The 43,914-nt window shown below is 65.1% G+C and carries 35 protein-coding genes (1 of these 35 cut by a window edge); 24 read left to right on the forward strand and 11 right to left on the reverse strand.

Translation table 11 applies throughout. The annotated features are described in order from the left end of the window. From YU3_RS0127465 to YU3_RS0127480, 4 genes are all read right to left on the reverse strand, one after another. Positions 1–789 carry the 5' portion of a DegQ family serine endoprotease gene (locus YU3_RS0127465; protein WP_027169224.1) on the reverse strand. The gene continues 747 nt to the left of window position 1, outside the view, so only the first 789 of its 1,536 coding nucleotides appear in the window; the start codon lies at positions 787–789; its stop codon lies beyond the left edge, outside the window. 188 nt (positions 790–977) lie between these two features. Beyond that, entirely contained in the window at positions 978–1,724 is a 747-nt protein-coding gene (locus YU3_RS0127470; protein WP_036259692.1) for an MBL fold metallo-hydrolase, read from the reverse strand. Next, on the reverse strand, positions 1,724–2,890 hold the full coding sequence (locus tag YU3_RS0127475; RefSeq protein WP_027169226.1) for a diphosphate--fructose-6-phosphate 1-phosphotransferase: 1,167 nt from the start codon (positions 2,888–2,890) through the stop codon (positions 1,724–1,726). Before YU3_RS0127475 ends, YU3_RS0127470 begins: the two co-directional genes overlap by 1 nt. Before the next feature lie 88 nt (positions 2,891–2,978). Continuing rightward, positions 2,979–3,647, reverse strand: coding sequence for a L,D-transpeptidase (locus YU3_RS0127480; protein WP_245273680.1), 669 nt, complete (start codon positions 3,645–3,647; stop codon positions 2,979–2,981). 324 nt (positions 3,648–3,971) lie between these two features. Here YU3_RS0127480 and YU3_RS0127485 point away from each other — a divergent pair, with 324 nt between their 5' ends. Continuing rightward, positions 3,972–4,595 (forward strand): LysE family translocator, encoded by a 624-nt coding sequence (locus YU3_RS0127485; RefSeq protein ID WP_027169228.1) that lies wholly within the window; start codon positions 3,972–3,974, stop codon positions 4,593–4,595. A gap of 105 nt (positions 4,596–4,700) precedes the next feature. On the opposite strand, the gene YU3_RS0127490 is transcribed toward YU3_RS0127485, so the two are convergent. Further along, positions 4,701–7,331, reverse strand: a complete 2,631-nt coding sequence (locus YU3_RS0127490; RefSeq protein ID WP_245273679.1) for an autotransporter outer membrane beta-barrel domain-containing protein — start codon at positions 7,329–7,331, stop codon at positions 4,701–4,703. Between the two features lie 323 nt (positions 7,332–7,654). On the opposite strand from YU3_RS0127490, the gene YU3_RS0127495 reads away from it, so the two are divergent. Together YU3_RS0127495 and xylB are read left to right on the forward strand one after the other, a co-directional pair. Continuing rightward, positions 7,655–8,980, forward strand: coding sequence for a tetratricopeptide repeat protein (locus tag YU3_RS0127495; RefSeq protein WP_027169230.1), 1,326 nt, complete (start codon positions 7,655–7,657; stop codon positions 8,978–8,980). An 81-nt stretch (positions 8,981–9,061) separates the two neighbouring features. Continuing rightward, entirely contained in the window at positions 9,062–10,516 is a 1,455-nt protein-coding gene (gene xylB, locus YU3_RS0127500) for a xylulokinase (protein ID WP_027169231.1), read from the forward strand. A 197-nt stretch (positions 10,517–10,713) separates the two neighbouring features. On the opposite strand, the gene YU3_RS0127505 is transcribed toward xylB, so the two are convergent. Next, positions 10,714–11,076, reverse strand: coding sequence for a nuclear transport factor 2 family protein (locus YU3_RS0127505; protein WP_027169232.1), 363 nt, complete (start codon positions 11,074–11,076; stop codon positions 10,714–10,716). Between the two features lie 113 nt (positions 11,077–11,189). Between YU3_RS0127505 and xylA the strand changes: the two genes are divergently transcribed. From xylA to YU3_RS0127520, 3 genes are all read left to right on the forward strand, one after another. Beyond that, the gene (gene xylA / locus YU3_RS0127510) at positions 11,190–12,515 is read left to right on the forward strand and encodes a xylose isomerase (RefSeq protein WP_027169233.1); all 1,326 of its coding nucleotides are present in this window, start codon (positions 11,190–11,192) and stop codon (positions 12,513–12,515) included. 184 nt (positions 12,516–12,699) lie between these two features. Then, positions 12,700–12,903 (forward strand): hypothetical protein, encoded by a 204-nt coding sequence (locus tag YU3_RS0127515; protein ID WP_027169234.1) that lies wholly within the window; start codon positions 12,700–12,702, stop codon positions 12,901–12,903. 78 nt (positions 12,904–12,981) lie between these two features. After that, complete coding sequence (locus YU3_RS0127520) at positions 12,982–13,755, forward strand: TIGR01458 family HAD-type hydrolase (RefSeq protein WP_027169235.1); 774 nt, start codon at positions 12,982–12,984, stop codon at positions 13,753–13,755. Here YU3_RS0127520 and YU3_RS0127525 read toward each other — a convergent pair. Further along, complete coding sequence (locus tag YU3_RS0127525) at positions 13,736–14,716, reverse strand: GlxA family transcriptional regulator (protein WP_027169236.1); 981 nt, start codon at positions 14,714–14,716, stop codon at positions 13,736–13,738. The genes YU3_RS0127520 and YU3_RS0127525 overlap by 20 nt on opposite strands. Before the next feature lie 135 nt (positions 14,717–14,851). Between YU3_RS0127525 and YU3_RS0127530 the strand changes: the two genes are divergently transcribed. The 12 genes from YU3_RS0127530 to YU3_RS0127585 all read left to right on the forward strand — a co-directional run bounded on the left by YU3_RS0127530 (position 14,852) and on the right by YU3_RS0127585 (position 32,497). Next, positions 14,852–15,769 carry a 3-keto-5-aminohexanoate cleavage protein gene (locus YU3_RS0127530; protein ID WP_027169237.1) on the forward strand — a complete coding sequence of 306 codons (918 nt, stop codon included), beginning with the start codon at positions 14,852–14,854 and terminating at the stop codon, positions 15,767–15,769. Between the two features lie 16 nt (positions 15,770–15,785). Next, positions 15,786–16,409: an HD domain-containing protein gene (locus YU3_RS0127535; RefSeq protein WP_027169238.1), complete on the forward strand. Its 624-nt coding sequence runs from the start codon at positions 15,786–15,788 to the stop codon at positions 16,407–16,409. Between the two features lie 2 nt (positions 16,410–16,411). After that, positions 16,412–17,521, forward strand: coding sequence for a carnitine 3-dehydrogenase (locus tag YU3_RS0127540; RefSeq protein ID WP_027169239.1), 1,110 nt, complete (start codon positions 16,412–16,414; stop codon positions 17,519–17,521). Positions 17,522–17,525: 4 nt separating this feature from the next. Further along, on the forward strand, positions 17,526–18,689 hold the full coding sequence (locus YU3_RS0127545; protein WP_027169240.1) for an acyl-CoA dehydrogenase: 1,164 nt from the start codon (positions 17,526–17,528) through the stop codon (positions 18,687–18,689). A gap of 64 nt (positions 18,690–18,753) precedes the next feature. Further along, positions 18,754–20,832: an acetate--CoA ligase family protein gene (locus YU3_RS0127550; RefSeq protein WP_027169241.1), complete on the forward strand. Its 2,079-nt coding sequence runs from the start codon at positions 18,754–18,756 to the stop codon at positions 20,830–20,832. Then, entirely contained in the window at positions 20,825–21,607 is a 783-nt protein-coding gene (locus YU3_RS0127555; RefSeq protein ID WP_027169242.1) for a carnitinyl-CoA dehydratase, read from the forward strand. The genes YU3_RS0127550 and YU3_RS0127555 overlap by 8 nt, the downstream gene beginning before the upstream one ends. Positions 21,608–21,820: 213 nt before the next feature. Beyond that, the gene (locus YU3_RS0127560; RefSeq protein ID WP_027169243.1) at positions 21,821–22,762 is read left to right on the forward strand and encodes an alpha/beta hydrolase; all 942 of its coding nucleotides are present in this window, start codon (positions 21,821–21,823) and stop codon (positions 22,760–22,762) included. Positions 22,763–22,850: 88 nt separating this feature from the next. Further along, the gene (locus YU3_RS0127565) at positions 22,851–25,103 is read left to right on the forward strand and encodes a hypothetical protein (protein ID WP_036259697.1); all 2,253 of its coding nucleotides are present in this window, start codon (positions 22,851–22,853) and stop codon (positions 25,101–25,103) included. An 11-nt stretch (positions 25,104–25,114) separates the two neighbouring features. After that, positions 25,115–28,972 carry a DUF11 domain-containing protein gene (locus YU3_RS0127570; protein WP_027169245.1) on the forward strand — a complete coding sequence of 1,286 codons (3,858 nt, stop codon included), beginning with the start codon at positions 25,115–25,117 and terminating at the stop codon, positions 28,970–28,972. Between the two features lie 189 nt (positions 28,973–29,161). Continuing rightward, positions 29,162–29,839 (forward strand): ribulose-phosphate 3-epimerase, encoded by a 678-nt coding sequence (gene rpe / locus YU3_RS0127575; RefSeq protein ID WP_027169246.1) that lies wholly within the window; start codon positions 29,162–29,164, stop codon positions 29,837–29,839. 265 nt (positions 29,840–30,104) lie between these two features. Continuing rightward, entirely contained in the window at positions 30,105–30,848 is a 744-nt protein-coding gene (locus tag YU3_RS0127580; RefSeq protein ID WP_027169247.1) for a GntR family transcriptional regulator, read from the forward strand. Positions 30,849–30,976: 128 nt separating this feature from the next. After that, a complete protein-coding gene (locus YU3_RS0127585) occupies positions 30,977–32,497 on the forward strand; it encodes a malonyl-CoA synthase (RefSeq protein WP_027169248.1) in 1,521 nt (506 codons plus the stop codon). Positions 32,498–32,755: 258 nt separating this feature from the next. Here the strand turns inward: YU3_RS0127585 and nagA are convergent, their stop codons facing one another. From nagA to YU3_RS0127605, 4 genes are read right to left on the reverse strand one after another with little or no spacing between them, the layout of a single operon-like run. Further along, the gene (nagA, locus tag YU3_RS0127590; protein ID WP_027169249.1) at positions 32,756–33,916 is read right to left on the reverse strand and encodes an N-acetylglucosamine-6-phosphate deacetylase; all 1,161 of its coding nucleotides are present in this window, start codon (positions 33,914–33,916) and stop codon (positions 32,756–32,758) included. Then, positions 33,913–34,944: an SIS domain-containing protein gene (locus YU3_RS0127595; RefSeq protein WP_027169250.1), complete on the reverse strand. Its 1,032-nt coding sequence runs from the start codon at positions 34,942–34,944 to the stop codon at positions 33,913–33,915. The genes nagA and YU3_RS0127595 overlap by 4 nt, the downstream gene beginning before the upstream one ends. Then, positions 34,941–35,720 carry a GntR family transcriptional regulator gene (locus YU3_RS0127600; RefSeq protein WP_027169251.1) on the reverse strand — a complete coding sequence of 260 codons (780 nt, stop codon included), beginning with the start codon at positions 35,718–35,720 and terminating at the stop codon, positions 34,941–34,943. Before YU3_RS0127600 ends, YU3_RS0127595 begins: the two co-directional genes overlap by 4 nt. After that, complete coding sequence (locus tag YU3_RS0127605) at positions 35,717–36,598, reverse strand: N-acetylglucosamine kinase (RefSeq protein WP_027169252.1); 882 nt, start codon at positions 36,596–36,598, stop codon at positions 35,717–35,719. Before YU3_RS0127605 ends, YU3_RS0127600 begins: the two co-directional genes overlap by 4 nt. Positions 36,599–36,798: 200 nt before the next feature. Between YU3_RS0127605 and YU3_RS0127610 the strand changes: the two genes are divergently transcribed. From YU3_RS0127610 to YU3_RS0127635, 6 genes are all read left to right on the forward strand, one after another. Continuing rightward, a complete protein-coding gene (locus tag YU3_RS0127610) occupies positions 36,799–37,707 on the forward strand; it encodes an N-acetylmuramic acid 6-phosphate etherase (protein ID WP_027169253.1) in 909 nt (302 codons plus the stop codon). A gap of 53 nt (positions 37,708–37,760) precedes the next feature. Continuing rightward, positions 37,761–39,020 carry an ABC transporter substrate-binding protein gene (locus YU3_RS0127615; protein WP_027169254.1) on the forward strand — a complete coding sequence of 420 codons (1,260 nt, stop codon included), beginning with the start codon at positions 37,761–37,763 and terminating at the stop codon, positions 39,018–39,020. Positions 39,021–39,247: 227 nt separating this feature from the next. Continuing rightward, positions 39,248–40,177 carry a sugar ABC transporter permease gene (locus YU3_RS0127620; RefSeq protein ID WP_027169255.1) on the forward strand — a complete coding sequence of 310 codons (930 nt, stop codon included), beginning with the start codon at positions 39,248–39,250 and terminating at the stop codon, positions 40,175–40,177. A gap of 228 nt (positions 40,178–40,405) precedes the next feature. Then, positions 40,406–41,245, forward strand: a complete 840-nt coding sequence (locus tag YU3_RS0127625; RefSeq protein ID WP_027169256.1) for a carbohydrate ABC transporter permease — start codon at positions 40,406–40,408, stop codon at positions 41,243–41,245. A 235-nt stretch (positions 41,246–41,480) separates the two neighbouring features. Continuing rightward, complete coding sequence (locus tag YU3_RS0127630) at positions 41,481–42,542, forward strand: Gfo/Idh/MocA family oxidoreductase (RefSeq protein ID WP_027169257.1); 1,062 nt, start codon at positions 41,481–41,483, stop codon at positions 42,540–42,542. 15 nt (positions 42,543–42,557) lie between these two features. Then, entirely contained in the window at positions 42,558–43,556 is a 999-nt protein-coding gene (locus tag YU3_RS0127635) for an ABC transporter ATP-binding protein (RefSeq protein ID WP_027169258.1), read from the forward strand. Positions 43,557–43,914: the final 358 nt, after the last annotated feature.

Below are 43,914 nucleotides of genomic sequence, written 5' to 3' on the forward strand. Positions count from 1 at the left end.
GATGGCGGTGTTGATGCCGATGACGTTGCCGGAGACATCGACAAGCGGGCCGCCGGAATTGCCGCGGTTGATCGGCGCATCGATCTGGATGAAATCGTCGAACGGGCCGCTGTGCAGGTCGCGGCCACGCGCCGAAACGATGCCGGCCGTGACCGTGGTGCCGATGCCGAACGGGTTGCCGAACGCCAGTATCTGGTCGCCCGGCATGAGCTTGTCGGAATCGCCCCATTTGACGGTCGGCAGAGGCCTGTGGGACTCGACCTTGATGACGGCGAGATCGTTCTTGGTGTCACTGCCGACAAGCTTGGCGGGAAGCTCGGTGCCGTCGTCGAGCGTCACCTTGATGGAGGTCGCGCCGTCGACGACGTGATTGTTGGTGACTATAGTGCCGTCCGAGGCAACGATGAAGCCTGAGCCGAGCGCCTCGGCACGCGGCGCCTGTTGCTGCGGCGGTGTCTGGGGTATCCCCTGCTCGCCGAAGAACCGGCGCATATATTCATCGAAAGGTGAATTGCCGTCGAAGGGAGAGGCGTCGGCGGAGCCTTGCGGCTGCGCCTTCGTGACGGTGGTGACGGTCACCACCGCCGGCTTGTCGGCCGCGACTATGGGAGCGAACGAGCCGTTTGGCGCCATTATTCCGGCAACCGGGGTCTGGGTCGTCGCAGCCACGGTGCTCAAGCCGCTGTTGCCCTCATTTTGCGCAAAGGAGATGACGACCGGGGTGACGATCAGCGCAGCGCCCAGCAGGGCCGCGACGCGATGTCTGCGAAGTATGCTTGATGGTGACATGGTCGTTTCTGTCCGGGCGAGAGTTGATCCTGCGCCGCGGGCATTTTTCGAACGAATCACCCGTCGGCGTGTCGGCGACCGGACTGCCTGTCTCGCCGGGCATGGCAGCCGGCCGGATCGACAATGAAGCATTTAGGGCGGGGAATGGCCCGATTTAGGGTTTTGGGTCGACCTTACGAAGATTTAATTCAGAGAACGCTTACAAACCGCTCCCTCCGGCGCAGGTAGGCGGACGCGATCTCGCGCATCCTCGCGCCGTCGAAGCTCGGGCCGTGGCCGCCATGGCCGATGCGGATCGGCAGGTCGAGCAGGCGCTGCATGGTGCGGCAATAGGCAGCACGGTCCGAATCCGGCAGATCGTCGATCAGCATGCCGTCATAGATGGCGTCGCCAGCGAGGAATAAGCCGTCGGCCTCATCGAAAAGCGCGATCGAATCCGGCGAATGTCCGGGCAGATGCAACACGCGGAATTTTCGGTCGCCGAGATCGACGATGTCGCCCTCGTCGAGCGCGCGCGTCAGCTGCGCAGGCGGAATCCGATAGTCGGCCGCCTTCCAGCCGGGCGCCGGCAATTTGGACACGGCGCCATCGAGATTATGGAACATGTAGGCATAGGTGACGGCATCGTCCATGCCGTCGAACTGCGCCGCGCTCATCTTCGGCCCCATGCGCAACGGAAATTCGTGCAGCGAGCCGACATGGTCGAGATGGATGTGGGTGGCGACGACGATGAGCGGCTTGCCGGCCGGCGTGTCGATCTCCGGCGCCAGCGGGCAGATGCCCATGCCGGTATCGACCAGAAGGTCGGCATCGCGACCCCTGAGATGCCATATGTTGGCGCGCACGAAATCATGCACGAAGGGTTCGGTCAGCATCGTCGTGCCGGCATCGACTATAGCCTTGCCGAACCAGTCGCCCACCACAAGCTCGCCCATCAGACGAACGGCTTGCCGATCTTGTATTTTTCCGGCACCAGCCGCTTGAGGTAAGCCATGCCGGCTTCTGAAAGCTGGTTGACGTCCGGCTTCATGAAATCGTCGGGCATGTGGCGCGTCTTGCCGGCCACCGCCTTCAGCGGCACCTTCTTCAGCACGATCTTCGACCCGTCATATTGGATCGCGACCGAGCCGCCGCCTTCCCCTGCGACGGCAACCGCGAAGGCACCGGCATCGAAGGCTTCCCTGGCGTCGACGGCACTGATCGCGCCGACATAGCCGCGCGGCATATAGCCAAGCGCGTCAACCCGCGCGCGCTTGCCCGGCAGGCCTTCGGCCAAGGCCCGTTCAAGCGCCGCCGGCAGGTCGCTGCCCGACAATTTGACGTTGCCATGCTGGTCGCGCTCGAGCTTTTCCGGCGGCACAAGGCTCTCGACCAGCGCCTTGCCGTCGGCGGTGCTGACGCCTTCGGAGACGGCGACGATGCAACGATTGTGGCGGTCGAGCGTCTTGCGCACGTCGTCGATGAAGCGCTTGGCCGAGAAGGCCCGCTCCGGCACATAGATCAAATGCGGGCCGCTGTCGGGATCGAGCTGCCAGGCGGCCGAGGCGGCGGTGAGGAAGCCGGCATGCCGGCCCATGACGATGCCGACATAGATGCCGGGCAGGGCGCGGAAATCGAGATCGACCGACAGGAAGGCGCCGGCGACGAATTCGGCCGCCGAGATGAAGCCCGGCGTATGGTCGTTCTCCTCGAGGTCGTTGTCGATGGTCTTTGGCGCATGCACGAAGGCGATCGAGCCGCCGGCGGCATCGGTCAGGATCTGCTGGGTACCCGAGGTATCGTTGCCGCCGATATAGATGAAGGCGTCAGCGCCGGCCTTTTTCAAGCCGTTGAGGATGACTTCGCAATAGGCGGCGTCCGGCTTGTCGCGGGTCGAGCCGAGTGCTGCGCTCGGCGTGCCAGCGATCAGCCGCAGCTGGTCCTCGGGGATGGCGGAGAGATCGACATAGTTGCCGTCGCGGATGCCGCGCACGCCGTGGATCGAGCCCAGCACCTTGGCGCCGGGATGGCGCTTGCGGATCTCCAGTGTGGCGCCGACGACGGTCTGGTTGATGACGGCGGTCGGGCCGCCGCCCTGCGCGATGACGAAGGTTCCGGCCATGTTCTTTCTCTCCCGAGGCGAGGGTTTTCAGGGCACCTTGGCCTGTCTTGCGGCATCGCGCAACGGGTGAATGGACTGGAGAAAGAGATCAGACGACGACGACCGGGTTCTTCTTCGAAACGCGGCTGTAGAGGTCGATAATGTCCTGGTTGATCAGCCGCACGCAGCCCGATGACATCGCCTGGCCGATGCTCCACCATTCGGGCGAGCCGTGGATGCGGTAACCGGTGTCCTTGCCGTCCTGGTAGATGTAGAGCGCCCGCGCCCCGAGCGGGTTGGTGAGGCCGCCGGGCTGGCCGCCCTGCCATTTCACCAATTCGGGCTTGCGCTGGATCATTTCCGGCGGCGGCGTCCACACCGGCCACTCCTTGCCGTATTGGATGTTGGCGCGGCCCGACCAGCGGAAGCCGTCCTTGCCGATGCCGACGCCGTAGCGGATGGCGTCGCCGCCCGGCTGGACCAGGTAGAGCATGCGCTCCTGCAGATGGACGACGATGGTGCCGGGCGCCTCGCCGGTCTTGTCGACGACGATCTGGCGGCGGAACTGCGGCTTGACCTTCTTCCAGGGCACCTCCGGCACCTGGAAACCGCCATCGGTGAGCGAGGCGTACATGATGTCCGGGCCGGTGATATTCTTGTCGACGCTGATCGCCGGCCGCATGGGCGGCACGGAACCGGTGACGGTGTTGTCGAGCTGCATTTGCGGCAGGTCGAGCGTCTCTGTGGTGCTGCAGCCGGCCAGGCCGAGCAGCGCCATGGCTGCGCCCGAAAGCACGGCGCGGCGGGAAAGCTGAATTTCGGTATCGATCGCGGCGCCGTTGGAAGACGGCGTCAGACTTTGCGGCAACTCGCGCATACACCAGATCCTACGCTGCCGGCGGGAAGCACGGTCCGGCCGGATCGCAGGCATTTTCGCCATTCATGGTTGAAAAAGCGTGAAAGCAGTGGGGTCCGGCTTAACCCTAACGGATCGTTGCGCCGGCAGATGGGCCGCCCAGGCATTGAGGATTTTTCAAAGGGCTCTTTACATTTCCGGCGACCCAAGGATTTATCCTTTTCTTTGCGCTCAAGGAGTGGGGAAATGTCCTTCGAAAACTGGGCTGCCTTTGCCGCCGCCTCTTCCATCCTTCTCGTCATTCCGGGTCCGACGATCCTGCTGGTCGTCTCCTATGCGCTCGGACAGGGATGGCGCACCGCGCTGCCGATGGCTGTGGGCGTGGCGCTCGGCGACTTCACCGCCATGACGCTGTCGATGCTCGGCATCGGCGCGCTGCTCGCGGCTTCGGCGACGGTGTTCACGGTGCTCAAGGTTATCGGCGCCGGCTACCTGATCTATCTCGGCATAAAACTCTTCCGCGCCGGCGGCGCGCTGAAGGCCGAGCCGCGCACCGATGCGGTGTCGGCGGCAAGGATGATGGCGCATGCCTGGCTGGTGACGGCGCTCAACCCGAAGAGCATCACCTTCTTCGTCGCCTTCCTGCCGCAGTTCCTCGACCGGCATGCGGATTTCTGGACGCAGATGCTGATCTTCGAGACGACTTTCCTGACTTTGGCCTTCCTCAACGCCTTCGGCTACGCGCTGGTCGCATCCAGGGCCCGCGCGATCGTGCGCAACCCGAAGGCGATCCGCATCTTCAACCGCACCGGCGGGACATTGCTGGTCGGTGCCGGCATCGCCACGGTGGCGATGCGGTCGGGGAATTGAGGGTCAAGAGCAGGTAGCTCGTGCTAACCGCTCTTTTGCCGGGCGTTTGCGCTGCCCCTCATCCGGCTGCCGCCACCTTCTCCCCGTGGACGGGGAGAAGGACGATCACCATTTGACACTGAGACCCAGATTGCCTTCCAGCACGCGGCGTTTGTCGCCACCGAGGTTGGTCGTGTAGTCGCCGGTGGCGAAGACTCTCACCTTGTCCGTCACCTTGGCGACCACGCCGCCGCCGAATTCGAAGGAGGTGGACCTGCTCTCGGTCGAGATGTCGGTGCCTTCGAAATCGACGCGGTCGGTGCCGCCGAAATCGTGCCAGAGGTTGGCTTTGAGATATGGCTGCAACGCCATGCCATTGAGCAGCGTCTCGCCTTGCAGCCTCAGTCCGATCCTGCCGGTGATATTGTCGTCGGAATCGAACGACACCGAGGAGAACCGGTCCTTGGCATCGTCAAGCGACAGATGCTGCCAGACCAGTTGCGCCTGTGGCTCCAACGTCCAACCCTGGGCGAGCGCGACCGGATAGCCGCCTTCAAGCGAAGCGGTGACCCCGGTTCCGCCGACATCGATGCCGATATCCCGCGACGACGTGGCCGAGCCGCCGAAGAACGTCGCCATCAGCACGCCGTCCAGGTACCAGCCGGCCTTGCCGATGCGGGTCCAGTAGCCGCCGACGCTGGTGCCGGTGACGTCGAGGCTGCCGACGGCGAGGCCATCCTGTCCCAGCGCCTGGCCGCGCACGTCGCCATTCATGCTGCCATAGGCAAGGAACAGGCCGGCGCGGTCGACCGAGCCCGAGGCGGTCTCGCGGCCGACAAGATCGAAGCCGGCCTGGAGGCCGAACAACGTGCCGTCAAAGGATGGCGAGACTGTTCCCGACCAGTCCATCTTGGCGTCCTGGCCGAAGATGCGGCCCCAGACGGGCTGCAAATCGGTGTCCGACGACAACAGGCTCTGCTCGCCGCGCCGTTCATGGAAGGTGCCGAGCGTCGCCATCGTCAGGTGGTCGGCCACCGGCGGCACGGCCGAATAGACCGGCACCTCGACGCGGTAGAGCAGGATCTGCTGGCCAGGCGCCGGCGTCGGCAGGTCCGGCACGGCGGTCGGCACCGGTGGCGGCGGTGGCGGCGGGTCGGCGGGAGGCGCTTCCACCGGTGCGGGCGGCGCTTCGGGGGCGTCATCGCCGGCTTGCACCGGCGGCGTCGGATCGACCGGCGGGTTGTTGATGTCGCCCTCGGTCGGCACCGGCACCGGCGGCAAATCGGACGGCGGCGGCGGCGGCTCGGTTTCGGGAGGCACAGGCTCCAGTGCCGGCGAAGGCTCGGCTTCCGGCGGGGCCGCCGCAGGCGATGTCGGCGTTATCAGCGTCGAACGCAGATACCAGTTCTCCGCGCTGCCGGCGCTGACGCCACCCTTGAAGAGGTAATATTCGAAGGCGCCGGCGGCGACCGGCGCGTCGAGCGCAAAGGCGCTGGCGCCGGACGTGGCGCCGTTGATCGCCTGGACGACCATGATGCCGTCGGCCGTTGTCTCGGCACCGGCGCCGCCGGCATTGATCACCGCGATGCCGGTCGAGCCGGAGGCCGCGCCGCCCGACAAGACGAGCCGATCGGAAGCGGAGGAATCGTCGCCAAGCTCGGTCTGGATCAGCAGCAGGCCGCCGAGCCCGGTGTAGTTGCCGTTGATGGTCAACCGGTCAGTGGCACCGGTGCCGCCATTGGTCAGGTCGATGCGGCCGGCATTGATCACATTGGCCAGTTGGCCGGACGTGAAGGCCTGGATCGACGCGTTGAAACCGCCGCCGTAAAGCGTGCTTGCCTGGTCGACATTGAGCGAGCCGGTGCCCGTGCCGCTGTCGCCGAGCAAGAGGTTGCCGTCCAGCGTCAACTCGGTGTCGTTGGTGGCGTTGATGGTTTCCCAATTCTGGACTCTGGCAATGCCATCCAAGTCGACATTGTCGAATGTCAGCGTATCGGTGCCGAGACCGCCATTCAACGCGTCGGCGCCGCCGAGATTGGCCTTGGTGAGGTTGCTGAGCTTGGCAGTGTCGTTGTCGGCGCCAAGATCGACGCTGCCATAGATGATGCCGCCGCCGTCCCAGACGAAGCTATCGGACCCAACGCTCATCAGCACGTCGCCGCCGACGGTGCCGCCGGTGATCGTGACACTATCGGCGCCGCCGCTGACGCTGATGTTGCCGCCGATGATGCCGCCGGAGAGGATGATCGTGTCCTGGTCGAAGCCGGTGACGAGATTACGGTCGATGGTGCCGCCGGACATGTTGAAGAAGTTCTTGTCGAGCTTCATGTTGACGCGGCCAATGCGGCCGCCGGTCATCACGGCACGGTCGCCGTCGTCGAAGAAATCGACGATGCGGCCGCCGCTCATGGTGAATGTGTCGAGCCCATCGCCCTGGTTGAGCGAGCCGATCAGGCCGCCGCTCATGTTGAAATCGTCGATGCCCGCACCCTGCTGGACATTGCCCGTGACCGTGCCGGACTGCATGTCGACACGGTCGACGCCGGCACCGAAAGTGACGTTGCCGCTGATCTGGCCGGTGCCGCCGGCCGGGAAGGTCAGCGTATTGTCGCCTCCGGTATCGGTAAGGCTGCCGCCCGAATCGCCACTGTCGCAAACAAAGGTGTCGTTGCCGGCCGTAGGGGCAAATATGCATGCCGCGAAGGCTGGCGCGCCAGGCAGAAATGTGAGTGCGGTCGAGGCGAAAAGGCCGATCACCCAAGGATGATCCAAACCTCTTCTATGTCGATCAGGAGTTGCTGATATAACTATACCTTCCGAGGCCAGTCTCGGAAGGTAGTTTTCAGAGTGCTTCATCGCGTCCTCGCAAATCGCGATTTAAGCCCGTCCACCCCTGCCGCAATAAAGTCATAATTCGTTTCGTTTTTCAAAGCCTATTCTGCACCGTATGGTTGATAAACTGCGGTGCCTGCCGGATAGCCCCGAGTATTGATTGATCCAGGCAGCCGTTGGCGCGCCCGGCGCCGATGCTTTAGGATCGGGCCCGGAATGGCCGAATTGCGATCATCGAGGGACATCCAATGGCGCTGAAGGATGCGTTTGGCCTCACCTATTCCGGGGCGACCGAAGCCGGATTCTCGTCCTACGTCCGCGCCACCCGTGAGCTGCAATGCTTCATCGGCGATCCGGTCGGATCGATCGACCGAGCCATTGCCGATGACCCGGCCTTCGTCATGGCGCATGTCTTCAAGGGCTATCTGTTCGGCCTCGCCACCGAGCGGGAGGCAACGGCGATTGCCCGGTCAAGCCATCAGGCGGCGCTGCCGCTTGCCGCCACCCCGCGCGAAGAGGCGCATGTCGCCGCACTTGGCCATCTCGCCACGGGGCGATGGCATGAGGCCGCCCGCATCCTCGAGGATATCGCGATCGACAATCCGCGCGATGCGCTGGCGCTGCAGGCCGGGCATCAGATCGATTTCTTTACCGGCAATGCGCGCATGCTGCGCGACCGCATCGGCCGGGCGCTGCCCGCCTGGCACAAGGACATGCCGGGCTACCACGCCATTCTTGGCATGCAGGCCTTCGGGCTGGAGGAAATGGGCGATTATGCGCGCGCCGAATCCTTTGGCCGGCAAGCCATCGAGATCGAACCGCGCGACGGCTGGGCGCAGCACGCGGTCGCGCATGTCATGGAAATGCAAAGCCGGCAAAGAGACGGCATTGCCTGGATGCGCGCCAACCCGGACGCATGGACGAAGGAGAGTTTCCTGCAGGTCCACAATTGGTGGCATCTGGCGCTGTTCCATTACGATCTCGGCGAAAACGGCGAGGTGCTCGAGTTCTATGACGAGCCTATCTATGGGTCGCGCTCGACATTGGCCCTCAACATGGTCGACGCCTCCGCGATCCTGTGGCGCCTCAATCTCGGTGGCGTCGATGTCGGCGACCGCTGGGCGGCACTTGCCGCCAACTGGATCCCGAAGGCCGCCGACGGCAATTATGCCTTCAACGATGCGCATGCGATGATGGCCTTTGTAGGCGCCGGGCTGGAGGCGCCGGCGAGAACGCTGATCGAGGCGCAGCGTGAAGCCATGCGCGGTGATGACGACAACGCCGCCTTCACGCGCGATGTCGGCCACCCGCTGACGCTTGCGATCAAGGCCTTCGGCGAGAGCAACTACGGCGAGGCGGTGCGCCTCATCCGGCCGATCCGCTCGATCGCGCATCGCTTCGGCGGCAGCCACGCGCAGCGCGACGTGATCGACCTGACGCTGATCGAGGCGGCGTTGCGCGCCGGCGATACGGCGCTGGCGCGGGCGTTGGCCGCCGAACGGCAGATGGCCCGGCCCGACAGTCCGCTATCGGCGCTGTTCTCGCGTCGCGCATCCAATTTGTCTGAGAATTGACCCGAAGCGGATCTTGTCTTAAAAACTGGCGAGCCAGATTTTTTCGAGATCCGAAAAAATTAATGGCAATGGGAGGAAATCATGTTTCTCGGCCTCGACCTGGGCACCTCAGGCGTCAAGGCGCTGCTGATCGATGACGACCAAAAGGTCATCGGCTCCGGCAATGGTTCGCTCGACGTCTCGCGGCCGCATCCCGGGTGGTCCGAGCAGGATCCGGCGCATTGGATAGAGGCCTGCGAGACGGCGATTTCCGAGCTCAAGGCTTCGCACCCGAGGGAGCTTGCGGCGGTCAGGGGCATCGGCCTTTCCGGCCAGATGCATGGCGCCACCCTGCTCGATGCCTCGGACAAGGTTCTGCGCCCTTGCATCCTGTGGAACGACACGCGCAGCCATGTCGAGGCGGCGGCGCTCGATGCCGATCCGCGCTTCCGCAAGCTCACGGGCAATATCGTTTTCCCGGGCTTCACCGCGCCGAAGCTCGCCTGGGTGAAGGAACACGAAGCCAAGATCTTTGCCGCCGTCGCCAAGGTGCTTTTGCCGAAGGATTATCTGCGGCTCTGGCTGACCGGCGAGCATATTTCGGAAATGTCGGATTCTGCCGGCACCTCCTGGCTCGATGTCGGCAAGCGTCGCTGGGCGCCCGAATTGCTGGCGGCGACATCGCTCGACGAGAAGCACATGCCGGTGCTTACCGAAGGCACGGCCAAGGCCGGCGCCTTGCGCGGCGAGCTCGCATCGAAATGGGGTATCGCGGCAGGCATTCCGGTTGCTGGCGGCGCCGGCGACAATGCGGCCTCCGCCTGCGGCATGGGCACGGTCGGCGCTGGCCACGCCTTCGTGTCGCTCGGCACGTCCGGCGTGCTGTTTGCGGCGAACGCATCCTACCTGCCCAACCCGGAAAGCGCCGTCCACACATTCTGCCATGCGCTGCCCGACACCTGGCACCAGATGGGCGTGATCCTGTCGGCCACCGATTCGCTCAACTGGCTGTCGGAAATCACCGGAAGGAGCGCCGGCGACCTGACCGGCGAGCTCGGCGATACGCTGAAGGCGCCGACGGGCGCCACCTTCCTGCCCTATCTCTCGGGCGAGCGCACGCCGCACAATGATTCCGCCATCCGCGGCTCCTTCACCGGGCTGGCGCATGAATCGGGCCGGGTCGTGCTTACACAGGCCGTGCTCGAGGGCGTCGCCTTCGCCTTCCGCGATAGTCTCGAAGCGTTGAAGAAGGCCGGCACGACGCTGACCCGAGTGACCGCGATCGGCGGCGGCTCGCGTTCACGCTATTGGCTGAAGGCGATCGCCACCGCGCTGCAGGTTCCGGTCGATATCCCCGCCGACGGCGATTTCGGCGCCGCCTTCGGCGCGGCGCGGCTCGGCCTGATCGCCGCGACCGGCGCCGATCCGCTTGCCGTCTGCACGGCGCCGGACACCGATGCCACGATCGAGCCGGACGCCGGCCTCGGCGGCGCCTTCGCCGACGCCTATCAGCGCTATCGTGCGCTTTATCCGGCGATCAGGGGCGCAACCGCGTGAGCAGGCGCGAGGCGCCCCTCTCTGGCCTGCCGGCCATCTCCCCCGCAAGGGGGGAGATCAGCAGCTTCAGCGTTGCCGCATTTCTTTCGACGTTGGTAGTTGGCGAAGGTCTCCGTGACAGCCAATCTCCCTCCTTGCGGGGGAGATGGCCGGCAGGCCAGAGGGGGGTGCCTCGCACCGCCCCTACGAAATTGACCTCACTGCGCCGGCACCTTGTCGAGGAAGCCGGTGACGCTCTTCAGGCGGCCGTTCTCGATGACGCCGATGTCGGTGCCTTCGATGACGGACTCCGTGCCTTCCGGTCCGAGATTCCACGAGAAGCGGATATGGTCGGCGAAACCGTCGGGCTCACCCTTCAGCGAGAAGCGGAAGCCGGCAAAGCGCTGCTGCACGCCGTCGATCAGCGCGGCGATGCCGTCATGGCCATCGCCCTGCATGACCGGGTCGCGATAGCTGACATCGCTGGTGAAGGCCGCTTCGAGCAGCGCCTTGCGGCGGGTCGCATCGCTCTCGTTCCAGGCGGTGATGTAGTTGCGGGCGATCGTGTTGAGGTCGGTCATGGTCTTCATCCTTCGTTGGATCGTTTCGACATGAGCCTTTTCGCCCCGCAAAAGAGTGAAACCAATTACGCCTGAGGTAATCGGGCGAAACCATTTCGGAGAGGAAGGAAACCATGAGCAGCGGATTTTTCGGCGACATCAAGAAGATCAAATATGAAGGACCGGATTCGACCAATCCGCTGGCCTACCGGTTCTACAATCCGGACGAGGTCGTCGCCGGCAAGCGGCTGGAAGACCATCTACGCTTCGCCGTCGCCTACTGGCATTCCTTCGCCTGGCCCGGCGGCGACCCGTTCGGCGGCCAGACCTTCGACCGCCCCTGGTTCCCCAAGGCCGGCGGCATCGACACGATGGAACTGGCCAAGCTCAAGGCCGACGTCGCCTTCGAGATGTTCTCGCTGCTCGGGGCGCCCTATTTCTGCTTCCACGACGCCGATGTCCGCCCGGAGGGCAAGGATTTTTCCGAAAGCGCCGCACGGCTCGACGAGATCGCCGACTATTTCGCGGCCAAGATGAAAGAGACCGGCGTCAAGCTGCTCTGGGGCACGGCGAACATGTTCTCCAATCGCCGCTTCATGTCGGGCGCCGCCACCAATCCCGATCCGGATGTCTTTGCCTATGCGGCAGCGACCGTGAAGAGCTGCATCGACGTCACCAAACGGCTGAAGGGCGAAAACTATGTGCTGTGGGGCGGGCGCGAGGGCTATGAGACGCTGCTCAACACCGACCTTGCCCGCGAGCAGGAGCAGGCCGGCCGCTTCCTCAACCTCGTCGTCGATTACAAGCACAAAATAGGCTTCAAAGGCACGATCCTGATCGAGCCGAAGCCGCAGGAGCCGACCAAGCACCAGTATGATTACGATGTCGCGACCGTCTACGGCTTCCTGAAACGCTTCGGCCTGGAGAAGGAAGTCAAGCTCAACATCGAGCAGGGCCATGCGATCCTTGCCGGCCATTCCTTCGAGCATGAGCTGGCTTTGGCCAATGCGCTGGGCATCTTCGGTTCCATCGACATGAACCGCAACGACTACCAGTCGGGCTGGGACACCGACCAGTTCCCGAACAACGTGCCGGAAATGGCGCTGGCCTATTATCAGGTCCTGCAGGCCGGCGGCTTCGAGACCGGCGGCACCAATTTCGACGCCAAGCTGCGGCGCCAGTCACTCGATCCAGAAGACCTCTTGATCGGCCATGTCGGCGGCATGGATGCCTGCGCGCGCGGCCTCAAGGCGGCGGCGAAGATGGTCGAGGACAAGGCGCTGTCCGGCCCGCTCGCCGAGCGCTATGCCGGCTGGAACAGCGCCGAAGGCAAGGCGATGCTTTCGGGCAAGCGCACGCTGGAGGAGATCGCCGAACGCGTGGTGAAGGAGAAGATCGAGCCGCAGCCGCGCTCCGGCCGGCAGGAACTGCTCGAGAACATCGTCAACCGCTACGTCTGAGGCCTCCTGCGGCGCCCAATCGGGAGCTGCCGAGCCTGAAATTGCTTTCCGCGCGGGGTGAAACCGGACGACAAGGTTTTGCCCCGCGCTGCCCATCAATCGCCCAGCTCTTGCCTTCAAACAGCCGTCACGGACTTCCTATAGTGTGGACATGTGGCGGGAAGGAAAGAAGGAGGCGAAACGTATGCAGCACGAACGTGAAATCGACGCCCTGCTCTCCCCAAGCGAGGCCGGATCGATCATCGATCGGCTGATGGCGCTGCCGCATCCGAAGGATGGCGGCCCCAAGACTAATGAATGGGATCGTGCGGTCGCCGCGCGTCTCGAAACGGCGCTGGCCAGGAGCATGCGCTCGCGCATCGTCGGCGAAGGCCGGGACGCTGCCTGATTCTTCGGCGACTTAATTCTTCCGCGACTGATTCTTCCTTGATTTGACGAACGAAGACCGTTTCTCCATCCTGCATCGATGATACGCGCGGTGCTCCTGGATCTTCTGGGTGTCGTCTACGACGGCGACACCCAGATCGCAGGCGCAGCGGCTGCGGTCGAACGGCTGCGACAGGCCGGCTTGCCGCTCCGTTTCGTCAGCAACACGACACGCTCGACCCGCAGGGCGATCATCGCGCAGCTTGCCGGGATGGGCATCAAGGTAGCGGACGAGGAATTGCTGACGCCGGCGCGCGCCGCGGTCGACTGGTTGCGCAGGCATGGCCGCCAGCCACATCTGCTCGTCCATCCCGACCTCGAGGTCGAGTTTTCCGGGCTGGAGGGCGGGAGCGGGCGCGCTGTCGTCGTCGGCGATGCCGGCGAAGCTTTCAACCATGCCAGCCTCAACCGCGCCTTCCGCGAGCTGATTGCGGGCGCCGATTTCCTGGCTTTGGCCATCAACCGCACCTTCAAGGATGCCGACGGCCTGCTCAGCCTCGACACCGGCGCTTTCGTTGCGGCGCTGGAATTCGCCAGCGGGCGTAGCCCTGTCGTGCTCGGCAAGCCGTCGCCGAATTTCTTTCGTTCGGCGCTTGCCGATTTGAACTGCCCGGCAGCCGACGCGGTCATGGTCGGCGATGACGCGGAAAGCGACGTCGCCGGCGCGCTCAGCGCCGGACTTGGCGCGGCGCTGCTCGTGCGGACGGGCAAGTACCGCCCTGGCGATGAAACGCGCTTCGATCCGGCGCCCACGGCGCTTGTCGACGACCTCGCCGCCGCGACGGACTGGATAATCAGCCACGCCGCAGCCTGACCGGCGCTTCGCCGAAAGCCCTGGAAAACGCCCTGGAAAATGCCGCAGCCGATGAAAAGCCGGTTCGCCCGGCAATGTCGGCCATGGCGATGCGGGTATCGACCACCAGGCGCCGGGCGGCGCTGAGGCGCAGCCTCAGATAGTAGGCGCCGGGCGTCTCGCCAATCGATTTGCGAAAAATGCTTTCCAGCGTTCTTGCCGTGACGCCGGCGCGCTTGGCCACCGCGTCGATGGTGAGCGGCTGATCGACATGCGCTTCCATCAGCCGGATCGCCTGCGCCAGGCGCGGATCGTAGCCGTCGAGCCGGCCGAGCGAGACCAGCGGCTGCGCGTCGGTCGCGGCGCGCGCCTGGTCGTAGATGAAAACGCTCGCCACATCGAGCGCCGCCGCCATGCCGAGCCGGGTGCGGACCAGATGCAGCATCAGGTCGAAGGTCGGCGAGGCGCCGCCGGAGGTGAACACAGGTCCGTCGATGACATAGCGGTCCGGCCGCACGTCGACGCCGGGAAAAGCGGCGGAGAAATCCTCCATGTCCTCCCAATGCGTGGTGGCGCTGCGGCCTTCGAGCAGGCCAGCCCGCGCCACCAGCCAGGTGCCGGCCTCGATCCCACCGCAGGCACGAGCCGCACGTGCTGCGCGCCGCAGGCCGGCAAGTAGTGCCGACGTGGCATAGTTCTGCGTGCCGAAGCCGGCAACGACGACCAGCATATCGGTCGGCTCGGCGGCGTCGAAGCGGCCGCTGACGGCAACCGGCAGGCCGCAAGTGGTGACCGGCGCCTCTCCGGTGACCGAGACCAGCTTGAAATCAAACAGGGTCTCGCCGGAGATGCGGTTGGCGGCACGCAACGGATCGACCGCCGAGGCGACGCACATGATGGACGAACCCGAAAACACCAGGAACGTCACCCTGAGCGTCTCGCGCTCGGAACGAAAGATAGTCGGCTTTTCGCTTTTAATCATGCGGACTTCGTAAAACGCAAAACAGTTTCCGGCAAGTCGGGCATTGTTGGCCAGCTTCGGCGCGTGTCGTCATAGCAAAGCCGGTTCCGGCTTTTTGCTCGACATGGATGGCTGATCGAATTGGGAGGAACGACGATGCCGCTCGCGATGAACCGTGAGGTTTTCATTACCTGTGCCGTGACCGGCTCCGGCGGCACGCAGGATCGCAGCCTGCATGTGCCGCGCTCGCCCAAGCAGATCGCCGATTCGGCGATCGACGCGGCCAAAGCGGGCGCCGCGATCGTCCACTGCCATGTGCGCGATCCCGAGACCGGCAAGCCCAGGCGCGACGTGCATCTCTACCGCGAAGTGACCGAGCGCATCCGCGAGGCGAATGTCGACGTGGTGCTCAATCTGACCGCCGGCATGGGCGGCGACATGGTGTTCGGCTCGCCGGAAGCGCCGCTGCCGCTCAACGAGAAGGGCACCGACATGGGCGGCGCCACCAACCGCATGGAACATGTGCGCCAGTGCCTGCCGGAAATCTGCACGCTGGATTGCGGCACGATGAACTTCGCCGAGGCCGACTATGTGATGACCAACACGCCCGGCATGCTGCGCGCCATGGGCGGCATGATGACGGCGCTGGGCGTCAAGCCCGAGATCGAGGCCTTCGACACCGGGCATCTGTGGTTCGCCAAGCAACTGGTCGAGGAGAAGGTGCTGAACCCCGACGCGCTGGTGCAGCTCTGCATGGGCGTGCCGTGGGGCGCGCCGGACGACCTCAACACCTTCATGGCGATGGTCAACAACGTGCCCTCGACATGGACCTGGTCGGCCTTCTCGATCGGCCGCAACCAAATGGCCTATGCCGCGGCGGCAGTGCTTGCCGGCGGCAATGTCCGCGTCGGCCTGGAGGACAATCTGTGGCTCGACAAGGGCGTGCTGGCCACCAACGCGCAGCTGGTTGAGCGCGCCGCGAGCATCGTCACCAATCTCGGTGCGCGGGTGCTTGGGCCGGAGGAAGTGCGCCAGAAGCTCAACCTGATCAAACGGGCGCCGCTCGCGGCATGATTTGAGGGAGTCGGAAATGGCTACCGTCAAATTCACCGCGATGAAGGATGGCGACCGGGCGGATTACGAGTTCCTGACCGCTCACGAGATCGACTATGCCGCCAAGACCGGCGACCGGCTGCTCGATGCGCTCGTGCAACTCGACGAGGGTCTTTCCGGCTACAAGATCACCCGGCTCGGCCATTCGCTGCAGGCCGCGACGCGCGCCTGGCAAGATGGCGCCGATACCGACTGGATTGTCTCCGCGCTGCTGCATGACATCGGGGACATCTACGCGCCCTACAACCATGACGAATATGCCGCTTCGATCCTGAAACCTTTCGTGCGCGAGCAATGCACCTGGGTCGTGGAAAAGCATGGCGATTTCCAGCGCCTCTATTACGCGCATCATCTCGGCGGCAACCGGCATGCCCGCGACCGCTTCGCTGGCCACCTCTATTTCGACGATTGCGACCAGTTCTGCGAGCGCTGGGACCAGTCGAGCTTCGATCCCGGCTACGAGACGCTGCCGGTCGAGTTCTTCCGGCCCTTCGTGCTCGAAGTCTTCGCGCGCAGGGCCTGCGACCCGGCGGTGATCCGCGCCGGCGAGCGTGTCGCGCTTACCGACCCCAAAACAGCCAAGACAAGAACCGGAGCCTGACCATGAGCATCATCAACAAGGCGGCCGCCATCGGCGGCGGTGTCATCGGCGCCGGCTGGGTGGCCCGACTGCTCTTGAACGGCATCGACGTCTCGATCTTCGATCCCGATCCCGAGGCGTCGCGTAAAGTCGGCGAGGTGATGAAGGGCGCGCGCCGCGCCTATAAGCAGATGCTGCCCGGCGGCCTGCCCAAGGAAGGCAAGCTCACCTTCGCCAGGACCATCGCCGAGGCGGTTGCCGATGCCGATTTCATCCAGGAGAGCGTGCCGGAGCGGCTCGACCTCAAGCACAAGGTGCTGGCCGAGATCGACCAGCATGCGCCGGCCAACGCCATCGTCGGCTCGTCGACCTCCGGCATCAAGCCGACCGACATGCAGGTGGCGATGAAGAAGCACCCGGAGCGGCTGGTCGTCGGCCATCCGTTCAACCCGGTCTATCTCCTGCCGCTGGTCGAGATCGTCGGCGGCCAGCAGACTTTCCCCGAGGCGATCGAGGTCGCCAAGGAGCTCTACGCCTCGATCGGCATGAAGCCGGTGGTGGTGCGCAAGGAGATCGAGGCCTTCGTCGGCGACCGCCTGCTCGAAGCCGCCTGGCGCGAGGCGCTGTGGTTGGTCAAGGACGGCATCTGCACCGTCGAGGAACTCGACGACATCATGCGCTATTCCTTCGGCCTGCGCTGGGCGCAGATGGGCATGTTCCAGGTCTATCGCGTCGCCGGCGGCGAGGCCGGCATGCGCCACTTCATGGCGCAGTTCGGGCCTTGCCTGAAATGGCCATGGACCAAGCTGATGGACGTGCCGGAATTCAACGACGAGCTGGTCGACCTGATCGCCACGCAGTCGGACGAGCAAGCGCACGGCCTGTCGATCCGCGAGCTGGAGAAGATCCGCGACGACAATCTGGTCGCGATCATGGAAGCGCTGTCGAAGCAGAACAAGGGCAAGGGCTGGGGCGCCGGCGCGCTGCACAAGGACTACACCAGGCAGCTTGCCAAGCTGGCGGCCAAGAAGCCAGTCTCCAAGGCCGCCGAGAAGGCGAAGGCCGCCAAGCCGGCAAAGGCTGAAAAACCCGCTAGGGCCGATAAGGCAAAAAAGAGCAAGAAGAAGGGCTGAGGCGATGCATTTCGGTCTTTCGGAAGAACAAAAACTCATCGTCGAGACGACGCGCGCCTTCGTCGAGAACGAGCTCTACCCGCATGAGCGCGAGGTGGAGCGCACCGGCGTGCTGCGCCGCGAGCTCATCGACGAATTGAAGGCGAAAGCCATCGACGCCGGGCTCTATGCCGCCAACATGCCGGCCGATGTCGGCGGCGCGGGCCTCGATACCGTCAGCTGGCTGCTCTACGAGAAGGAGCTTGGCCGCGCCAATTACGCGCTGCACTGGACCTGCGTGGCGCGTCCGTCCAACATCCTGCTTGCCGGCACACCGGAGCAGCGCGAGAAATACCTCTTCCCCTGCATCCGCGGCGAGAAGTCGGACTGCCTGGCGATGACCGAGCCGGGCGCCGGCTCCGACCTGCGCGGCATGAAAGCGACCGCCGTGCAGGACGGTTCGGACTGGGTGCTCAACGGCACCAAGCATTTTATCTCCCATGCCGACATCGCCGACTTCGCCATCGTGTTCATGGCGTCGGGCGAAGAGGATTCGCCGCGCGGCAAGCGCAAGAAGATCACCGCCTTCTTCGTCGACAAGGGCACCAAGGGTTTTTCGGTGCGCGACGGCTACCGCAACGTCTCGCATCGCGGCTACACCAATTCGATCCTGGAATTCGACGATTGCCGATTGCCGGCCTCCCAGGTTCTGGGCGAGGTGCACAAGGGTTTCGACGTTGCCAATTCCTGGCTCGGCGCCACGCGCCTGCAGGTCGGCGCCACCTGTCTCGGCCGCGCCGAGCGCGCGCTGTCGCATGCCATCGAATATGCCGCGCAGCGCCAGCAGTTCGGCCAGCAGATCGGCAAGTTCCAGGGCGTATCCTTCAAGCTTGCCGACATGGCGACGGAACTGAAGGCCGCCGACCTGATGGTGTTCGAGGCCGGCTGGAAGTACGATCAGGGCACCGTCACCGACCAGGACATGGCGATGGCCAAGCTGAAGGCCACCGAAATGCTGGCTTTCGTCGCCGACGAAGCGATCCAGATCCATGGCGGCATGGGGCTGATGGACGACCTGCCGCTGGAGCGCATCTGGCGCGACGCGCGCGTCGAGCGCATCTGGGAAGGCACTTCGGAGATTCAGCGACATATTATTTCGCGGGCGCTGCTGCGCCCGTTCGGCGCTTAGAGCATGATGTACCGAAGCCAGGATCCGGCTTTGGACAAGATCGCGCTCAAACGAAAAGATGGCCATGCATAAACTCGAACGTCTCCTGCGCCCGAAATCGATCGCCATGTTCGGCGGGGCGCAGGCCGCCGCCGTCGTGGCGCAGTCGATCAAGATGGGCTTTGCCGGCGAGATCTGGCCGGTGCATCCGACCAAGGACGAGGTCGCTGGCCGCAAGGCTTACCGGTCCGTCGGCGACCTGCCCGGCGCGCCGGACGCCGCCTTTGTCGGCGTGAACCGGCATCTCACCATCGAGGTGATCAAGGCGCTGGCCGAGCGCGGCGCCGGCGGCGCCGTCTGCTTTGCCGCCGGCTTCCTGGAGACCGAGGCCTATGACGAGGACGGCGAGCGGCTGCAGGCCGAGCTCGTCGCCGCCGCCGGTGAGATGCCGATCATCGGCCCGAACTGCTACGGCCTGATCAATTATGCCGACGGCGCGCTGTTGTGGCCCGACCAGCATGGCGGCATCCGGCTTGCGGAGGGCGGCAAGGGCGTCGCCATCATCACGCAATCGTCCAACATCGCCATCAACATGACGATGCAGAAGCGCGGCCTGCCGATCGCCTTCCTGATGACGGCCGGCAACCAGGCGCAGACCGGCCTGTCCGAAATGGCGCTCGGCCTGATCGAGGACGAGCGCATCACGTCACTCGGCCTGCATATCGAGGCTTTCGATTCGGTAGCCGGCTTCGAAAGGCTCGCCGCGCGGGCGCGCGAATTGAAAAAACCGATCATCGCCATGAAGGTCGGCCGCTCGGAACAGGCACGGCAGGCGACTGTCTCGCACACCGCCTCGCTAGCCGGTTCGGATGCTGCTTCCGGCGCCTTCCTGAAGCGGCTCGGCATCGCGCGCGTCGATTCCATTCCGGCCTTCATCGAGGCGCTGAAGCTGCTGCATGTCACCGGGCCATTGCCCGGCTACAAGCTGTCGTCGATGAGCTGCTCGGGCGGCGAGGCCTCCGTGATGGCCGACAGTGCCGAAGGGCGCTGGGTGCATTTCCCGGCGCTGGGCGCCGAGCACCGCGCGCATGTGAAATCGACGCTCGGACCGCTGGTCGCGGTCGCCAATCCGCTCGACTACCACACCTTCATCTGGAACAACGAGCCGGCGATGACCGCAACCTTCACCGCCATGGTGTCGGGCGGCTTCGATCTCAATATGCTGGTGCTCGACTTCCCGCGTCCCGACCGCTGCTCGGACGTCGACTGGTGGGCGACGCTGCGCGCTTTCGAGGCGGCGCTGAAGACCAACAAGGCGCAAGGCGCGATCGTGTCCTCGCTGCCGGAGAACCTGCCGGAAGAATATACCGCCGGCCTGATGGCGTGCGGCATGGTGCCGTTGTTCGGCATCTCGGAAGCGCTGGACGCCGCCCAGGCTGCCGCCTTCATCGGCTGGGCCTGGCGCGAGCCGCAGGCGCAGCCGGTCGACACCACGGCGGCAGGCGCATCCGAAGCCAAGCGCGTGACGCCGGACGAAGCCGAAGCCAAGGAAAGGCTGATCACGGCCGGCTTGCCGGTGCCGAAGGGCGAGCGCGCTTCCAATGCGGTCGAGGCGGTGATCTCGTCCATGACGCTGGGCTTCCCGGTGGCGCTAAAAGCGCTCGGTGTCACGCACAAGTCGGAAGTCGGGGCGGTGCGGCTTAACCTCAAGGACGCCGAATCCGTCAGCGCCGCCGCGCATGACCTTTTGCCGCTCGGCACCGGGCTTTATGCGGAGCGCATGGTACGCGACGGCGTCGCTGAGCTGATCGTCGGCTTCACCCGCGATCCGATGTTCGGCGTGGTGATGACGCTCGGCACCGGCGGCGTGCTGGTCGAGCTGTTGCGCGACAGCGTGACCTTGATGCTGCCGGCGACGCGCGACGACATCGAAGCAGCCTTGCGTGGGTTGAAGCTCTATCCATTGTTGGAAGGCTATCGCGGCAGACCCAAAGCCGATGTCGCGGCTGCCATCGACGCCATCGCGGGCATTGCCGACTTCGTGCAGAAGAACGAAGGCGAGATCGAGGAACTCGACATCAATCCGCTGATCGTCTGCGCCGAAGGTAAGGGCGCGTGGATCGCGGATGCCCTGCTGGTGCTTGGAGAAAAGAAGAATGGCTGACGTCATCACCACGCGCCGCGAGGGCGCCATCCTCGAGGTCACGCTCGACCGGCCGAAGGCCAATGCCATCGACCTGAAGACGTCGCGGCTGATGGGCGAGACCTTCAAGGCGTTCCGCGACGATACGGGGCTTCGCGTCGCTATCGTCAAGACGGCCGGCGACAAGTTCTTCAGCGGCGGCTGGGACCTCAAGGCGGCGGCTGGCGGCGATGCGGTGGACGGCGACTATGGCGTCGGCGGCTTTGCAGGGCTGCAGGAACTGCGCGACCTGAACAAGCCGGTAATCGCTTGCGTCAACGGCATGGCGGTGGGCGGCGGCTTCGAATTGGCGCTGTCCTGCGACCTCATCTACGCCTCGGACCATTCCTCGTTCGCGCTGCCCGAGATCCGCGCCGGCACGCTGGCCGACGCAGCCACCATCAAGCTGCCGAAGCGCATTCCCTACCACATCGCCATGGACCTTCTGTTTACCGGCCGCTGGATGGATGTCGCCGAGGCGCATCGCTGGGGCCTGGTCAACGAGGTGCTGCCTAAGGACAAGCTCGAAGAGCGCGTCTGGGAGATCGCGCGGCTCTTGGCCAGCGGCCCACCGCTGGTCTTTGCGGCGATCAAGGAGACGGCGCGGGTCGCCGAGGCGCTGACCTTCCAGGAGGCCATGAACAAGGTGACGCGCCGGCAGTTGCCGACGGTCGATATCCTCTACGGCTCGGAAGATAACATGGAAGGGTTCCGGGCGTTTGCGGAGAAGCGCGACCCGGTGTGGAAGGGGAAGTGATTCCGCGGAAATGACGGCGCCAGGCCCCCCTCTCTGCCCTGCCGGGCATCTCCCCCTCAAGGGGGGAGATTGGACGTCGCGAAGGGTTTCGCCAATCTCCGGCATTGCAGAAGGCGCGATGCGGCCGAAGCTGCTGATCTCCCCCCTTGAGGGGGAGATGTCCGGTAGGACAGAGAGGGGGGCCTGGGCACCGTCACCTAAAGTTGGTCCTACATGACCGACTACAAAACCCTCATCGACGCCGAGACCTGGGCCTTCATCGAGAAGACCAACTCCTACTATCCGCCGGATACGATCGACTACACGATCACCCAGCAGCGGGCGATCTACGACCGGATGTGCCGAGAGTTCTTTGCCGGCTATCCGCAGGGCGTGACCACCGAGACGACAGCCATCGCCTCCCCCACCAACGGCATTCCCATCCGCATCTATCGCAGTGCAACGCCGAACAATGCCGCGATGGTGCTCTATATCCATGGCGGCGGCTTCATTCTTGGCGGGCTGGACAGCCATGACGATGTCTGCGCCGAGCTCTGCGCCCGCACCGGTTATGAGGTGGTCTCGGTCGACTATCGGCTGGCGCCGGAACATCTGCATCCGGCGGCCTTCGACGACGCCATGGACGCCTTCGAATGGGCGGCAAAGAATTACGATTGCCCGGTCGTGCTCTGCGGCGACAGCGCCGGCGGCAATCTGTGCGCCGCAGTCGCCCACGCGACGCGCGGTCACGTCAAGAAGCCGGCCGGCCAGGTGCTGATCTATCCCAGCCTTGGCGGCGACCACTCGCGCGGCTCCTACGTGACCCATGCCGAGGCACCGATGCTGACCGTGCGCGACCTCGACTTCTACAAGCATATCCGGACCGGCGGCGTCGACCGGACCGGCGATATCACGCTGTATCCGCTCGCCGACGCCGATTTCGCCTATTTGCCGCCGACCGTGCTGATCACCGCCGAATGCGACCCGCTATCCTCCGACGGCGAGGCCTATCGCGACCGTGTCGTCGCGGCCGGCGGGCATGCATATTGGTTCGAGGAGCCAGGGCTGGTGCACGGTTACCTCAGGGCCCGGCACATGGTCGGCCGGGCCCGGGCGAGCTTCACGCGCATCGTCGAGGCTGTATCGGCGCTCGGCCGAGCCGACTGGACCTGGTAACGCCCCTGACGGCCGGAGGCGCTTTCCACTTCGCCATCCTGCCATGAACCTTTCCTCGCCAGCCAGCGACTGATGGCCAGGCGCCGCAATGGTGCGGCCCGGAAAGGGAAGCCCCATGACCAGAAACCCAGAGACTCCGCGGTCTCCGGGAACAGCGAAAGTCCAGCGCGATCACCGCCTTCGGGAAGGGGTCGACGCGCTGGGCTTCCGGCTGATTCCGTTGACCCTGCCCAGGAGCAGGCGTATCGTCAGGCAGAGGAAAGCAGACAATTCGATCAGGGAAGAACGTGCCGCAACGCCGCGCCTTGCCCTGGTTGGCGCGGTAAGACCGGACGTTGCTTCCAGCGGCTTCGGGGGGAGTTCAATGTCTGGCGGTCACGGCTCGTTCGTGCCTTCGCGCGCAAACCGTTTGCGCAGCACAATCAAAGCGACAAGCGGAATTCTCGCCCTGGCATTGAGTGCCGGCCTCTGGCTCGGCGGCGCCCAGGCGCAGGAGACCCAGATCATCTATCCCGGCTCGATAGCGGTGACCGGCTTCCCGGGTACCATAATTCCCGGCTTTGACACCGCCGATTCCGAAAAGGGGGGCTTGCCGCCCGGCGTCGACCCGGTCGACGAGACCTTCATCGACACCTCGCGCGCCACGCTACGCATTTTCGACGTCTCGCATCTCGGCGGCCCGGCCTCGGGCCAGCTCGTCTTCACGCCGCCGCCCTTCGAGGTGACGGCGGGGCAGATCGGCGAGGTTTTCGGCCTGACCTATGACGACGGCGTGCGCGATGGCGTGCCGTCGGGCATCCCCAATCTCTACGCGGCGGCGACCTCGCTGCATGGCGTCGAGATCGTGACGCCGGACGCCGACAGCGACGGGCGCCCGGAACGGCAGCGCCGCGGCGCCGCCGGCGCCACCTTCATGGACGGCCAGTTCGGCACCGAAAATGGCGGCGGGCCGGGCACGATCTGGAAGATCGACGGCATCACCGGCGCCGTCTCCAAATTCGCCGACATCGACACCAACAGCGGACCCGGCATCGGCAACCTCGCCTTCGACCCCATCCACCGTGAATTCTTCGCGTCCGATCTCGACACTGGCCTGATCCATCGCATCGACGCCAATGGCCGCCTGATCGACACGTACGACCATGGCGTCGCCGGGCGCCCGGCGCATGGGCTTGCCCCGGTCGCCGACGACGGCGCCGTCATGGATATCCAGGGCGCCGCCTTCGACACGGAAGACCCGGAGACCTGGGGCTATACGCAGGACGAGCGCCGCGTCTGGGCGGTCTCCTATCACGGCGGCCGGCTCTATTATTCGGTCGGTGAAAAATCCGAGATCTGGTCGGTCGGCATCGCGCGCGACGGCAGCTTCGCCGGCGATCCGCGCTGGGAACTGACGGTCAAGGCTGACAAGGATTACGCCGTCACCGACATCGCCTTCGACAACAAGGGCTTCATGTATCTCGCCCAGCGCGGCCCGGTCGAAAACCGTTACGATTACAGCCGCTTCGCCGATTCCGGCAAAGCCGAGCTGATCCGCTACTGGCGCGAGGACCCGGACGATCCGGCGACGGAATCGGTTTGGGTGGAAGTGCCGCAGGAATATGCGGTCGGCTTCCCGCAGGACAACCGGCAGTCGGCCGGCGGCGTCGATCTCCAGTATGGCTATGATGCCGACGGCAATCTCGACACGAGCGTCTGCACCGACACCGTCGTCAACACCGGCGACAAGTTGCGTGACAACCCGGAACTTGCCGAGCGGCTCGCCGCCGGCGGGCCGCTTGCCGTGCACGGTGTGCAGCTGACGCCGAGCGCCTTGGTCAAGCCGGCCAACGTGCCGCCTTTCGGCTCCTGGTTCGTCGACTTCGACGGCTATTTCGAAGACCCTGAGGTCGAAGGCCATGTCGGCGACGTAAGGGTCTGGCGCCCCTGCGAGGGCGGCGCCGGCTATTATGAGGAAATCCCCGGCGGCTACCTGCCTCCATTCTATCCGCCCGACTTCCCGCCGCCCGGCAACCTGCCGCCCTGCGTCGATGTCGAGGACGTGCATTATTACTGCACGCCGCGCGGGCTTCAGGCCGATCTCTATCTCCATGACCATGCCGGCTTTGGCGGCGATTCGATCAAGGCGCAGTCCAGGACACCCGGCGTCGGGGTGACAACCCCGATGTCGCATGTCCCGGGCAAGCCCTACACGATCGACATCACCGGCCATTACCCTGGCGACACCGTCAATGTCGGGCTCTGCTTCTATCGCAAGTCCGACCAGGACAAGGGTGGCTACTACCCTTGCTGCAAGATGACGCTGCCGCTCAGAACGCCAGCCGTCAGCTGCGAACGTTGAGGGAGGGACAGATGGATAATCTCGCCCTTTCCCGTTTCGTTTCGAGCAATCCCAAAACCGTCATGGAGACGATCATGAAACCCCTGTCATACGCCAGGCGCGGCGCGCGCTGGCTGATGGCGGCCGGTATCGCGGTCGCCATGATGCCAGCTTTGCCGGCGCTTGCCGAAGACACCGCTCCGGCGAAGCTCACCGAAGTCGCCGGACCGGAACCCAGACTCGACCTGGAGCATCCGCGCGTCATCAACCCCGAACCCGGCCGCATCGTGCCCTTCTTCACCAAGACGGGCGGCCAACGCAGCTGCGACTATGTTTATTACACCTTGAACTTCGGCCTGCGCGGCAATGAGCAGGCCTTCGGCAATCCGGCTTTTGTCAATGCGCTGAAGAACGCCAGGATCGAGTTCAAGGATCAGCTTGCGCATGGCCTGAAGGTCGTCAGCGTGCATGTGAGCGGCGACGGCACGGACGCTGCCGGCGGACCGCTGCCGGCGGCCACGATCAGCAGTTCGGCCAACCCCGACGACACGGCGACGGTTTCCGATTTCCGGATCTCCGCTTCCGACCTCGACGGCTCAGGCGCGCCGAACGAACGCGTCATCACTTTCCGGATCCTGGCCAAGATCGACCAGGCGGCGTTTCCCGCGCCGACCAATGTCGACAACCAGGGTCTGATCAAGATCGGGGCCGGCACCGGGACCATTATCCCGTCGCAGGATCCGAGCAAGCCGGATGACGGCGATTTCCTGACCGGTGCAAAGACGACGATCCACATCGACGTCACCAAATGCAACCCGCCTCCACCTCCCGGCAAGGAATGCTTCAAGCTCGAGCGTGGCACCGTCGACTGCGTGCCCGGCGGCGGCGCTTTCATCTACCACATGCCGGTCGGCCCGGAGATGGGCGGCAAATGGGTGCAGGTGTCGACGACGACGCCCGGCATCAGCATCGTTCCCGACACGCAACTGGTGCCGGCGGGCGGCGGCGTGCTGAACTGGAAGATCATCGGCGCCTCGCCGGGCGATGTCATCCATCTGGTCGTCACCGGCATCGAGACCTATGCCGGCCCGAAGGAAGGCTGGGGACTGTGCTGCACGCAGACGATAGACATCGTCATTCCACGCGACTTGAGATGTCCGCCTGAACGGCAGCCCGACCTCAAGGTCGAGAAGAGAGCCGACGTGCCGCGTTGCACGATGGCCGGCGGCTGCGACTTCACCATCACGGTCACCAATGTCGGCGGCGCGCCGTACAACGGCAAGATCGTGCTCGACGAGGTGACGCTGCCAGCAGGCTCCGTGCTGACATCGGGACCGAACGCGCCCTGGGTCTGCGTGCCCGCAACGACGCCGATGACCTGCACCTATCCGGTGACGACGCTCAACCCCGGCGCTTCCATCAACCTCAAGCTCGGCTTCAAGCCGGCGGGCGGATGGCAAGGCAGCGTGCTGCGCAACTGCGCCGCCTACGACTACCAGGCGAGCGGCAAGCCGCTGTTCGGCAGCCAGCTCAACGACCGCGGCTGCGCCTCGATCCCGATCTGCCGCCGTGGCGATCGCGATCCGCAGTGCAACCCACCGGTCGAAAAGAAGGTCGACCTGATCCTGAAGAAGCGCGCCCGCATCCCGGTCTGCACGCCGGACGGCGTCTGCTACTTCGTGATCGACATCATCAACAACGGCACCAGCACCTATAACGGGCCGTTGACGGTGACCGACAACTACCCCAGCGGCGCGCCGGCCTCGTCGACCTTCGGACCAAGCCCGCCCTGGACCTGCGGCCCGAACGGCCCCGGCCAGTTCCGCTGCGATAATGCCGGCATCTCGCTGCCTCCGGGCGCCTCGACGCCGATCGTCGTCAAGGCGGTGATGCCGGCCAACTACCGGCCGGACACAGTGGAGAACTGCGCCGAGGTGAGGGGCATTCCCGGCGAGGTTAACCTCGCCAACAACAAGGCCTGCGCGACCGAGCGCATCCGCCATCCGAATGGCGGCCAGCCCGGCCTGCGCATCACCAAGACCTGCGACGGCTCGCTGGCCGGTGCCGCGGCTGTTTCCTGCCGCATAACCGTCACCAATGCCGGCACTGCCGCCCCCACCGGTCCGGTGAGGGTGAGCGATGCCGCAACGCTGGTGTCGGGCGGAGCGCCTGTCCAGATTCAGACCGTCACCCCCGATGGTGCGGACTGGACTTGCGGACCCGTGCCTGCCAATTCGCTGTCCTGCCAGATTCCCGGCGCCGTGATGACGCCTGGAACCAGCCGGCACTTCGACGTGACGGTGAGCGGCAACGGCGCGTTCGAGAACTGCGCGCGCGGCTCCTATGGGCCGGCGCCGGGCGACGACATCGTCTACCCGATCGGCCAGGCCTGCGCGAAGGGCGGCGGCACTTCCGTCATCCGTGTCGAGAAGACCGGCGATGCAGAGTGCCAGCCGGGAGAACCCTGCTCGTTCGAGATCACCATCACGAATGACGGGCCGACCCCCTTCTCCGGTCCGGTCCGCATCGGCGATGCGATCGGCGTGGAAGGTCTCGGCCGGCTGGAAGGCGTCGCGATCGACTCGATCGACCCGCCCTTCGGCTGCTCGCCGGAACCGACGACGCTGCCCGCATCCTGCATCGCCAATCTGACGCTGGGGGCCGGCGAAAGCCACACCCACCACGTCACCGTGATCCTTCCCGGGGATGGCCGTCTTGCCGATCTGCGGGGTTCGGTCAACGGACAGAACTGCGTCGGCGTGCTCTCTCCGAACACACCCGTGCAAGGCGCTGGCGACGTGCTGCCGCACCACCTGACCAACGTCCAGGGCGATCGCGGCAAGGCCTATGCGTGCCATCCCTTCACCATCAGGCATGAGGTGAAGAACCAGTGCTCGGATGGGCTGGTGCTCAATTCGGCCGGCCGCTGCGCCTGCCCAGACGGCACCATTTTCCGCAACGGTCAGTGCTCTGGCGGCGGCACCAAGCCGCTACCGGTGCCGCCGCGCTGCGTCCTGCTGCAGGGCCAGATCCGGACGGCGGACGGGCGTTGCGTCTGCCCGCGTGGCACGGAGCTGGAAAACGGCAAGTGCGTGCGGGGCGAAGAGCCGCAGGAGCCGCAGTGCACGCTGCGTCCCGGCCAGTACCGCGACCAGGACGGCAATTGCGTCTGCCGCCGCGGCGAGTTGGTGAACGGTGTGTGCCAGGTCGTTGGGCCGAAGTGCACGATCCGTGGCGCGGTGCCGACTTCGAACGGCAATGGCTGCACCTGCCCAGACGGCACGCATCTCGACCGCGCGGCCAAGGCTTGCGTGCCTGACAGGCAGCCGCCCGCCCAGTGCCGTATCCGCGGCCAGTCCCGCAACGCCGACGGCGATTGCGTCTGCCCGAGCCGCACGGAGGTCCGTGACGGCGCCTGCCGGCCGATCGTGTCGAAGCAGTGCCCGGTCCGCGGGCAGGTGCGCGACGCCAACGGCAACTGCGCCTGCCCGGACGGCCTGGAGGTGCGGGGCAAGGCCTGCCAGCGGCCGAAGCCGGGCCAGGAGCAGTGCACCATCCGCGGCCAGGTCCACAACAAGCGGGGCGACTGCGTCTGCCCGCGCGGGACCGAAATCCGCGACGGCGCCTGCCGCAAGCCGCAGCAGGAGTGCGCGCCGGGCTCGCGCTTCATCGATGGCCAGTGCCAGCCGGTGCTGACCAAGCGGCGCTGCCCGGTCGGCACGACCGGACGGTTCCCGGACTGCACGCCGATCCGCAGGCGGCCGGGCATCGAGATCAACCCCGGCATTTTGCTCAACCCGAACGTGCTGCAGCAACTGGTACCGCAACGCCAGCCACGGCGCGTGCTGCAGGATCCGGCGGGCGCCAACATCCAGAACTTCAAGCCGTAATCCTGTGGCTGAAGACCCAGACCCGCCGGAGCGATCCGGCGGGTTTTCTTTTCCACATCGAAGATGGCTACGGGGGCAAGTGGGCCGATGCACTCGTCGAAAACGTGCTTCCCCTCGGCTGGTTCATGGTCTAGGCAATCGGCCTGACAGGCGCGCTAAGCGCACAAGACTGCCGGGAGAATTTGCGCCATGAGCAAGAAGACCCTGATTGCGCCGTCGGTGCTGGCATCGGATTTCTCCAAGCTCGGCGATGAGGTCGAGGCTGTCGTGGCCGCAGGCGCCGACTGGATCCATCTCGACGTGATGGACGGCCATTTCGTGCCCAACATCACCTTCGGGCCGCCGGTGATCAAGGCGATCCGCAACCGCACCAAGGCCTTCTTCGACTGCCATCTGATGATTGCGCCGGCCGATCCTTACCTGGCGGCCTTCGCCGAAGCCGGCTGCGACGGGATGACGGTGCATGCCGAAGCTGGACCGCATCTCGACCGCTCGCTGCAGACCATCAAGAGCTTAGGCAAGAAGGCCGGTGTCTCGCTGAACCCCGCGACGCCGGAAACGGTGATCGAATATGTGCTCGACCGGCTCGACCTAATCCTGATCATGACCGTCAATCCGGGCTTCGGCGGCCAGGCATTCATCCCGGCGATCGTCGACAAGGTGAAACGGGTGAAGGCGCTGATCGGCAATCGGCCGATCCACATCGAGATCGACGGCGGCGTCTCGGCGGAAACGGCGCCGCTGGTGACCGCGGCCGGCGCCAATGTGCTGGTGGCAGGCGCCGCCGTGTTCAAGGGCGGCAGCGTCGAGGCCTACAGGGCAAATATCGAAGCGATCCGTTCAGCGGCCGACAGGGCCGCCAGTTAAAACGCATAGCTGCTACACTTCTCGCAGGAGTTGTGCAATTGGACCCCCTGTTGAACAGGCGTTCAATATATCAGGTTGCCTGCAGACGTCAGCTTTTTCTGCTCGGACTTACTTTACAGCCCAAATAGACTGGTGACCTTGTTTTAAAGTCGAATATCGTCATCTTTCCGCTTGAGACGCCATTGCCCGGCTGTATGATACATGTACGGGAGGATTGCTTCGCCGAGGGGCCCTGACAGAGCAGGGGCAAGCAACAGGAGCTCGATTGACAAACGGAAACGCCGAGCCGGGTGAAGGCAAGGGTGCCAAAAGCACGCTGGCCAGCTCGGTCTACCAGCAGCTCCGCGACGACCTGCTGCGCGGAGCCCTGGAGGCCGAGACCAAGCTGCGTGTCGAGTGGGTCGTTTCCCGCTACGGCGCCGGCGCTTCTCCCGTGCGCGAGGCGCTCAACCGTTTGGCCGCCGAGGGCCTGCTCGGTCGTCACGACCAGCGCGGTTTCTTCCTGATGCCGGTCAGCGCCGCGGAACTGGAGGAGTTGACGCGGACGCGATGCTGGCTGGAAGAACGGGCGCTGCGCGAATCCATTGCTCACCGCACGGCCGAATGGGAGGAACAGCTGGTGCTGGCCCTGCACCGCCTGGCGCGCGCCGAGCGTCGCCTGCCGGACGATCCGGCAAGCAACAATCCGGAATGGGAGAAGCTGCACCGGGCCTTCCACCGGGCGTTGATCACCGCGTGCCGGTCGCACTGGCTGGTCGGCTTCTGCGATCAGCTTTCCGACCAGGCCTCGCGCTACCGCCTGATCTCGCAAAACGTGCCGGGGATGGGACGCGACGATCTTGGCGAGCATCGCATAATTGCCGAGCGCACCCTGGATGGCGATGCCGATGGCGCGGTGGAGGCGCTTCTCAATCATTACCGCCTCACCGCGGCGATGTGCATGGAACGCTTCGCGCAGGGCTATGACCCGAGGGCCGGTTCAGGCAAGTCCCAACGCAGCCGCAAATAGCGGACGGAAGGCTACGGCGAAGTCGCCGAGCCTGACCGCTGCGCAGTTTTTGCTCCAGCCGCCAAATCTGGTATTCGCTCGGGCGAACGCTGGTGTCATTGGGCTTCAGCGCGCCTTGAGGACGTTTCATGACCAATCATCTCTTCGGCGCTTTCCGTTCCCGCATGCCGGCGCCCAGCCGGCTGCTGATGGAGACGGATGATGGCCGTTTCATCACCTATGGCGACATGCTGGTGAAGTCCGCGCAACTGGCGTATGCGCTGGCGCAGGCGGGCGTCGAACCCGGCGACCGCATAGCCGTCCAGGTCGATAAGAGCCCGGAGGCCGCACTGCTCTATCTCGCGTCCGTACGCGCCGGCGCGGTGTCCCTGCCGCTCAACACGGCCTACACGCTGCCGGAGCTCGACTATTTCTTCCGCGACGCCGAGCCACGGCTGATCGTGTGCGATCCCGATCGTCTGTCCGGCGTCGAACCGCTGGCTGCGTCGATCGGCGCGACGGTGCTCACGCTTGGCCGCGACGGGCAAGGAACGCTGGCCAGCCAGGCTTCGCGGCAGGCGACGGATTTCAGCGATGTGGCGCGCGGACCCGATGACCTTGCCGCCATCCTCTACACCTCCGGCACGACCGGCCGCTCCAAGGGCGCGATGCTCAGCCACGAGAACCTCGCTTCGAATGCCCGCGTGCTGGTCGAGCAGTGGCGCTTCAGCACCGACGATGTTCTGATCCACGCGCTGCCGATCTTCCACACGCACGGCCTGTTCGTCGCCACCAACGTCATCCTGATGGCCGGCGCAAAAATGCTGTTCGAGCAGAAATTCGACCCGGCGCGCATCCTGGCGCTGATGCCGCGCGCGACGGCTTTGATGGGCGTGCCGACCTTCTATGTGCGGCTGCTGCAGCAGGACGGCCTGACGCGGGAGACGGCCAAGGCTATCCGGGTCTTCATCTCCGGCTCGGCGCCGCTGCTGGCCGAGACGCACAAGGCCTGGCGCGAGCGGACCGGCCACGCCATCCTCGAGCGCTACGGCATGACCGAGACCAACATGAACACGTCCAACCCCTATGACGGCGAGCGGCGCGCCGGGACGGTCGGATTCCCCTTGCCCGGCGTGGCGCTGCGCATCACCGATCCCGAGACGGCCAAGCCGCAGGCACAGGGCGAAATCGGCATGATCGAGGTCAAGGGACCGAACGTCTTTGCCGGCTATTGGCGCATGCCGGAGAAGACCAGGGCGGAATTCCGCGGCGACGGCTTCTTCATCACCGGCGACCTTGGCCTGATCGACGCCGAGGGCTATGTCCACATCGTCGGACGCGGCAAGGACCTGATCATCTCGGGCGGCTTCAACGTCTATCCGAAGGAGATCGAGAGCGAGATCGACGCGCTCGACGGCGTCAGCGAAAGCGCGGTGATCGGCATCGCGCATCCCGATTTCGGCGAAGGCGTCACGGCGGTGGTGGTGCGCAAGCCGGGATCGGCGATCAGCGCCGCCGACATTGTAAACGCCATCGCCGGACGGTTGGCGAAGTACAAGCATCCGAAGCAGGTGATATTCGTCGACGAATTGCCGCGCAACACGATGGGCAAGGTGCAGAAGAACGTTTTGCGCGAGGCGCATAAGGATATCTATGCCAAAGCCGGCTAACGGCCGACACGACGCAGTGCTGCAAGGGTGAAATCGGCCGTGATCCTTCGCGCCCCCCCCTGTCCTGCCGGACATCTCCCCCACTTGGGGGGAGATTGGCAGCTTCGGCGCCCCGCTCATCCTGAGACGTTGGCGATTGGCGAAAGCCGGGGTGAAGTCTGATCTCCCCCCTTGTGGGGGAGATGTCCGGCAGGACAGAGGGGGGCGCTGTCCCGCCTGCGCCTCAAAGTTTCTCCGCCGCCGCAAGGCTGGGAAGTCTCAGGCGGCAAACACTTTCTCGCCGCCGATCCAAACATCCTTCACATCCAGCTCATCCGATAACCCGACAATGTCGGCGGCGGTGCCGTTGGCGAAGCGGCCGAGGCGATGGGCCTGGCCGATTGCCTCGGCCGGGTAGAGCGAGGCCATGCGCAAGGCCTCGTCGAGCTCCAGCCCGACGACGCGGTGGACGTAGCGAATGGCGGAAATCATGTCGAGGTCGGCGCCGGCCAGCGTCCCATCCGCCAGCCGCAGACTGCCATCCCCACGGTAGATGGTGCGGCCGTTGAGCGTGAACGAGGTCATGTCGGTGCCGATCGTCGCCATGGCGTCGGTGACCAGCAGGATCTTGCCAGGTCCCTGCTTGCCGCGCAGCGCAAGGATCATCGTTGCCGGATGGACATGGATGCCGTCGGCGATGATGCCGGCGTACAAGCCGCCGGTGTCGATCGCCGCGCCGGCCAGGCCTGGCTCGCGGTTGCCGATCTGGCTCATGGCGTTGAACAGGTGCGTGACCACCGTGGCGCCGGCGGCGGCGAAGGCGCTGGCGGTCGAATAGTCGGTGTCGCTGTGGCCGAGGCTCACGATGACGCCGGCCTTGGCCAGCGCCGTGACACGGGCCGGTTCGACCGATTCCGGCGCGATGGTGGTGAGCAGCACCGGCAGGTCGCGACGCGCCGCGATAAGCGCCGCCTCGTCGGCGTCGGTCATCGGCCGGATCAGCGCCGGATCATGCGCGCCCTTGCGGGCTACGGAGAGATGCGGTCCTTCCAAATGCAGGCCGAGGAAGCCCGGCACCTTTTCCCTGGTTGCCTCGGCGCCGGCGCCGATGGCGGCGGCGGTGATCGATGGCGTATCGGTGATCAATGTCACCAGCAGTGCCGTGGTGCCGAAGGGAGCATGCGCCCGGCAGATGGTTGCAATCGAGGCGACGTCGGGATCGTCGTTGAGCATGACGCCGCCGCCGCCATTGACCTGGATGTCGACGAAACCCGGCACCAGCAGGCCACCGCCGGTTTCGATCGCCGAAACGCCGGCCGGAACGGCGCCGGCGGGCAGGATGGCCTCGACCGCGTCGCCATTGATGACAAGGGCGGCATCGTCGTGCCAGTCGGCGCCGTCGAAGATGCGGGCGCCGGTGAGTGCGAAACGGTCGCTCATACGGTTTCCGTCACTTTGCGCAGGTTGCGCGGCGTATCGGGGTCGAGGCCGCGATGGCGCGCAAAGGCCTCGACGAAGCCATAGAAGGACACGATCAGCGGCAGCGGATCGGTCAGCGGATGGCCGGTGGCGACATACGGCAGCAGCCTCGCGGCCTTCGCCTTGTCGGACGTGACGAAGGCGGCCGCGCCCTTGGCCGTCAGGCCGTCAGCCGCCTCGGCGACCGAGGGTTCGGACGCATCGCGCGCGGCGAGCGCCAGAACCGGGAAATCCGGCCCGACCAGCGCCAGCGGCCCATGCATGACCTCGGCGGCGCTATAGGCCTCGGCATGCATGGCGCAGGTTTCCTTGAATTTCAGGGCCGCCTCGCTGGCGATCGCGAAGGATGGGCCGCGCCCGAGGATGAACAGCGATTGCGGGTTCTCCAAAGCACCGGCGAGCGCCATCCAGTCGCAGGCGATCGCCTTCTCGAAGTGGCCGGGCAGGCCGGCGAGCGCCCGAAGCAATGGCTGGTCGTCGGTCGCGTGCGCCATCAGCGCAAGGCCGGCGACGGCCGAATTGACGAAGGTCTTGGTGGCCGCGACGGACCGTTCCGGCCCTGCCAAAATGTCGATGGCATAGTCGGAGACGCGCGCCAGCGGCGAGTCCGCCGTGTTGGTGATGGCGACGGTGAGCGCCCCTCCGGCCCTTGCCGTTTCGGCCATGGCGACGATGTCGGGGCTCTTGCCCGACTGCGAGACCGCCAGGCAGGCGGAGCCGCGCAGCCGGAGCTTGGCGCCATAGATGGAAGCGATCGACGGTCCGACCGAGGCGACGGCGAGGCCTGCCGTCAGCTCGACGGCATATTTCATGAAGGTCGCGGCATGGTCGGACGAGCCGCGCGCCACGGTGACGACGAAATGCGGGTCGCGCTCGCGAATGCCGCGCCCTGCCTCTGCCAGCACCGAAGCCGAGCCGTCGAGAAGCCGAGCGGCGGCTTCCGGGATCTCGTCGATCTCGCGCCGCATATGGGTGGTGGTTGCGCTCATGCCCGGATCTCCTCTCCCGGCCCGGTCAGCCGGAGTTCCGCGACGAAATCATAGGCGTCGCCCCTGTAGACCGAGCGGGTGAACTCGATCACCTTGCCGCTCGCCAGATAGGAAATGCGCTCGATCTGCAGGCCGGCAACCCCCGGCGGCACTTCCAGGAGGCGCGCATCGGCATCGCCAAGATTGGTGGCGGAGATGCGCTGCACCGCGCGCACCGGCCGATTACCAGTCATGCCCAGCGCCGCATAAAGCGAGGAGCCGATCGCCTCGGGGTCGGGCAGCACGCTAGCCGAGAGCGCCGCGCGTTCGATCGCCAGCGGCGTATCGTTGGCGATGCGCAGGCGCGCGACACGCGCCACCAGCTCGGTCGAGGACAGGCCGAGCACCATCATCTCGTCCGGCGACGGCGCATAGAGGCCGCGGTCGAGCCAGACCGAGCGCACTGTCATGCCGCGGCGCGCCATGTCCTCGGTGAAGGAGGTGAGCCTCGACAGCGACTGCTCGACGCGCTCCATGCGCGGCGCGACGAAGGTGCCTGAGCCATGGCGCTGGACGAGGATGCCGCCCTTGACCAAGTCCTGCACCGCCTTGCGCACGGTGACGCGCGAGATGTCGGCCTTGCTGGCGATATCTCGCTCCGACGGCAACGCGTCGCCGGGGCCGATCAGGCCGCGATTGACCGCTTCCTCGATGCTGCGCCTGAGCTGCAGGTAGAGCGGCGCGCCGCTCTGCGAGGATTCTTTAAGCATGGCGAAGATCTGGTCGGCGGCGCTCATCGGGCGGCCTCCGGACCCTTGGCGAAGACGCGCACGGCCATCTGCACCGCGCCGCCGAGCGCATCGTCGAGCGGGGCTTTGAGCAGCGCCTGATAGCGTGCCGACAGGCGCGGCGCATAGAGCGGCGCAAGGCCCCCGAGCAGGCAAAGCGGCGCATCGTCTGCAAGATCGAGCGCGCCGAGCGACGCCTCGACATCGGCCACCGCCTTGTCGAGGATCCAGTTGGCGACGAGGTCGCCCTTTTCGGCATGCTCGAAGACCTTTGGCGCGAAGCCGCCGAAATCGCCCGGCTTGGCGTTGGTGGTGAATTCGACCACGTCCTCGGGATTGTTGCGGAAGACGGCGAGCATGGCGTCCGTCAAGGGCGAGCCCGGACGGATGCCGTCATAGGCAAGCAGCGTCTGTTCCAGCAGGTCGCGGCCGATGCGGGCGCCGCTGCCCTGGTCGCCGACCTGAAATCCCCAGCCGCCGATGGCGCGCGACTTGCCGCCTTTACGCGCCATATAGGCAGTGCCGGTGCCCAGGATGGCCATGGCGCCGTCGCCCGAACCGACCGCGCCCTCGAGCGCGATCTCGGCGTCGGTCTCGACGCGGCTCTCACTGAAGGGCAGGATAGCCTCGAGCTGCTGCCGGTAGGTGCCGACATTGGCGCCGGCGAGGCCGAGAATGGCCGGCGTCCTCGGGATCAGCTCCGGATCCTTTCCGGCGGCCAGAAATGCCTGCCTGGCCGCCTCGACGATGTTGGCGCGGGCGCCGGTGAGGTCGGTTCGGATGTTGGCGGCGCCGCTCTTGGCACGGCCGACGACAACGCCGTCGGCGGTCGCAAGGGCCGCCCTGCAGCTGGTGCCGCCGCCATCGATGCCAAGCACGAAATTCACGCGATTTCTCCTCGATCTGGATAATACCAATAAAATACCAATAGCCAAGAGTTAATTTCAGGTTCAAAAAAGATTAAGCCGTATTTTATTGAAACCCCACGATAATTTGCCGGCAAGCGAGCTCCGCATTCTGAAAAGTGTTAATGCGTGTGGACAAGTGGTATTTTTTTGGTATTGTTTCTTCAATCGGAGGAAAATGGATGGCCGAGACGCGCACGGAAGCGCTCCACCAGAATGCCGAGGGGCTGGATGTCCAAGCCCCTGAAGCCATCCTGTCGTTCCTGGCCAACGCCCAGATCGAGGCCGCCAAGGCCGTGCACGGCGCCATCCCGGCAATCGCCGCCGCCGCCGAACTCATCGCCAGGCAATTGAAGAGCGGCGGCAAGCTCGCCTATGCGGCGGCCGGCAGCTCCGGCCTGATGGCGGTTGCCGATGCGCTGGAACTGCCCGGCACTTTCGGCATCGCACGCGACCGCATCGCCATCCTGATCGCCGGCGGCGACGAAGCGTTCCGCACGCTGGCCGGCGGACCGGAGGATGACACCGAGGAAGCTACGGCGGCTGTTGCCGCGGCCAATATCGGCAAGGGCGATTGCCTGATCGCCATCTCGGCCAGCGGCTCGACCCCTTATGCTGTCCAGGCGCTCCAGGACGCGCGGCACCGCGGCGCGGCAACCGTCGCGATCGCCAACAACAGGGGCGCCGCGCTGTTCAAGCAAGCCGACGTCGCCATCCTGCTCGAAACGCCGCCGGAGCTGATCGCCGGCTCGACGCGCATGGGCGCCGGCACCGCGCAGAAGGTCGCGCTCAACATGCTCTCGACGCTCACCGCCATCCATCTCGGCCATGTCCATGACGGCTACATGGTCAACCTTACCGCCGACAACATCAAGCTGCGTGACCGTGCCGTACGCATGGTCGCCGCCATCAGCGGCCGCAGCCGCGACGACGCCGCCCGCCTGCTCGAGGAAAGCGGCGGCGTTGTCAAAACAGCCATTCTGCTCGCCGCAGGCGCCGCCAGCGCCGACGCGGCCGAGAAGATACTGGAAGGAACCGGCCAGAAGCTCCGGCCGGCGCTTTCCGCGATCGAGGGGAGCAAGGGGCGCTGAGCCTCTGTTCTCATCAAAACCGAACCTGAAAAAGGTCAACAGGGAGACTGAAGATGAAGACCAAACTACTGACGGCCCTTCTGCTCGGCACAAGCATCCTCGGCACGACCGGGATGGCTCTGGCCGAGGACGTGACGCTCAACATCGAAAGCTGGCGCGGCGACGACCTGACCATCTGGAAGGACAAGCTGATCCCGGCCTTCGAAGCCAAGAACCCCGGGATCAAGGTGGTGTTCGCGCCTTCGGCCCCGACGGAGTATGACGCTGCCCTCGGCGCCAAGCTCGCCGCCGGATCGGCCGGCGACCTGATCACCTGCCGCCCCTTCGACAAGTCGCTCGAGTTGTTCAAGAAGGGCAACCTCGGCGACCTTACCGCGCTGCCGGGCATGGAGAACTTCTCGCCCGTCGCCAAGGCCGCCTGGCAGACCGACGATGGCAAGTCGAGCTTCTGCGTGCCGATGGCTTCGGTCATCCACGGCTTCATCTACAACAAGGACGCCTTCGACAAGCTGGGCATCAAGGTGCCGCAGACCCGCGAGGAGTTCTTCGCGGCGCTCGACAAGATCAAGGCCGACGGCACCTACATCCCGATGGCGATGGGCACCAAGGATCTGTGGGAAGCCGCGACCATGGGCTACCAGAACATCGGCCCGAACTACTGGAAGGGCGAGGAAGGCCGCGCAGCCCTGATCAAGGGCGAGCAGAAGCTGACCGACAAGGACTGGGTCGCGCCGTATGAGGAACTGGCCAAGTGGAAGCCGTATCTCGGCGACGGCTTCGAGGCGCAGACCTATCCGGACAGCCAGAACCTGTTCACGCTCGGCCGCGCCGCCATCTACCCGGCCGGCTCGTGGGAAATCGGCCTGTTCAACACCCAGGCGCAGTTCAAGATGGGCGCCTTCCCGCCGCCGGTCGAGAAGGCCGGCGACACCTGCTACATCTCCGACCATACCGATATCGGCATGGGCCTGAACGCGGCCTCGAAGCACGCGGAAGAGGCCAAGAAGTTCCTGTCGTGGGTTGCCTCGCCGGACTTCGCCACCATCTACGCCAACGCGCTGCCGGGCTTCTTCAGCCTGAACTCCTCGCCGGTGAAGATGGAAGACCCGCTGGCGCAGGAATTCGTCTCCTGGCGCGGCAAGTGCAAGTCGACGATCCGCTCGACCTACCAGATCCTGTCGCGCGGCACGCCGAACCTCGAGAACGAGACCTGGGTTGAATCGGCCAACGTGATCAACGGCACCGACACGCCGGAGGCAGCGGCCAAGAAACTGCAGGACGGCCTCGACAGCTGGTACAAGCCGGCGAAGTAAGAGCACCGATTGCGATGCCGGCCGGGCGCGATCCCGGCCGGCATCCAAACAGTTCCAGATAGCGATTGTCGGCGCCGCCTCACGGTCTTACCCTCACCTTGCGGGGAAGACGGAGCCGATCTGTCGCTGGCCTTGTCTTCCCCCCTGAAGGGGACGTTCGGGCCGCGCATCGAGGCATCATCTAGCATCATCCGACCTGGAACAGAGAGACGGCGGGGACCGAACTCATGGCCGCACAGACACGACCGAAAAGACCGATCCGCTGGCATGTCGGCGTCTTCCTGGCGCCGGCGGTGCTGGTCTACACGGCGATCATGATCCTGCCGCTCGCCGGCACGCTTCAACTCTCATTGTTCCGCAACGTCGAACAGCACCAGGTGTTCGTCGGTTTCGACAATTTCCGCACCCTGTTCGGCGACCCCAACTGGTCGGTCAATTTCTGGAATGCGCTGCGCAACAATGTCTGGTTCTTCATCATCCACATGCTGGTGCAGAACCCGATCGGCGTGCTTTTGGCGGCGCTTCTCTCCAGCCCCCGGCTGCGTTTCGCCGTCTTCTACCGCACGGCGATCTTCGTCCCGACGATCCTGTCCTTCGTCATCGTCGGCTTCGCCTGGAAGCTGATCCTGTCGCCGCTGTGGGGCGTGGCGCCGCATCTGATGGATTTCGTCGGATTGAAGAGCCTGTTCACGCCATGGCTGGGCAAGGAGCAATATGCGCTGACGGCGCTCAGCCTGGTTTCGGTGTGGCAGTTCGTCGGTATCCCGATGATGCTGATCTACGCAGCCCTTTTGTCGATCCCCGAGGAAGTGATCGAGGCGGCCGAATGCGACGGCATCACCGGCATGGCGCAGTTCTGGAAGATCAAGCTGCCGCTGATCCTGCCTTCGATAGGCATCATCTCGATCCTGACCTTCGTTGGCAATTTCAACGCCTTCGACCTGATCTACACGGCGCAAGGCGCGCTCGCCGGTCCGAACTATTCGACCGACATCCTCGGCACCTTCCTCTATCGCGCCTTCTTCGGCTTCCAGCTGCAGGTCGGCGACCCCAATATGGGCGCGGCGATCGCCACGATGATGTTCCTGATCATCCTCGGCGGCGTCTGCGTCTACCTGTTCCTCGTGCAGACGCGCCTGCGTCGGTATCAGTTCTAGAGGGTTGGAGATGTCGAGCTTGAACACCCCCCTCTGGCCTGCCGGCCATCTCCCCCGCAAGGGGGGAGATTGGCAGCTTTGGCCCTGCCGCCCGTCTTGCAGCGTTGGTGATTGGCGAAAGCCTGCGCGACATCTGATCTCCCCCCTTGCGGGGGAGATGTCCGGCAGGACAGAGGGGGGTGCCTTGGCGTCGACCTCACGGATCGCGATTGTTCAGGAGACTTCCCAATGAGCACAGCAACCCGTTCGCTTCCCCGCACCATCGGCGCCCACGCGGTCCTTCTGACCTACACCGCGATCGCCCTGTTTCCAGTGATCCTGGTGATCATGAACTCGTTCAAGTCTCGTGCCGGCATCTTCGGCGCGCCGCTGACGCCGCCGACGCCGAAGACCTTCGACCTGATCGGCTACACCACGGTGATCGGCCAGGGCGACTTCATCCACTATTTCCAGAACAGCCTCGTCGTCACCGTCGCCTCGCTGTTCTTCGTGCTTTTATTCGGGGCGATGGCCGCTTTCGCGCTGTCGGAATACCGCTTTCGCGGCAACACGCTGATGGGGCTTTACCTGGCGCTCGGCATCATGATCCCGATCCGCCTCGGCACCGTCGCCATCCTGCAATTGATGGTGGCGAGCGGGCTGGTCAACACGCTGACGTCGCTGATCCTGGTCTACACCGCGCAAGGCCTGCCGCTCGCCATCTTCATCCTGTCGGAATTCATGAAGCAGGTGTCCGACGATCTGAAGAACGCGGGCAGGATCGACGGGCTGTCGGAATACACGATCTTCTTCCGGCTGGTGCTACCGCTGGTGCGGCCCTCCATGGCGACGGTCGCCGTCTTCACCATGATCCCGATCTGGAACGATCTGTGGTTCCCGCTGATCCTGGCGCCGTCGGAAGAGACCAAGACGGTGACGCTCGGCGCGCAGCTCTTCCTCGGCCAGTTCGTCACCAACTGGAACGCGATCCTGGCCGCGCTGTCGCTGGCGATCCTGCCGGTGCTGATCCTCTATGTCATCTTCTCGCGGCAGCTGATCCGCGGCATCACGTCGGGAGCGGTGAAGTGAGCGGAGCCCTACAGATCTCCGCCGGCGCCTCCACCCCACCCGGCGCTTCGCGCCGACCTCCCCATCGAGGGGAGGTAGGAGGTCGCCGCTTTATGGTCGACCGCTTGGGTTCCCAATTCAGAGCAGCTTCTTCGGTGGTGGGGATGTTCACGCCAACGCCCTACCTCCCCTCGATGGGGAGGTCGGCGCGAAGCGCCGGGTGGGGTGACACCCTCTCAGGAGATGGAGCAGTCAGGTGAACGACAGAACACCCCTTCGCGTCGTCGTGGCTGGCCTCGGCAATATGGGCCGCAGCCATGCGCTGGCCTATCACACCAATCCGGGCTTCGAGATCGCCGCGCTCGTCAACCGTTCCGACGTGCCGCTGCCGGACGAGCTTGGCGGCTACGGCATCCGACGCTCCTTCGAGGACGCTTTGCGCGACGAGAAGCCGGATGTCGCCGCCATCGCCACCTATTCCGACAGCCATGCCGACTACGCGGTGCGGGCCTTCGAGGCCGGCTGCCATGTCTTCGTCGAGAAGCCGCTGGCGACGACCGCCGCCGATGCACAGCGCGTCGTCGATGCCGCCAAGGCCAATGGCAGGAAGCTGGTGATCGGCTATATCCTGCGCCACCATCCGTCCTGGGTGCGGCTGATCGCCGAGGCGCGCAAGCTCGGCGGTCCTTACGTGTTCCGCATGAACCTCAACCAGCAATCCTCCGGCCACACCTGGGGGACGCACAAGCAGCTGATGCAGACGACCTCGCCGATCGTCGACTGCGGCGTGCATTATCTCGACGTGATGCTGCAGATCACCGACGCCAGGCCGGTCGAGGTACGTGGCATGGGTGTGCGGCTCAGCGACGAAGTCGCGCTGTCGATGTACAATTACGGCCATCTGCAGGTGCTGTTCGATGACGGTTCGGTCGGCTGGTACGAGGCCGGCTGGGGTCCGATGATCTCGGAGACGGCCTTCTTCGTGAAGGACGTGATGTCGCCCAAGGGCTGCGTGTCGATCGTGATGAAGGAGGGTGTGAAGTCCGACGACATCGACACTCACACCAAGACCTCAACCATCCGCCTGCACAGCGCTGAGACCGGGCCAGACGGCAGGTTCGCTAAAGAAGACGAGCTGCTGTCGATGGAGGGCGAGCCGGGGCACCAGGAGCTCTGCGACCTGGAGCAGGCCTTCCTGCTCAAGGCCATCCGCGAAAACATCGACCTCACCCGCCACATGGACGATGCCGTGAAGTCGCTCGCCGTCTGCCTTGCCGCCGACGAGAGCGTGCGCAGCGGGAAGGCCGTAAAACTCTAGGACAAGGACGACGCCGTGGGCTCGCTGAAGATCGAGAATGTGAAGAAGGCTTTTGGGCCGGTCGAGGTGTTGAAGGGCATCGACCTCGAGGTGACGGACGGCGAATTCGTCGTCTTCGTCGGCCCATCCGGCTGCGGAAAATCGACGCTGCTGCGCGTGATCGCCGGATTGGAGGACTCGACCTCCGGCCGCGTGCTGATCGATGGCGCCGACGTCTCGATAACGCCGCCCGCAAAACGCGGCATCGCGATGGTGTTCCAGACCTACGCGCTCTACCCGCATCTGACGGTGAAGAACAATATGGGCCTCGGCCTGAAGCAGGCCGGCACGCCGGGGGCTGAGATCGAGCGGCGCATCAAGATCGCTTCTGCCATGCTATCGCTCGAGCCCTATCTCGAACGCCGGCCGGCGGAGCTGTCGGGCGGCCAGCGCCAGCGCGTCGCCATCGGCCGCGCCGTGGTGCGCGAGCCAAAGCTCTTCCTCTTCGACGAGCCGCTGTCGAACCTCGATGCCGCCTTGCGCGTCAACACAAGGCTTGAGATCGCGCAGTTGCACCGCCGGCTGAAGGCGACGATGATCTACGTCACCCACGACCAGGTCGAGGCGATGACGCTGGCCGACAAGATCGTGGTGCTCAATGCCGGCAAGATCGAGCAGATCGGTAGTCCGATGGAGCTCTACAATTCGCCGGCCAATGAATTCGTCGCCGGCTTCATCGGTTCGCCGAAAATGAATTTCATCGATGGCGCGCGGCTTGGCGAGACAGCCAAGAGCATCGGCGTGCGGCCGGAGCATTTGACGGTCGATGCGAATTCCGGCGCCTGGAAAGGCACGGTGGTGCATGCCGAGCATCTCGGCGCCGACACCAACCTCTATCTCGACTGCGAGAAGGCGGGACTGATCACCGTGCGTATCTTCGGCGTCTACAATTCCGAGCCGGGGGCGGCGCTCTATGCGACGCCGGATGCGGCCAAGACGTATAGGTTCGGGGCGGATGGGAAGGTGCTGAAGTAGCGCCAGCTTCCCCTTCTCCCCTTGTGGGAGAAGGTGGCCGCGAAGCGGCCGGATGAGGGGTGTTGGAAGGATCTCGGCGCAGCAGAATTAAGTGCCCGGGAACCCTCAATTTTCAAGGGCGCGCTCCGCTGGAGCACCCCTTGTATCTGCACGGACAGAGATTTGTGCAAGGAAAGCGACTGAGCCTCGAACCGGATGGCCATCCGATTCGAGGCTTGGCGAAGTCGCCCGACACCCCTGCGGCCACAACCGTGGATGAGCCTGGGATCTTCGCCTTCGTCACGCACGACCGAATAGTCGCTTGGCTCCAATCGTACGCACAAGGCAGGTTACCGTGAACAAGACCATCTGTGGAGTG

Source organism: Mesorhizobium sp. WSM3224, from assembly GCF_000427725.1.
Classification (GTDB): Bacteria; Pseudomonadota; Alphaproteobacteria; order Rhizobiales; family Rhizobiaceae; genus Mesorhizobium.

What these genes read in the sequence shown, in the direction of transcription:
- YU3_RS0127470 (WP_036259692.1), bottom strand. Translation starts at nt 1,724, where the DNA reads ATGGGCGAGCTTGTGGTGGGCGACTGGTTCGGCAAGGCTATAGTCGAT.
- YU3_RS0127475 (WP_027169226.1), bottom strand. Translation starts at nt 2,890, where the DNA reads ATGGCCGGAACCTTCGTCATCGCGCAGGGCGGCGGCCCGACCGCCGTC.
- YU3_RS0127480 (WP_245273680.1), bottom strand. Translation starts at nt 3,647, where the DNA reads ATGGCGCTGCTCGGCCTGGCCGGCTGCAGCACCACAGAGACGCTCGAC.
- YU3_RS0127485 (WP_027169228.1), top strand. Translation starts at nt 3,972, where the DNA reads ATGTCCTTCGAAAACTGGGCTGCCTTTGCCGCCGCCTCTTCCATCCTT.
- YU3_RS0127495 (WP_027169230.1), top strand. Translation starts at nt 7,655, where the DNA reads ATGGCGCTGAAGGATGCGTTTGGCCTCACCTATTCCGGGGCGACCGAA.
- xylB (WP_027169231.1), top strand. Translation starts at nt 9,062, where the DNA reads ATGTTTCTCGGCCTCGACCTGGGCACCTCAGGCGTCAAGGCGCTGCTG.
- YU3_RS0127505 (WP_027169232.1), bottom strand. Translation starts at nt 11,076, where the DNA reads ATGACCGACCTCAACACGATCGCCCGCAACTACATCACCGCCTGGAAC.
- xylA (WP_027169233.1), top strand. Translation starts at nt 11,190, where the DNA reads ATGAGCAGCGGATTTTTCGGCGACATCAAGAAGATCAAATATGAAGGA.
- YU3_RS0127515 (WP_027169234.1), top strand. Translation starts at nt 12,700, where the DNA reads ATGCAGCACGAACGTGAAATCGACGCCCTGCTCTCCCCAAGCGAGGCC.
- YU3_RS0127520 (WP_027169235.1), top strand. Translation starts at nt 12,982, where the DNA reads ATGATACGCGCGGTGCTCCTGGATCTTCTGGGTGTCGTCTACGACGGC.
- YU3_RS0127525 (WP_027169236.1), bottom strand. Translation starts at nt 14,716, where the DNA reads ATGATTAAAAGCGAAAAGCCGACTATCTTTCGTTCCGAGCGCGAGACG.
- YU3_RS0127530 (WP_027169237.1), top strand. Translation starts at nt 14,852, where the DNA reads ATGCCGCTCGCGATGAACCGTGAGGTTTTCATTACCTGTGCCGTGACC.
- YU3_RS0127535 (WP_027169238.1), top strand. Translation starts at nt 15,786, where the DNA reads ATGGCTACCGTCAAATTCACCGCGATGAAGGATGGCGACCGGGCGGAT.
- YU3_RS0127540 (WP_027169239.1), top strand. Translation starts at nt 16,412, where the DNA reads ATGAGCATCATCAACAAGGCGGCCGCCATCGGCGGCGGTGTCATCGGC.
- YU3_RS0127545 (WP_027169240.1), top strand. Translation starts at nt 17,526, where the DNA reads ATGCATTTCGGTCTTTCGGAAGAACAAAAACTCATCGTCGAGACGACG.
- YU3_RS0127550 (WP_027169241.1), top strand. Translation starts at nt 18,754, where the DNA reads ATGCATAAACTCGAACGTCTCCTGCGCCCGAAATCGATCGCCATGTTC.
- YU3_RS0127555 (WP_027169242.1), top strand. Translation starts at nt 20,825, where the DNA reads ATGGCTGACGTCATCACCACGCGCCGCGAGGGCGCCATCCTCGAGGTC.
- YU3_RS0127560 (WP_027169243.1), top strand. Translation starts at nt 21,821, where the DNA reads ATGACCGACTACAAAACCCTCATCGACGCCGAGACCTGGGCCTTCATC.
- YU3_RS0127565 (WP_036259697.1), top strand. Translation starts at nt 22,851, where the DNA reads ATGGTGCGGCCCGGAAAGGGAAGCCCCATGACCAGAAACCCAGAGACT.
- YU3_RS0127570 (WP_027169245.1), top strand. Translation starts at nt 25,115, where the DNA reads ATGGATAATCTCGCCCTTTCCCGTTTCGTTTCGAGCAATCCCAAAACC.
- rpe (WP_027169246.1), top strand. Translation starts at nt 29,162, where the DNA reads ATGAGCAAGAAGACCCTGATTGCGCCGTCGGTGCTGGCATCGGATTTC.
- YU3_RS0127585 (WP_027169248.1), top strand. Translation starts at nt 30,977, where the DNA reads ATGACCAATCATCTCTTCGGCGCTTTCCGTTCCCGCATGCCGGCGCCC.
- nagA (WP_027169249.1), bottom strand. Translation starts at nt 33,916, where the DNA reads ATGAGCGACCGTTTCGCACTCACCGGCGCCCGCATCTTCGACGGCGCC.
- YU3_RS0127595 (WP_027169250.1), bottom strand. Translation starts at nt 34,944, where the DNA reads ATGAGCGCAACCACCACCCATATGCGGCGCGAGATCGACGAGATCCCG.
- YU3_RS0127600 (WP_027169251.1), bottom strand. Translation starts at nt 35,720, where the DNA reads ATGAGCGCCGCCGACCAGATCTTCGCCATGCTTAAAGAATCCTCGCAG.
- YU3_RS0127610 (WP_027169253.1), top strand. Translation starts at nt 36,799, where the DNA reads ATGGCCGAGACGCGCACGGAAGCGCTCCACCAGAATGCCGAGGGGCTG.
- YU3_RS0127615 (WP_027169254.1), top strand. Translation starts at nt 37,761, where the DNA reads ATGAAGACCAAACTACTGACGGCCCTTCTGCTCGGCACAAGCATCCTC.
- YU3_RS0127620 (WP_027169255.1), top strand. Translation starts at nt 39,248, where the DNA reads ATGGCCGCACAGACACGACCGAAAAGACCGATCCGCTGGCATGTCGGC.
- YU3_RS0127625 (WP_027169256.1), top strand. Translation starts at nt 40,406, where the DNA reads ATGAGCACAGCAACCCGTTCGCTTCCCCGCACCATCGGCGCCCACGCG.